44 protein-coding genes are annotated in these 57671 nt (G+C 38.1%); 32 read left to right on the forward strand and 12 right to left on the reverse strand.

The genetic code is table 11. The annotated features are described in order from the left end of the window. Window positions 1-123: 123 nt before the first annotated feature. Both AAEY68_RS13545 and AAEY68_RS13550 read right to left on the reverse strand, forming a co-directional pair. Window positions 124-2544: a TonB-dependent receptor gene (locus AAEY68_RS13545; RefSeq protein WP_350586115.1), complete on the reverse strand. Its 2421-nt coding sequence runs from the start codon at window positions 2542-2544 to the stop codon at window positions 124-126. Between the two features lie 218 nt (window positions 2545-2762). Next, window positions 2763-4040, reverse strand: a complete 1278-nt coding sequence (locus AAEY68_RS13550; protein WP_024593973.1) for a Xaa-Pro dipeptidase — start codon at window positions 4038-4040, stop codon at window positions 2763-2765. Between the two features lie 154 nt (window positions 4041-4194). Between AAEY68_RS13550 and AAEY68_RS13555 the strand changes: the two genes are divergently transcribed. From AAEY68_RS13555 to AAEY68_RS13640, 18 genes are all read left to right on the forward strand, one after another. After that, complete coding sequence (locus AAEY68_RS13555; RefSeq protein ID WP_350586117.1) at window positions 4195-6036, forward strand: DUF885 domain-containing protein; 1842 nt, start codon at window positions 4195-4197, stop codon at window positions 6034-6036. 97 nt (window positions 6037-6133) lie between these two features. After that, entirely contained in the window at window positions 6134-6646 is a 513-nt protein-coding gene (locus AAEY68_RS13560; protein ID WP_024591051.1) for a YcgN family cysteine cluster protein, read from the forward strand. Beyond that, window positions 6646-7158: an RNA methyltransferase gene (locus AAEY68_RS13565; protein WP_007583259.1), complete on the forward strand. Its 513-nt coding sequence runs from the start codon at window positions 6646-6648 to the stop codon at window positions 7156-7158. The genes AAEY68_RS13560 and AAEY68_RS13565 overlap by 1 nt, the downstream gene beginning before the upstream one ends. A gap of 78 nt (window positions 7159-7236) precedes the next feature. Further along, window positions 7237-8130 (forward strand): substrate-binding periplasmic protein, encoded by an 894-nt coding sequence (locus AAEY68_RS13570; protein ID WP_024593975.1) that lies wholly within the window; start codon window positions 7237-7239, stop codon window positions 8128-8130. 85 nt (window positions 8131-8215) lie between these two features. Continuing rightward, window positions 8216-9472, forward strand: a complete 1257-nt coding sequence (locus tag AAEY68_RS13575; protein ID WP_024593976.1) for a sugar MFS transporter — start codon at window positions 8216-8218, stop codon at window positions 9470-9472. A 270-nt stretch (window positions 9473-9742) separates the two neighbouring features. Next, window positions 9743-11632, forward strand: coding sequence for a methyl-accepting chemotaxis protein (locus AAEY68_RS13580; RefSeq protein WP_024591048.1), 1890 nt, complete (start codon window positions 9743-9745; stop codon window positions 11630-11632). An 18-nt stretch (window positions 11633-11650) separates the two neighbouring features. Continuing rightward, complete coding sequence (locus tag AAEY68_RS13585; protein WP_024593977.1) at window positions 11651-12733, forward strand: GGDEF domain-containing protein; 1083 nt, start codon at window positions 11651-11653, stop codon at window positions 12731-12733. Between the two features lie 13 nt (window positions 12734-12746). Then, window positions 12747-13361 (forward strand): DsbA family protein, encoded by a 615-nt coding sequence (locus AAEY68_RS13590; protein ID WP_024593978.1) that lies wholly within the window; start codon window positions 12747-12749, stop codon window positions 13359-13361. A gap of 241 nt (window positions 13362-13602) precedes the next feature. Next, window positions 13603-14355, forward strand: a complete 753-nt coding sequence (locus tag AAEY68_RS13595) for a DUF3450 domain-containing protein (RefSeq protein WP_024593979.1) — start codon at window positions 13603-13605, stop codon at window positions 14353-14355. 10 nt (window positions 14356-14365) lie between these two features. Beyond that, window positions 14366-15733: a MotA/TolQ/ExbB proton channel family protein gene (locus AAEY68_RS13600; RefSeq protein ID WP_010552930.1), complete on the forward strand. Its 1368-nt coding sequence runs from the start codon at window positions 14366-14368 to the stop codon at window positions 15731-15733. 3 nt (window positions 15734-15736) lie between these two features. Next, window positions 15737-16264 carry a MotA/TolQ/ExbB proton channel family protein gene (locus AAEY68_RS13605; RefSeq protein WP_024593980.1) on the forward strand — a complete coding sequence of 176 codons (528 nt, stop codon included), beginning with the start codon at window positions 15737-15739 and terminating at the stop codon, window positions 16262-16264. A gap of 53 nt (window positions 16265-16317) precedes the next feature. Beyond that, on the forward strand, window positions 16318-16731 hold the full coding sequence (locus tag AAEY68_RS13610) for an ExbD/TolR family protein (protein ID WP_004334764.1): 414 nt from the start codon (window positions 16318-16320) through the stop codon (window positions 16729-16731). Between the two features lie 12 nt (window positions 16732-16743). Continuing rightward, window positions 16744-17349, forward strand: coding sequence for an energy transducer TonB (locus tag AAEY68_RS13615; protein WP_024593981.1), 606 nt, complete (start codon window positions 16744-16746; stop codon window positions 17347-17349). A gap of 69 nt (window positions 17350-17418) precedes the next feature. Further along, complete coding sequence (locus AAEY68_RS13620) at window positions 17419-18747, forward strand: tetratricopeptide repeat protein (RefSeq protein WP_024593982.1); 1329 nt, start codon at window positions 17419-17421, stop codon at window positions 18745-18747. Window positions 18748-19031: 284 nt separating this feature from the next. Next, window positions 19032-23120 (forward strand): beta-helix domain-containing protein, encoded by a 4089-nt coding sequence (locus tag AAEY68_RS13625; RefSeq protein WP_024593983.1) that lies wholly within the window; start codon window positions 19032-19034, stop codon window positions 23118-23120. Window positions 23121-23184: 64 nt separating this feature from the next. Beyond that, window positions 23185-25887, forward strand: a complete 2703-nt coding sequence (locus AAEY68_RS13630) for a TonB-dependent receptor domain-containing protein (RefSeq protein ID WP_024593984.1) — start codon at window positions 23185-23187, stop codon at window positions 25885-25887. A gap of 220 nt (window positions 25888-26107) precedes the next feature. Further along, window positions 26108-27247: an aspartate-semialdehyde dehydrogenase gene (gene asd / locus AAEY68_RS13635; protein ID WP_024593985.1), complete on the forward strand. Its 1140-nt coding sequence runs from the start codon at window positions 26108-26110 to the stop codon at window positions 27245-27247. A gap of 339 nt (window positions 27248-27586) precedes the next feature. Further along, window positions 27587-29476: a putative bifunctional diguanylate cyclase/phosphodiesterase gene (locus AAEY68_RS13640; protein ID WP_305137830.1), complete on the forward strand. Its 1890-nt coding sequence runs from the start codon at window positions 27587-27589 to the stop codon at window positions 29474-29476. A 233-nt stretch (window positions 29477-29709) separates the two neighbouring features. On the opposite strand, the gene AAEY68_RS13645 is transcribed toward AAEY68_RS13640, so the two are convergent. After that, the gene (locus tag AAEY68_RS13645) at window positions 29710-30873 is read right to left on the reverse strand and encodes a GGDEF domain-containing protein (RefSeq protein WP_024593987.1); all 1164 of its coding nucleotides are present in this window, start codon (window positions 30871-30873) and stop codon (window positions 29710-29712) included. Window positions 30874-31361: 488 nt separating this feature from the next. Here AAEY68_RS13645 and AAEY68_RS13650 point away from each other — a divergent pair, with 488 nt between their 5' ends. Continuing rightward, window positions 31362-32486 (forward strand): DUF748 domain-containing protein, encoded by a 1125-nt coding sequence (locus AAEY68_RS13650; RefSeq protein WP_024593988.1) that lies wholly within the window; start codon window positions 31362-31364, stop codon window positions 32484-32486. A gap of 88 nt (window positions 32487-32574) precedes the next feature. On the opposite strand, the gene AAEY68_RS13655 is transcribed toward AAEY68_RS13650, so the two are convergent. Next, window positions 32575-33384, reverse strand: a complete 810-nt coding sequence (locus AAEY68_RS13655) for an ion transporter (RefSeq protein WP_007583228.1) — start codon at window positions 33382-33384, stop codon at window positions 32575-32577. 100 nt (window positions 33385-33484) lie between these two features. Here AAEY68_RS13655 and AAEY68_RS13660 point away from each other — a divergent pair, with 100 nt between their 5' ends. The 5 genes from AAEY68_RS13660 (at window position 33485) to AAEY68_RS13680 (ending at window position 35681) form a co-directional block, all read left to right on the forward strand. After that, the gene (locus AAEY68_RS13660) at window positions 33485-33697 is read left to right on the forward strand and encodes a hypothetical protein (protein ID WP_007583226.1); all 213 of its coding nucleotides are present in this window, start codon (window positions 33485-33487) and stop codon (window positions 33695-33697) included. Window positions 33698-33712: 15 nt separating this feature from the next. Next, the gene (locus AAEY68_RS13665; protein ID WP_007583225.1) at window positions 33713-33994 is read left to right on the forward strand and encodes a hypothetical protein; all 282 of its coding nucleotides are present in this window, start codon (window positions 33713-33715) and stop codon (window positions 33992-33994) included. Window positions 33995-34062: 68 nt separating this feature from the next. Next, the gene (locus AAEY68_RS13670) at window positions 34063-34254 is read left to right on the forward strand and encodes a YwbE family protein (protein ID WP_007583223.1); all 192 of its coding nucleotides are present in this window, start codon (window positions 34063-34065) and stop codon (window positions 34252-34254) included. Beyond that, window positions 34254-34772: a DUF4240 domain-containing protein gene (locus AAEY68_RS13675; protein ID WP_007583221.1), complete on the forward strand. Its 519-nt coding sequence runs from the start codon at window positions 34254-34256 to the stop codon at window positions 34770-34772. The genes AAEY68_RS13670 and AAEY68_RS13675 overlap by 1 nt, the downstream gene beginning before the upstream one ends. Window positions 34773-35219: 447 nt before the next feature. Next, on the forward strand, window positions 35220-35681 hold the full coding sequence (locus AAEY68_RS13680) for a hypothetical protein (protein ID WP_024593989.1): 462 nt from the start codon (window positions 35220-35222) through the stop codon (window positions 35679-35681). A gap of 20 nt (window positions 35682-35701) precedes the next feature. Here the strand turns inward: AAEY68_RS13680 and AAEY68_RS13685 are convergent, their stop codons facing one another. The 3 genes from AAEY68_RS13685 to AAEY68_RS13695 form a co-directional block, all read right to left on the reverse strand. Beyond that, a complete protein-coding gene (locus AAEY68_RS13685) occupies window positions 35702-36961 on the reverse strand; it encodes a Y-family DNA polymerase (RefSeq protein ID WP_024593990.1) in 1260 nt (419 codons plus the stop codon). Continuing rightward, a complete protein-coding gene (locus AAEY68_RS13690; protein WP_010552918.1) occupies window positions 36949-37362 on the reverse strand; it encodes a S24 family peptidase in 414 nt (137 codons plus the stop codon). Before AAEY68_RS13690 ends, AAEY68_RS13685 begins: the two co-directional genes overlap by 13 nt. Before the next feature lie 81 nt (window positions 37363-37443). After that, the gene (locus tag AAEY68_RS13695; protein ID WP_007583213.1) at window positions 37444-37863 is read right to left on the reverse strand and encodes a MarR family winged helix-turn-helix transcriptional regulator; all 420 of its coding nucleotides are present in this window, start codon (window positions 37861-37863) and stop codon (window positions 37444-37446) included. A 294-nt stretch (window positions 37864-38157) separates the two neighbouring features. Here AAEY68_RS13695 and AAEY68_RS13700 point away from each other — a divergent pair, with 294 nt between their 5' ends. The 5 genes from AAEY68_RS13700 to AAEY68_RS13720 all read left to right on the forward strand — a co-directional run bounded on the left by AAEY68_RS13700 (window position 38158) and on the right by AAEY68_RS13720 (window position 44331). Then, a complete protein-coding gene (locus AAEY68_RS13700) occupies window positions 38158-38901 on the forward strand; it encodes a siderophore-interacting protein (protein ID WP_024593991.1) in 744 nt (247 codons plus the stop codon). Window positions 38902-39042: 141 nt separating this feature from the next. Further along, complete coding sequence (locus tag AAEY68_RS13705) at window positions 39043-40032, forward strand: LLM class flavin-dependent oxidoreductase (protein WP_010552915.1); 990 nt, start codon at window positions 39043-39045, stop codon at window positions 40030-40032. A gap of 282 nt (window positions 40033-40314) precedes the next feature. After that, window positions 40315-41328 carry a patatin-like phospholipase family protein gene (locus AAEY68_RS13710; RefSeq protein WP_024593992.1) on the forward strand — a complete coding sequence of 338 codons (1014 nt, stop codon included), beginning with the start codon at window positions 40315-40317 and terminating at the stop codon, window positions 41326-41328. Between the two features lie 420 nt (window positions 41329-41748). Next, a complete protein-coding gene (locus AAEY68_RS13715; protein WP_350586126.1) occupies window positions 41749-43155 on the forward strand; it encodes an alanine/glycine:cation symporter family protein in 1407 nt (468 codons plus the stop codon). Window positions 43156-43293: 138 nt separating this feature from the next. Next, window positions 43294-44331 (forward strand): patatin-like phospholipase family protein, encoded by a 1038-nt coding sequence (locus tag AAEY68_RS13720; protein WP_024594025.1) that lies wholly within the window; start codon window positions 43294-43296, stop codon window positions 44329-44331. Window positions 44332-44428: 97 nt separating this feature from the next. On the opposite strand, the gene AAEY68_RS13725 is transcribed toward AAEY68_RS13720, so the two are convergent. Together AAEY68_RS13725 and AAEY68_RS13730 are read right to left on the reverse strand one after the other, a co-directional pair. Continuing rightward, window positions 44429-44905: a hypothetical protein gene (locus tag AAEY68_RS13725; protein WP_350586128.1), complete on the reverse strand. Its 477-nt coding sequence runs from the start codon at window positions 44903-44905 to the stop codon at window positions 44429-44431. Between the two features lie 512 nt (window positions 44906-45417). After that, on the reverse strand, window positions 45418-45981 hold the full coding sequence (locus tag AAEY68_RS13730) for a lipid-binding SYLF domain-containing protein (RefSeq protein WP_007583197.1): 564 nt from the start codon (window positions 45979-45981) through the stop codon (window positions 45418-45420). 149 nt (window positions 45982-46130) lie between these two features. Between AAEY68_RS13730 and AAEY68_RS13735 the strand changes: the two genes are divergently transcribed. Together AAEY68_RS13735 and AAEY68_RS13740 are read left to right on the forward strand one after the other, a co-directional pair. Beyond that, complete coding sequence (locus tag AAEY68_RS13735; protein WP_007583195.1) at window positions 46131-47342, forward strand: tyrosine-type recombinase/integrase; 1212 nt, start codon at window positions 46131-46133, stop codon at window positions 47340-47342. Further along, window positions 47342-48535, forward strand: a complete 1194-nt coding sequence (locus tag AAEY68_RS13740) for a cation:proton antiporter (protein ID WP_024594016.1) — start codon at window positions 47342-47344, stop codon at window positions 48533-48535. The genes AAEY68_RS13735 and AAEY68_RS13740 overlap by 1 nt, the downstream gene beginning before the upstream one ends. A 185-nt stretch (window positions 48536-48720) precedes the next feature. Here the strand turns inward: AAEY68_RS13740 and ydiJ are convergent, their stop codons facing one another. Together ydiJ and ppsA are read right to left on the reverse strand one after the other, a co-directional pair. Then, entirely contained in the window at window positions 48721-51768 is a 3048-nt protein-coding gene (gene ydiJ, locus AAEY68_RS13745; RefSeq protein ID WP_024594015.1) for a D-2-hydroxyglutarate dehydrogenase YdiJ, read from the reverse strand. Window positions 51769-52458: 690 nt separating this feature from the next. Further along, entirely contained in the window at window positions 52459-54834 is a 2376-nt protein-coding gene (gene ppsA, locus AAEY68_RS13750) for a phosphoenolpyruvate synthase (protein WP_007583187.1), read from the reverse strand. Between the two features lie 157 nt (window positions 54835-54991). On the opposite strand from ppsA, the gene ppsR reads away from it, so the two are divergent. Further along, window positions 54992-55801 (forward strand): posphoenolpyruvate synthetase regulatory kinase/phosphorylase PpsR, encoded by an 810-nt coding sequence (gene ppsR, locus AAEY68_RS13755; protein WP_007583184.1) that lies wholly within the window; start codon window positions 54992-54994, stop codon window positions 55799-55801. Between the two features lie 63 nt (window positions 55802-55864). Here ppsR and AAEY68_RS13760 read toward each other — a convergent pair whose 3' ends face one another. Then, window positions 55865-57214 (reverse strand): class II 3-deoxy-7-phosphoheptulonate synthase, encoded by a 1350-nt coding sequence (locus AAEY68_RS13760; protein ID WP_008167282.1) that lies wholly within the window; start codon window positions 57212-57214, stop codon window positions 55865-55867. Window positions 57215-57671: the final 457 nt, after the last annotated feature.

Raw genomic sequence — 57671 nt, forward strand, 5'->3', positions numbered from 1 at the left:
AGACCGTATATATGACAGCAAACCTGTCCCTGCTATCGTTGAATGACACCTTGCAATACTGGAGGAGACCATATATGAGCTCTGCTTGAGATAGATTTATTATCCAGAGTTCAGGTTAACTAGTTAAAGAGTGTAACTAAAACTTAGTTTTGCATTACGCTCTTCCCCTGGCATACCACCTAAAAACATCGCTTTTGAGTAATACTTTTTGTTGAACAAGTTATTTAAGTTTAACTGCATATGCCATTTATCAGTTGTATACGATACCGCTGTATCGTAAATCGTGTAACTTGGTACGTAACCATCAGGAATCGAGAATGAACTTGAATTAGTACTTCTGTTATCTACAAATGTAATACCACCACTTATATTTACAGCTTCAGGTAAGTTAAACATATCCGCGTAGTAGGTTACCCATGTACTTGCTGTTACGTAAGGCACACCTTTTTGGCGTGTGTCGTAACTGCTGCTGTTAGGATTACTTTTGTCACGTGCATCTTGATAAATACCGTTTACGTTTACTTTCCATTTATCATTTAAGTAAGCGTTTAAATCAAGTTCAATACCTGTTGTTTCTTCTTTACCATCATAATAGCTTTCAGGTACATTTGAGCCTGATGTTAAAGCGTCATAAAGCGGATTTGCATATTCTAAATTAGTACGAGAGCTTTCGAATATAACAACAGAAGCCAGTAGTTGATCATCAAACGCTTTAAATCTAAAACCTAAATCGTTACTCATTGATTCAGAATCTTCTCTGTCTGCTTCATTACCCGCCACAGAGCCTAATACACTATACGCTGTACGGCCTTTTGAATGATTTACAAATACAGATAAATCTTCAGATGGCTGGTATGTTGCACCTAGGTTATACGTTAAGCCAGAATCTGATGTACTCGCTTCAGGTGTTGGCTCTGCGCGGCTTGAGCTATAGCGCTCATCTACACCAAAGTGCTCGTAAGTTTGCTCAATTCGGTTATATGCTACACCAATACGCGTTGTAAGCTCTTCAGTAAGATAACCAACATGTTGAATGCCTAAGCCCCATGCTTGTACTTTTTTATTGTAGTCGCTGGTTTTAAGTGGATCGAAGTCATCAAAGCTGCCAGATGGCCAATTTGGTTCTCTTATATCGTAAATATACGGCAATGAACCTTGGTACGTTACATCACCATCATTGTTTGTGAGTACGTAATCTTGATCCCATATTGAGAATTGTTTAAAACGAATATCTCTATCTTCGTAGTTTGCGTTAATAAGTAATTCGTTATCTACGTCGCCTAACATAAAGTCATAACGTAAATCTAAAAAGTACTGCCACGATTTTTCATCTGCTTCTACCTGGCGGTATTCTTGACGGCGTGCTGCATACGGGTAAAGTACACCGTCTTCAACTAATGGAGCACGAGGGTCGTTATTTATAATTCCATCACGAGTAGAGTAAACGTAGTTATAAGCACCTGTTTGGCGTGCAAAACTTGATGTGTAGTTACGGTACTGTAGTTGCTGGTTTAAAAACAAATCGTCAGTAATGTAATAGTTATGCGTTAATTTAAAACGCAGCTCTTCACCTTCGTTAGCATCAGCCATTGGTGAAATAATACCATTTGTGCCAAAGCTATAAGGTGTTAAGCCATCAGATGCAGATAGCGAATTAGCAAGTTGGTCGCGTTGCGCATCACTTAACTGTACGCCGCTTCCTGTCGGATCGTTTACTAAATCGGCACCGGTTACTTCACCCGCGCTTAAACCGTTTGCAGTTTCTGCGTTGTAAATACGAATAGGGTGACCAATAGAATCAACAGCTATTTCATCTTTTATATAGGCTGCAGAAAGCATGATGTTTTGTCTGTCGTTTAGTACGTATTTAAGCGAGGTATAAATTTCGTCGCGATCTTCTTTTAAATCGCGAAAGCCGTCACTTGACGCTGTTTTAGCCATTACACGATAGGCCAAGTCATCTGTTATAGCGTTAGTGCTATCAAACGATAATGAATAGCTATCCCACTGGCCAAGCTCAGCCGATACTTTGTGTTTTTCTTCAAATTCTGGCTTTTTCTCAATTAGGTTAATTACGCCACCCGCACTACCAATGCCATATAAACCTGTTGCTGGGCCTTTTAAAACCTCAACAGATTCAACATTTGTAAGTGAACGAGTTGGATTAAATGTATTACCCAGGCCTGCACCACCATACATACCATCGTAGGTGTAGTTTGCATCTAAACCACGAATTACTAAGTTATCACCAATACCGTAGTTATTACCTGCTTGTGTTAAACCACTTACGTTTCTAACTAAATCTTGTAGGCTATCTACACCTTGAGATTCAATAAGTTCACGGTCAATAATCACAACCGGTGCAGGTGTTTCCATTAAAGACATGTCTGATTTAGTAGCAAGACCTGAGCTCATCACCACGCGGTTTTGTTTTTCGTATACGCTGATGCGTTCAATATCAGCATCAACTTGTGTATTTTGGGCAAATGCCATATTTGCATTTAAACAAGCAAGAGTAATAAGAGAGTACTTAAACGTTTTCATAGAGTGATAACTATTCGCGTTATTGAATTTGCGCGAATGATAATGGTTATTGTTTTTAAAGTGAATAGAAAGTTCATTTTATTTGATTAAATAAAACTGTTCGGGTAATTAATAAACAAAGTTAAGCCTATAAAAGGTACGTTGTACCTTTTATAGGATGTTTGAGATGGGTGAGGGGTTTATTAAGGCTAAGTAAGCTCTGCCTTAATTGTGTGTATTTACAATTGGTTTTTATAAACAACACCTGCTTTCATTACAAAGGGTACTGACTCTAAGGTTTTAATGTTTTTAAGAGGATTTGCTTTTACAGCAATTATATCAGCTGCAAATCCGGTTTTAATTTGTCCTAACTGAGTATCCATTTTTAATAACTTAGCGCTATTAATAGTGGATGCTTGAATGGCTTGTAGTTCTGTCATGCCAAATTCAACCATGCGGCTAAACTGTTTTGCATTATCTCCGTGCGGGTAAATTGCTGCATCCGTTCCAAAGACCATTTTCACACCCGCTTTTACAGCACGGCTAAAGCTATCACGTTGCCTTTTTGATACTTGGCGTTCTTTATTTAGATTTTCTTCGTCTACGCCATTTTGCTCGCCATAAGTTAGCGTGTATTCGGTGTTATAAATATCCATAGAAAGCCAAGTTCCATGCTCTTTGGCAAGGGCTATGGCTTCGTCATCTAAAAAGCTGGCGTGCTCTACGCTATCAACACCTGCTTTAATGGCTGTTTTAATCCCGCTTGTACCGTGTGCATGAGCTGCAACAGGTAAATCTCGCATATGGGCTTCATCAACAATGGCTTTCATTTCTTCAAAAGAATACTGCTGTGCACCTACTTTAGTCCCTTTTGAAAATACTCCACCTGTGGCGCAAAACTTAATAGCGTTTGCCCCGTATTTAATGTTTTCGCGTACTTTTATACGCGCAGCCCATGGACCGTCTGCCACACCACTTGAAGTATATTTAAGCTCAGGAGGTAATCGGTTGTTATCACAGTGCCCGCCGGTAATTCCGAGTGATGGCCCCGCAGCCCAAATACGAGGGCCAACTATGTCACCCGCATTTATGCCGTCACGCACCGCTATAACGCTGTAACCTTCTGCGCCAACATTACGAACTGTTGTAAATCCGGCTTCTAAGGTTTTTTTAGCAAAATAAGCCGCTTTAATTGCCATTCTAGGAACTGACTGGCCTAAACGTTCACTGCGTGGAACCGTTGGATCACTGGTTAAATGCACATGCATATCCATCAAACCTGGCATAAGGGTTAAATCAGGTAGTTGAATATATTTATCATCTTTAGTCAGCGTTGGTTTTTTATTTTGTTCAATGTTTGTAATTACGCCATCATTAATAGTAATTAAGGGGGATTTAATGAGCTTGCCATCTTCCACATTAACCATGGCTTTAGCCGATAGGTATGTAACGGCATGGGCATTAAAAGTAGTTAAACACAGTAAGGCAATAGAGGTGCTGAGTAGTTGTTTTTTCATTTTATTTTTCTTTTAAATCATATTTGAATTAATAGAAATGTAACAAGCTCAGATAAAAGTGCAAATTTAATACGGTGAACGCAATCTATCGTAATTACTTTATTAAGTAAGGCTTAATGCGCATAATCAAAAAACGATATTAAAAAGGATTATCATGAAATCAATTAAATTAGCATTAGTTGCCAGTGGCGTTATGTTTGCTTTAAGTGGCTGTATGAATACTGAGCTTAGTACACACACTAACACCAGTGCGCAGCTAAACACAGTTAACGCATCGGCAGGTATTGTTTCAGAGCTTTCGGCAGAGCAACAGCTCGATGTACTTGTTGCACAGTATTACGATGAATCGCTTACATATAGCCCTATAAGCGCAACGTACAATGGTCGTAACGAGTTTAACGATCAATTCACGCCTGTAATTTTAAAAGAAAATAGAGCTAAAAAAGCGGCTTTTTATAAAAAATATCAACAGCGTTTAAATTTTATCGATAAAGCACAGTTAACAGGGCAGTCGCTTTTAAGTTTTGAAATATTAGAGCGCGACCTTGCACTAAAATTAGAGGGCATGCAGTTTCCTGATTATTTACTACCAATTAACCAAATGGCGGGTGCGCATAACACCTTTGCAGGTTTTGGTTCAGGTCAAAGTGCTCAGCCGTTTAATACAGTTGAAGATTACACTGCTTTTATGTCGCGCAGTGAAGGTTTTGTTAAGTGGCTTACTAGTGTAGAGCGCTCAATGGCACAAGGTATTAAACTAGGTATTACCTTGCCAAAGCCTCTGGCTGAAAAACTGCAACCACAATTTGCGGCTCATGTAGTTAAAAATGCTGAAGACTCACTATTTTGGGGACCAATTAAAAAATTACCAGAATCGTTTAGCGCACAGCAAAAGCAAAAAATTACAGCGCAGTATCGCGAACTGATTATGCAGCACCTAGTACCAGCTTATAAAAGCATGAGTGACTTTTTAGCTAATCAGTATATTCCTAATAGCCGAGAAAGCGTTGGTTATAGTGACTTACCAAACGGTAAAGCGTGGTACGAATACCAAATTAAGAAAAACACGACGCTTAGCTTATCTGCAGACGAAATTCATGAGATTGGTTTAAGTGAAGTGTCGCGCATTTTAAGCGAAATGAAAAAAGTAAAAGAAACCGTAGGTTTTAAAGGCGAATTGTCTGAATTTTTTGACCACTTACGTAATTCAGACGAGTTTTACTACAATACGCCACAGGAGCTAATTGCGGCATATGAAAACGTTAAGAAAAAAATAGATGCGCGTTTGCCTCTGCTTTTTAACATCGCACCAAAAGCACCTTACGTTGTAAAAGCGGTTGAAGCTTACAGAGCGCAGTCGGCTGCAGGTGCGTCGTATGCATCTCCTGCACCTGATGGCTCTCGCCCAGGCATTTTTTATATCAATACGTATAACTTAAAAGCACAGCCGAAATTTTTACTCGAAACCTTATCGATTCATGAAGCAGCGCCAGGTCATCACTTTCAAATAGCCCTGCAACAAGAAATAGACGGCTTACCTGACTTTCGCAAATTTGGTGGTTACACCGTATTTGCAGAAGGTTGGGCACTTTACGCAGAAAGTTTAGGCAAAGAGCTAGACTTATTTACCGACCCATACATGTGGTACGGGCGTTTATCAGATGAGCAATTACGTGCAATGCGTTTAGTGCTTGATACTGGTTTTCATGCAAAAGGGTGGACGCGTCAGCAGGGTATTGATTACATGCTTGCCAACTCATCTATGGCCAAGAGCGATGTAATTGCAGAGGTTGAGCGATATATTGCATGGCCAGGACAAGCGCTTTCTTACAAGTTAGGGCAGTTTAAAATTCAAGAGTTACGTGATTATTCTAAAAAAGAACTCGGCGATAAATTTGATATTAAAGCGTTTCACACGCAAATATTAATTGATGGCGCATTGCCAATGCCAATCCTTGAGGAAAAAATTAAGCGTTGGGTTAAATCTCAAAGCTAATTTTTAGCGCAAAGCCAGTACTTTGAAAGGGTATTGGCTTTGCGCCATTTGCAGCAATACGGTAGAATGCGCGCTCTTTAGGGGGCACGAGTAAACTATGTTTGATCAACAATTAGCAAATACACAATTTTGGCTTAAAAAAAGCTTAAGCGACATGAGTCAAAACGAATGGGAAGCCATTTGTGATGGATGCGGAAAATGTTGTTTAAATACGTTTATTGATAGCGAAGATGAAGACGAATTTACCGCCACCGATCAGTTACGTGAAGGTGAGCAATTAATATTTACTAATATTGTATGTCAGTATCTTGATAACAACACCTGTGGTTGTAGCGAATACGAAAACCGCCAAACGCTTGTTCCTTCTTGTGTAAAACTCACAAAAGAAAACCTTAAAGACATCTTTTTTATGCCACAAAGCTGCAGTTACCGTCGTTTACATGAAGGCCGGGGTTTGGCTTCTTGGCACCCATTATTAAATAGTGGCGATAAAACAAAGATGCATGAGCTAGGTATTTCTGTAAAAGACAAAACAGTAAAAGATTGCGATGTAAAGCTAGACGACTTTGATTTGTACATTGCAGAGTGGCCAACAAAGGACGCTGAGTAATGAGCAAACAACAAGCGGTAATTGGTTTAATCAATCCTAAAAGCCCGACTAATGTTGGCGGTGTATTGCGTGCAGCAGGTTGTTACGACGCCAAACAAGTGTTTTTTACAGGTAATCGTTACTTAAACGCTAAAAAGTTTCATACCGATACTAAGAACGCACTTGAGCGTATCCCTTTAACTGAAACCAATAGTTTGGAAGCGGTAAAACCAGAGGGCGCAACCGTTGTTGTTATTGAGCTTATTGAAGGTGCAACACCTTTACCTGAGTTTAAGCATCCTGAAAATGCGTTCTATGTTTTTGGCCCTGAAGATGGCTCTGTGCCAAAAGACGTTTTAAAGTGGTGTGATGAAGTGGTATATATTCCAACTATTGGCTGCATGAACTTAGCGGCTACCTGTAATGTTGTTTTGTATGATCGCTTAGCTAAATTAGGCGGCGTTGAGAGTAGTGACGATACTATTATTAGCTCACGTGATACAAACAATAAAATGAGGTGGCAAAAAAGCTGATTAGTTAAGGTTTATTTGTGCAAAAATGTTAGTTTTGGCTAAACTTAAAAACATTATAAATCATAAATAGATACTAAAATGCGCTGGTTTTATTTTATATTATTACTGACAAGTAGTAATTGTTTTGCTGAAACATCAGTTGAGTATTATCAAAATGGTACTCAACATGTTTTAACTGGACATTACCACAAATCAGGAGTGCTCTATGAAGCGAAAAACCCCAAACAAACACTCCATTTAGCCACACTCGATTGGCCTCCTTATATTGGTAATAATTTATGTAATAAAGGCTGGGTTTATCAATTTTCAATTGCTCTATTAAATAGTAAGGGCTACAACGTATATATTGAATTTTTGCCTTGGGCAAGAGCTGTACGAAATGTAGAACTAGGCAAAGCTGATATATTAATGCCTGAATACTTTATAGAAGATACAGCCCCCTCCGATTATGTTAATGGTAAAACACGTCGAGAATTGCTCGGTTTATCTAATTCGTTTAAAGGTGGCGAAATTGCATTTTTAAAAAGGAAAGGCGATACAGACCGTTTCACTGGAAACTTAAAATCGCTTAAAGGGCAAAAGATTGGTGTTGTTCGTGGGTATCAAAATACGCCTGAGTTTGATGCTATGATGGACAATGCTGAGTTTGAAGTTATTACCTCTGTTGATGATTTACAGCTTGTTCAGCTTCTGGTTGCTAAACGTGTTGATTTGATTATAGGCGACCCTCAAGTTCTTAAATTCTCTGTAACTTATTCTTCTTTAACTAAACCTGAAAAACAATCTTTGCTTTCTTCTATTGAGCAAGAAAGCATTCCTCTGCAATACAACCCTTTATATTTTGCTATTAGTAAGCTTACACCTAAATGGCTTTTAGTCTTAGAGGACATAAATGAAGGGCTTTATCAGTTTCATAATAGTGGCGAGATAGAGCGTATTATCAATACGACAAATACTCAATGCAAGCCATAAAATTGGAACGTTCCTTTGTTGCGCTGACTAATTTATATATAAACATGTAGAATCGTTTTCAACTTGTTAATGGAGTGAAAACGACGTGAGTGAAATAAATACAAATCAATCATTCGCGGTCAACAAACAGCCAAATAAAAATTATCTGTTTCCACTGACTGCAATGACGACCCTATTTTTTTTATGGGGTTTTATTACTGTTTTAAACGATGTACTAATACCACGATTAAAAGGCGTATTTGATTTAAGCTTTTTTGAAGCGATGCTAGTACAGTTTTGCTTTTTTGGTGCTTATTTTATTGTTTCTATCCCTGCGGGGATTTTAGTTAAGCAGTTTGGTTATAAAAAAGGGATTTTAACTGGTTTAATTGTGGCTTCAATTGGCTGTATGTTGTTTTACCCTGCTGTTGTAGTACATGAGTACTGGCTATTTTTGAGCGCTTTATTTGTACTTGCCGCTGGTGTAACGGTGCTTCAGGTTTCTGCCAATCCTTATGTTGCTGCTCTTGGGAGCGAAAAAACAGCTTCTTCTCGTTTAAATTTGGCACAAGCACTTAATGCGCTTGGTACTACTGTTGGGCCTTATGTAGGTGGTTTATTATTTTTTGGTACAGCAGGTAGTCTTGCTGCTTCTGCAGCAACTGCTGAGTCTGTAAAAGTGCCTTACTTAATGCTTGCTGGTGCCTTATTACTTATCGCTATTATATTTGCCTTTATAAAGCTTCCAGAAATTGAAGCCCATAAAGAGGAAAATAATGCTGCAGTAGAATCTCGTTCATTAACTCAAGCACCGCACTTAACTATGGGTGTACTTGCTATATTTTGTTATGTAGGTGGGGAGGTTGCCATTGGCAGCTTTTTAGTTAACTACTTTGGTGAGGCGCACATAGCAGGACTTGAAGAGCATACTGCGGCTGCACTTATTAGTTATTACTGGGGCGGGGCAATGGTAGGGCGTTTTATTGGCTCTGTATTATTACAAAAAATAGCGCCTTCTAAGGCGATTGCATTTAATGCATTTAGTATTATTGCGCTATTGTTGGTCACCATTTTTACTCAAGGTGACGTCGCTTTATATTCAGTATTGGCAATTGGTTTATTTAACTCAATTATGTTCCCGACTATATTTTCAGTTGCAATCGAGCGACTAGGATCATTGACCAGTAAGGGTTCTGGTTGGTTGTGCTTAGCTATTGTAGGTGGTGCACTTGTACCATTACTGCAAGGGTTTATAGCTGACACAGTAAATATACAGCAAAGTTTTTTTGTTCCAATGCTATGTTATGTATTTATTGCATGGTACGGATTAAATGTTGTTCGCTTAGCAAATAAGTGGAAATAACAGACTATACAAGAGTGACTGAATACGTATTCAGTCACTTATAAAGCTACATTTAATAGGAACGTTCCATAAGTAATTAATACGAGTCACAATTTATTTCAATATTAGTCAGTTACCCCCTACAGCCTTTTGTTTTTTAATCCTTTATCCTTATTTTTATCTAATAACCTAGTCACAAGCCTTATTTATTAGGACATTTAGCTAAATTTTTGCTAAAACTGTATGGATAATAAAGATAAATAATAAAAATAAATAATAAAAAGGATGTATATGCTTAACTCGTTGAAATTTACTTCCAAAGTGACTATTGCAGCCTCTTTAATTTTGGTTTTGGTGCTAGGGTTATTTACTTTTAATAACTACATTGCGATGCGCAAGCAAACCGAGCAGCAGTTAAGCCTAGTATTACAACAAAATTCCGAATCTGTTTCACAAAATATAGCGAGTTGGTTAAATGCAAAGTTGGCGATTGTTATATCAATTGCTAAAACCCATAAAGCTAATGATTCTAAAGCACTCACCCTTTCACAATTAAATACTGCAGAGCTTGCCGGAAGCTTTAAAAATACGTATATAGGTAAATCCAGCGGCACGTTTATATTAAACGATCAATCAGTTGTTTTACCTGCTGATTTTGATGCGACCTCTCGCCCTTGGTATAAATTAGTCGAAAACAAATCAAATACCGCTTTTACAACTCCCTATATTGATGTAACAACTAACGAGCTTACAATTTCAGCGGTAGTACCCATGCTACAAAATGGCCAGTTTAGCGGCGTTGCAGGTGCCGATATTGATATGCAAACAGTGACTAAAATTATTAACGATATTGATTTTTTAGGTCTTGGTTATGGTTTTTTACTCGATAACAAAGGTCAAGTGTTAAGCCATCCTAATGCTAAGTTAAACTTAAAAAATACATCAGACATTTTTGGTACTAATACGCCCTTGCAAAGTGAGTTTACCCAATACGAGATAAACGGAGAGTCTAAGCTTATCTCGTTTACAAAAATTAGTGGTATTGAAAACGTAGATTGGTACCTAGGTGTTGTCATAGATAAAGATAAAGCGTATGTCAGCGTTTCTAACTTTGGCCAAACTGCGGCTGTATTTATGGTGATAGGGATTATTACTATCATTATTATGATGCAGCTTTTATTACGCTATTTAATGCAGCCTATGAACCGCTTAAACGATGCCATTAAAGATATAGCACAAGGCGAAGGCGATTTAACAAGGCGCTTAACCGTTGAAAATGATGATGAGTTTGGCGACTTAAGCCATTCATTTAATATTTTCATCGAAAAAATTCAGCATTCAATAGAGCAAGTAAAAGAGTCCACAGAGCAATTAGATACAGCAATTGAGAGCTTGGTATCACAAACACATTCATCGCTGTCTATGTATGATGATCAAAGTAAACGAACCGATAGTGTTGCAGCGGCTATTAACCAGTTTTCAGCTACATCAATGGATATTTCAAATAATGCAGAGAGTGCATCGCAGCTTGCTAAAAATGCAGATGAGCACTCAACACAAAACCAAGAAGCATTAAGTCACAGTGTTACAACCATCCACCAGCTTTCAGCTAATATGGAGAAAGCTCAGCAAACTATAAACAGTTTAAATACGCACACAGCCAGTATTGGGCAAGTGCTTGAAGTTATTAAAGGTGTAAGCGAGCAAACTAATCTATTGGCACTAAATGCAGCAATAGAAGCCGCTAGAGCAGGAGAGGCAGGACGCGGTTTTGCCGTTGTAGCAGATGAAGTACGCCAATTAGCACACCGCACTCAACAATCAACGCAAGAAATTGAAGACACGGTGAGCCAGTTACAAAAAGGCTCAAACCTTGCTGTAGAGCTTATGAAAACAAGCCTTCAAGACAGTGAAAAAAGCGTACAACAAGCAGATGCCGTCGGCAATTTAATGAGTCATGTTATACAAGCTATTAAGCAAATTAACGATGCAAATCATTCTGTGGCCAGTGCAACCGATGAGCAAAACCAAGTTGTTAAGTTATTAGATACTGATATTCAAACAATTAGTGCGCTTTCTATACAAGGCAAGGCTAACTTAAATGACACACTTAACGAATGTACCAAACTAAAACAGCAGTTTAGTGCCTTAGAAAATATGGTTCAAAAGTTTAAAGTATAAAATTAATGACTAAAAAAAATGACTAAAAAAAATGTGAATAAACCAAATTGGCTCAGTCTAATAAATATCGACAGTGTTTATAGCTCAGACAAACAGCGCAAAGCGTTTTCTTTATTTACCATGATTGGGATATCAATTGTGGTGATTGCTGTATTAGTGTTTTTGAATTATAAGGTTTACTCACCGATACTCACCGCTTCATTAATTATTGTTAACATTACAAATATAAGCTGTTCTATCTACTTTATAAGAACGGGTAATCTGCAAGTTGTGGCATTAATAAGTATGAGCATTGTGTGCATGATGTTTGTTGCACTTGTTTATACCGGTGGTAAAGATAACACCGCGCTATATTGGCTTATGTTTTATCCTGTAGTGACGTTTGCATCTTTAGGGGTCAGATTGGGTGCTTGGTTAGGTTTTACTTTACTGTTTTCTTGTATTGTTATTTTATACGGCCCTGATTTTGGTCAAGTTAGCTATGGCGACGTAGAAAAAACACGGTTTATAGCGTCCTTTTCTATGGTGTTTTTATTCTCATTTATTGGTGAGTATTTTAGGCATAAAAGCCACATGGCTATTGCCGATATTACGCTAGAGCAGAAACAAGATGCTTATACCGACCCCCTTACTGGTATAGCAAACAGACGTTTTATTACCTCTCATTTTTTAAAGCTTGCCCAAACACGCCCAGAGCAGTACTTACCTTTTTCAATTTTGTTAATTGATTTAGATAACTTCAAATCTTTAAACGATACGCATGGTCACGATTTTGGTGATACGGTATTGATTGAATTTACCAAGCTCCTTGAATCTCAGTTTTTGGCAACTGCGTTAAAGGCCCGTTATGGTGGTGAGGAGTTTGTTGTTATTTTACCGCAGGTTACTGTTGCTACAGCCAATGTAATAGCAAACAAATTTCGAGAGGCTGTTGCAGGGCACGTTATATTTACTGATGACAAGCAGCGTATTTCAATAACCTGTAGTATTGGTATTTCCCAAGTAAATAAAGTAACTGATTATGATGATTCGTTAAAACAAGCTGATGAAGCTCTTTATAGTGCAAAGGCTGCTGGTCGTAATAGTGTCGTCTCGAACTAGTTGAAGGATTAATATGTCTCAAAGTAAATTAATATATGTTCATGACCCAATGTGTAGCTGGTGTTGGGGTTACTCACCAACCTGGCTTAAGCTAAAATCAGAGCTTGCTGGTAAAGTAGCAATTGAATATAAAGTAGGTGGATTAGCACCTGATAGCCAAGACCCAATGCCACAAAATATGAAAGAGATGCTTGAGGGTACTTGGCATAAAATTTCAGCGCAGTTAGGTACGCAATTTAATTATAACTTTTGGCGTAATTGCCAGCCAAGGCGTTCAACGTATCCCGCATGTAGAGCCGCACTTATAGCGCGTAAAGCGGATAAAGAAGCTCAAATGGTGGCTGCAATTCAACATGCTTATTACCTAAATGCGCAAAACCCGTCAGATGAAAGTACATTAATTAGTTTGGCTGAAAAAATTGGCTTAGATAAAAATGAGTTTACTGCGCAGCTAACGTCAAGCGAGCTTAATGATGAATTTAAAGCTGAGTTATCCTTTGTTCGTACACTACCAATCCAAGGTTTTCCCTCACTAGTGCTTATTAAAGGTAATAAAGCATACCCAATTGAAATAAATTACACTGATTGGCATTATTCCCTTAATCAAATTAATTCAATTTTAAAATAATCCAGCCTGTTTATAGGGCATTTGGCTAACAAATGCTCTTATCATCTTAAAAACCCCCTCGTAAGTCTTAATTATTACCATTGTCATAAAAGCGACTTTTTTGCGCAACATCCTTGTCATGTTTCATCTATAAACTCCTGCTCATTGAAATTATTAAGTCATAAATTATTTATATAACAAAGTTTATGACCTAAAAAAACAAACTAGCAAATCCGCTAACTAACGAGTAAAGGTGTATGCGATGAAAGGCGTTAAACCATTAATCTTAGCTGGTATTGTGGCCGCAAGTGCAGCAGTACACGCAAACGATTTAGATAAGGTTATTGATAAAAGCAGTGAAATTAATAAATCAGCTGCGCAATCACAAACAAAAATAGACAAGATTGCAGATTCAATGCAAGGACGTTTACAGCAATTTAAAACCCTCAATAAAGAAATTGATGGTTTAGCTGTTTACAACGCTCAGCTAACTAAACAGTTAAATAATCAAGTAGAAGAGATGGAATCTTTAAACCTGTCTATGGATCAGGTTTCTATTATTGAACGTCAAATTACGCCGCTAATGCTTAGAATGATTGAAGGCCTTGAGCAGTTTGTATCTTTAGATATTCCATTTTTAGCTGATGAGCGCACTAAGCGCGTTACATCTTTAAATGAAATGATGAATCGTGCTGATATCAATTCAAGTGAAAAATTTCGCCGTGTACTTGAAGCCTATCAAGTAGAAGTAGACTACGGGCGCACTATTGAAGCCTATACCGCACTTTTAAACGTGGATGACAAAGAGCGTGAAGTCGATTTTTTACGCATTGGCCGTTTAGAGCTTATTTACTTAACACGCGATGGTAAAAAAGCAGGTAGTTGGAATGCAGAGACAAAATCATTTGAAGCATTACCAGACTCTACAATAAGCCAAATTAATAAAGGCTTACGTATTGCGCGTAAGCAACTTGCCCCAGATATGTTAACTCTGCCAGTACATGCAGCAGAATAAGAGGTTAAAAATGAAATTGTTTACTCAAATGACAAAAATAGCTCTTTTTGCTGCAAGCCTAAGCATTACTGGTGCAAGTATAGCGGCAGAGCCAATGAACTTAGATTCATTACTTAAAACGCTCGAAAATGGTCAATCAGCTCAAAGCGAGCAAAATAAGCAGCGCGAACAAGAGTTTACTGCTCGTCAAAACGAGCAAGTACAAACGCTTAAAAATACCCAAGCAAAGCGTAATCAAATGCTGGTGGAATCTGAGCGCTTAGAAACGCAGTTTGAAGAAAATGAAGTAAAACTTGCTAACTTAACAGACACGCTTTCTAAACGAATGGGTTCCCTTAAAGAATTGTTTGGCGTGTTACAGCAAGTAGCAGGTGATTCTAGTAATAAGTTTGCGACATCAATTATATCTTCCCAGATTGCTGGGCGTAGTACGTTTATGGATGACCTTGCTCAAAAAATGGGTTCAACTTCAAAACTTGCTTCAATAGAAGATATTGAGAAAGTATGGTTTGAACTACAGCGCGAAATGACCGAGCAAGGCAAAGTAAGTCGTTTTAACGCAAGTGTCATTGTTGAAGGCGGTACTAAAGCACAGCAAGAAGTTGTGCGAGTGGGCGCATTTAACCTTATATCAAACGGTAAATATTTAGAGTTTAATTCCTCGACTAATTCTTTGAGTGAATTAACACGCCAACCTGTATCGCGCTTTACTGCAACAGCAGAAGAGCTACAAAGCACTAAAAGTGGTGTAGTGCAATTTGCACTTGACCCAACAGGTGGATCTATTCTTGGTTTATTAGTACAAGCACCTGATACACAAGAACGTGTTCATCAAGGTGGCACAGTGGGTTATGTGATTTTAGGCGTGGGTGTTATTGCACTCCTTATATCACTAGAGCGTTTTTTCTCATTATTGATTATGGGCGGTAAAATTCGTCGTCAACTTAAAGATTCAGTTGCACGTGATGACAATCCGCTTGGACGCGTAATGAAAGTAAAAGATCAATTTCCAAGTGTTTCACACGACACACTGGAGCTTAAATTAAGTGAAGCTATTTTACGTGAAATGCCAAAAGTGACGCGTAATTTAACACTTATCAAAATCATCTCTGTTGTTGCACCGCTGTTAGGTTTATTAGGTACGGTAACAGGCATGATCAATACATTCCAAGCAATCACCTTATTTGGTACTGGGGATCCTAAGCTTATGGCGGGTGGTATTTCTCAAGCGCTAGTAACAACGGTATTGGGCTTAGTGGTCGCCATACCAACGGTATTTTTATACACCTTACTTAATACGCGCGCTAAAAATATTTTGTTAACTATTCAAGAGCAGAGCGCCGGTATTATCGCAGAGCGTAGCGAGAAGGGAGCATAAACCATGGTGCTATTGATTGATTCAATCAATGCTATCCGTGATTTTCTCGACACTGGTGGCCAAGTACTCTTGGTCATCGGGGTGTTAATCTTCGCGATGTGGTTATTGATACTCGAGCGATTTATTTACTTTTTCAACGGTTTTCGAAGCTATAAACAGGGTGTGAAAACCGATTGGATTAACCGTGCAGAACGTAATAGCTGGAATGCAGAGCAAATACGCGAAGCGATGATATCGCGAGCAGGTATGCGCTTAAACACCAATCTTTCTTTGATTAATGTGATGGTTGCTTTGTGCCCACTACTTGGTTTGTTAGGCACTGTAACGGGCATGATAGAAGTGTTTGATGTAATGGCAATTACCGGCACAGGGAGTGCGCGTTCAATGGCATCAGGGGTATCTAAAGCAACTATCCCGACAATGGCAGGCATGGTAGGTGCGTTATCTGGGGTATTTGCCTCAACGTATTTACAACGAAAAGCTAAGCGCGAAGTAGAACTACTACAAGACAGCATGGTTTTAGACCATTAAGCAAAATTTTGATAAGCGGCTTATATAAAGTCGCTCATCCTAGGAGAATAAAAATGAGAGCCCCGTTAGGAAACCTATTTCAAGAAGATGAAGCTGAAGAAATAAACATGACCCCAATGCTAGACGTTGTATTTATCATGCTTATTTTCTTTATTGTAACTGCCTCTTTTGTTAAAGAAGCCGGTATTGATGTTAACCGCCCAGAAGCCGCAACAGCGGTTAAAAAAGAGCGTGCAAATATCCTCGTCGCGATTTCAGATACAGGTGAAATTTGGATTAATAAACGTCAAATTGATGTACGCGCAGTACAAGCCAATATCGAGCGTTTAAAAGCAGAAAATCCACAAGGTAGCGTTGTGATTCAAGCAGATAAAAAAGCCACTACCGAAATGTTAATAAAGGTGATGGATGCCTCGCGCGCGGCGGGCGCATTTGATGTATCAATTGCCGCACAAGATGCGTCTTAAGGGCTAGTTATGTTGCGATATTTAGTTGCATTAGTGATAGCCGGTGTAGTTACCTTTATGTTGTTTTTAGGCATGCAGGCACTGATCACTGGCGGTGAAGGCGCTATGTCGGATCCGGTAAAGGGTAACGTACTTGATTTTGTCAGGCTTAAAAAAGAAGAAACCGTACAAAAAAAAGAGCGTAAGCCACAAAAGCCACCAACACCAAAAGAGCCTCCACCACCAATGGAATCACCGCAAATGCAAAATAGTGATGCTACAGCTAATGCTAACAACTTTGACTTTGGTGCAAACGTTGATGCGGATGTAAATTTAGCAGGCGGGTTAGCACTTGAAACAAGTGATGGTGAATATTTACCGATTGTAAAAGTGGCACCTGTTTATCCGCGCCGTGCATTATCGCGAGGTATCGAAGGCTACGTTATTGTTGAATTTATAGTAACTAAACAAGGCACTGTACGCGACCCACAAGTAATAAAAGCAGAGCCTGAGTCTCTCTTTGATAGAGCTGCGATGGATGCAGCACTTAAATTTAAATATAAACCACGCGTAGTTAACGGTGAAGCCGTTGAAGTAGCGGGTGTTCAGAACAAAATATCTTTCCAAATAAGCGGTTAATTTAGTAATTAACCACGAGTATACGGACAGTAATGCGAGGCGATTATGAAACCATTGATTAAATCAGTTATGAAATTAAACCCTACAACTAAATTTTTAAAAGTCACATTATTTTGTACCGCTGCGATCAGTACAAGTATTGTTGCTCCAAGTGCTCTAAACATGTTACCTGGCGTTAATATAGCAAGTGCATATGCAGAGCAAGAGCAAAAAACTAAACGTGTGCCAGCGCTTCGCGAAAAGGTCTACAGCCAACTCGCACGTGCCCAAAAACTTGCAGACGATGGTGATGTTAAAGCAGGCCTTGAAGCGCTTGATAGCATTCAAGAGCGAGCTTCAAGCATGAACTCGTACGAAATTGCGATGATGCATAATTTTTATGGGTTTATTTATTACAACGAAAACGATTTACCAAGAGCGATAGCTTCGTTTGAAAAGGTCGTAGCAGAGGAGGCCATTCCCGAGTCGCTTCGTTTAAGTACTACCTTTAGTTTAGCGCAACTAGCTATGGCTAATAGTGATTACACTAAAGTTATCGCATTTTTAGATGACTGGGACACTATTAACACTCAGCCTAAAACAGAAGGCTATTACTTGCTAAGGGCTCAAACATACTATCAGTTAAAGGATTATAAAAAAGGCCTTGAGTACATATCTCAAGTAATTGCTTTAAGTGATAGCGAAGGCAAAATCCCTAAGGAAAACTGGTTAGTACTACAGCGTGCAATGTATTACTCACTTAATCAAACTGATAAAGTTGTTGAAGTACTTGAGCGCATGGTAAAGCTTTATAACAAGCCTGAGTATTGGGTACAGTTATCGGGTATGTATGGTGAAACAGGTCATGAAAAGCAGCAGTTGGCGGTAATTGAAGCGGCTTATCAGCAAGGATTTTTAACCTCTAAGTCTGATTTACGCCAATTAGCACAAGTGTATTTATATAACGGCTTAGCATTTAAAGCCGCAGACGTTATGAGCGATGCGATTGAAAAAGGGATTGCAGAGCAAAACGCTAAAAACTATGCCTTTGTAGCTGAGGCGATGATTCAAGCAAAAGAAGACGAAAAATCAATAAAATACTTTGTAAAAGCAGCCGATTTATCACCCAGTGGTAAGTATGATCAACGCTTAGCTGAAGTATATGTTAATACTGAGCAATATGAAGAAGCGGCCGACGCAGCGCGTAAAGCACTTAATAAAGGCTCACTTGATTTTGAATCAAATGCATTTGTAGCCTTGGGTATGGCTCAGTACAACTTACAAAATTTTGATGCATCTATTTTAGCGTTCGAACAAGCCGAAAAACATAAAAAATCACAGCGTTTAGCGCAGCAATGGATTAAATATGTAAAGCGCGAGAAAGTGCATGCAGAAACATTAAGAACGGCACTGCTTTAAGCTTTAGTAATAACGTTTAAATATAATTTCATAATCGCAAATCCAAACCACACTATTTTTAGTGTGGTTTTTTTATGTTTTTAATAAATTAACCACTTGAATTTTATGTAAATAACTTTGTCATCTTATGTTTATTAAAGTGTAACTGTAATGTCATATAGCTACCGTAAGGTAGGCGCTGCTGATAACTCAAGTGACCTTAAAGCATTACTTAATGTTTTAAGGTGACTTGAGTTTATTTAAAGCACTTAACAAAATAATTAAATACTTTAACGGAGTGAACAATGAAATTATCTGACTTATTTAAAGTTAGTTTGATTGCAACTGCAGTATCTTTAGCGGGTTGTGGTGGTGACTTAGTAGTATCTGAAGGCGACACAACAATAAATGAAGGCGACACAGTTACTAATGTTGTTGAAGGTGGCAGTGGTACAGTAGATGAAACATCATCGCGTGATGATTCTCAAAATGCAACTACGGGTTTCCCTGCTGATATCGACAATGCACTTGTTCAAGGCTTAGCAACGGATGTCTCAAGTGAATTTCCAGCAATAACAGATAAACCAGTGTATCGCTTAAGTGCTGATACAACATTGATTGCTGATGTTTCACTAACTAATGATGCACATTGGATTGTGAGTGGTCGTACTGCTGTGGGTAATGACCGCGCAGATAGTACAACGCTTTATATTCAGCAAGGTACAACGATTATTGGTGAGTCAGGGGATGACTTTTTAGTTGTGCGTCGTGGTTCACAAATTGAATCAGTCGGCACTGCAAGCCAGCCAATTACGATGACATCAATTCAAGATGTTACGGGTAGCGAGACAGCAATTGGCCAATGGGGTGGTTTGGTATTACTTGGTAATGCACCTGCAAACTCATGTGGAGACCAACAAGGTGAAGCAACAGCAGACGAACTTGCTAACTGTGGCGTGTCAGCTGAAGGTGATGCAGGTCAGTTTGGTGGCGATATCAGTGATGATAATTCAGGTACTCTAAAATATGTACTTGTTAAGCAAGCAGGTAAAACGCTTGGTAATGGTGATGAGTTAAATGGTATTACATTTGCCGGTGTTGGCTCTGCAACTACGGTTAATTATATCCAGGTTCATGAAAACCTTGATGACGGTATCGAGTTTTTTGGTGGTACGGTTAATGTAAGTAATGTAGTGCTGACTAACATTGGTGATGATTCACTTGATTGGTCTTTTGGTTGGACGGGTTCGGCTACTAATGTTTACATTCAACAAGCGGCTAACGTAGGCGATAACGCTATTGAAGCTGATAACTCTGAGTTTGATTCAAGCGCCACGCCATTAACACTGCCTACTATATCTAACGTAACAATCGTCGGTGCAGAAGGTAATAATGGTATTCGTCTACGCGCTGGTACTGCGGGCGCTCTTAAAAATGTATTTGTAACGGGTCCTGCTACTTACGAAAACTGTTTACGTGTAGGGTCTGATTCAGTTCCTCGCGCTGAAGATGGCACACTAACGATTGTAAACTCTATTGTGGCGTGTCAAACAACGGCAAATAATTTTGGTAGTGAAGTAATTAACGGTGGCGACGTACAATCTTGGTTTGAAGGACAAGATGGTAACCAAGTACTTACGCCTGCAGAGCTTATGCTTGCTGATGACGGTTACACGCCACTTGCTGGTTCACCGCTTATCGCAAATGGTCAAATTGGTGCTTTTGATGGTTCAACTAACTGGATGGAAGGTTGGACTGTCGGTATTAATGGCGGCTTCCCTACTGATATTGATAACGCGCTTGCACAAGGCTTAGCATTAGATGTTTCTAGTGAATTTCCAGCAATTACAGATAAACCAGTATACCGTTTAACTGAAGATACAACGTTCACAGCAGATGTAACGCTTACTAACGATGCACATTGGATTTTAAATGGTCGTACTGCAGTTGGTAATGACCGTGCAGATGCAACTATATTATATGTTCAAGCGGGTACAACGCTAATTGGTGAAACAGGTGATGACTTTTTAGTTGTACGTCGTGGTTCACAAATTAATGCCAATGGTAATGCAACTGCGCCAATCACTATGACATCTATTCAAGATGTAACAGGCGCTGAAACAACGATTGGTCAATGGGGCGGCTTGGTATTATTAGGTAATGCACCCGCTAACTCGTGTGGCGATCAAACCGGTGAAACGACAGCTGAAGAATTAGCTAACTGTGGTGTATCAGCTGAGGGTGACGCTGGTCAGTTTGGTGGTGATATTAGCGATGATAACTCAGGTGTTCTTCGTTATATTGTTGTTAAACATGCAGGTAAAACGCTGGGTAATGGCGATGAACTTAACGGTATCTCATTTGCAGGTGTTGGTTCACAAACGAAAGTTGAATACATTCAAATTCACCAAAACCTAGATGATGGTGTTGAGTTTTTTGGTGGCACAGTTAATGTTCGTAACATTGTACTAACTGATATTGGCGACGATGCATTCGATTGGTCATTTGGTTGGTCGGGTCGTGCACAAAATATCTATATTCAACAAAGTTCAGTTGAGGGTGATAACGCAATAGAAGCTGATAACTCAGAATTCGATTCAAATGCGACACCATTGACTAAACCGCTTATTTCTAACGTAACAATTGTTGGTGCTGATGGTACTAACGGTGTTCGTTTACGTGCAGGTACAGCGGGCGTTCTACGAAATGTTGTTATAACGGGCCCTGAAGGTTACTCAAACTGTTTACGTGTAGGCTCAGACTCTGCTGCTAATGCAGAATCGGGTGAGTTGTCTATCGAAAACTCAGCCGTTGCATGTAATGAAGATAATAACTTTGGTTCACAAGCAATTGGTAGTGGCAATGTGCAGTCTTGGTTTGAAGGTCAAACGGGTAACTTAACGCTTACGGCTTCAGCACTTAATTTAGCGACAGACGGCTTTACACCAAAATCGGGTTCACCTTTATTAGGTGCTGGTGGGGATTCATCTGAGCTTGACTCGTTCTTTACCAAAACAGATTACATCGGCGCATTCGATGGCGATAATAATTGGATGGATGGTTGGACAGTTGCTATTACACCAAGCTTTCCTGACGATATTGCTAATGCATTAGCACAAGGACTTGCAACAGATGTTTCTGCTAGCTTCCCTACAATTACAGACAAACCTGTATATCAATTAACCTCTGATGTTGTATTTACATCTGATGTAACACTGACTAACGATGCGCATTGGATTTTAAAAGGACGTACAGCCGTTGGTAATGACCGCGCTGACAACACAACACTTTATGTTCAGTTTGGTACAACGTTAATTGGTGAGTCGGGTGATGACTTCTTAGTTGTTCGCCGTGGTTCTAAAATTGAAGCGGTAGGCAGTGTAAATCAACCAATTACTATGACGTCAATCCAGGATATGACGGGCGGCGAAACTACGATTGGTCAATGGGGGGGTTTAGTATTATTGGGTAATGCACCTGCTAACTCATGTGGCGACCAACAAGGTGAAGCAACAGCAGAAGAACTTGCTAGTTGTGGTGTGTCTGCTGAAGGTGACGCAGGCCAGTTCGGTGGTAATGACCCTGAAGATAATTCAGGTACGCTAAAATATGTTGCAGTTAAGCAAGCGGGTAAAACGCTGGGTAATGGCGATGAACTTAACGGTATTACACTTGCGGGTGTTGGTCGTCAGACTGAACTAGATTACATTCACGTTCATGAAAATCTAGACGATGGTGTTGAATTTTTTGGTGGTACTGCAAATATTAGTCACCTTGTTTTAACAAGCATAGGCGATGATTCACTTGATTGGTCATTCGGTTGGACGGGTAAAGCGCAATATGTACTGATTAAACAATCAGACTCTGAGGGCGACAATGCAATTGAAGCTGATAACTCTGAGTTTGATTCAAGTGCAACACCACTAACAATGCCAACTATCTCTAATGTAACAATTATTGGTAATGTGGGTGTAAATGGTATCCGCTTACGTGCAGGTACTGCGGGTATGCTTAAAAACGTAGTTGTGACAGGCGGGGCAGATTATTCAAATTGTTTACGAGTAGGCTCTGATTCAGCGCCGCGAGCAGAGGATGGTACATTAACTGTTACTCACTCAGTTGTTGCATGTGAAACGGCAAATAACTTTGGTACGCAAGCTATTGGTACTGGTAATGTTGAGTCTTGGTTCTTAGGCCAAACAGGCAATTCAGTTCAAGTAGCCGCTGACCTTGGGCTTGCAGATAATGGCTATATGCCAACTGCTGAGTCGTTATTACTTGGTAATGGCTTTGATTCATCAAGCTTAGATAGTTACTTTGATTCTGTAGATTACATTGGTGCGATGGATGCACAAACAGACTGGACAGCAGGTTGGGTAAAAGTAGGCCTTTAACCCAAACCACATTATAGCCGAGCGAAAGCTCGGCTAATGTCTTGTTTTGTTTCGGAGTATAAAAATGAAATCTTTTAAACCCTCTACACTTGCTTTATCAAAGTTAAACTACGCTGTAATGGCTGCCTTACTTGGTTTATCAGTAAATACAGCCACGGCTGCTGAGCAGCAAGTAGAAGAGCAAGAAATAGAAGAAGTTGTTGCTGTAGGGCAACGATTAAAGGGCAGTGCGGGTGCTGTACTGCAAGAACGTCAAAACCAAGCGTTTGTTGCCGATATTATGGGTGCAGACCAAATATCACGTACTGGTGATGGCGATGCCGCCTCTGCACTTCGTCGTGTTACTGGCTTAACGTTAGTCGACGGCAAATTTATTTATGTGCGTGGTTTAGGTGAACGCTATTCTAGTACTCAGCTAAATAGCATGTATGTACCAAGTCCTGATCCTACTCGCTCAGTGGTTCCTTTGGATTTATTTCCATCTGAAATTATTGAAAGCTTGAGTGTACAAAAGTCATTTTCACCGGATATGCCAGCGCATTTTGGTGGTGGTAATGTAAATATTCGGACTAAATCAATTCCTTCTGACTTTTTATTAAAAGTACAAGTGGGTACATCGTACAATACTTCTAATAGCGATACCGGTTACTTTTACAGTGGCGGTGATGATGACTGGATGGGTCGAGATGATGGTTCACGAGCATTATCGGATGTGTTTACTACTGCGCTTACCAGTGATGCTGGTCTTGAGGGCAATATAAACACTACGTTAGCTGAGCGTAAAAACTTGATTCAATCGCTTGATTGGGATGTAGGTATTTCAGAAAAGGATGTTGACCCTGCCATGAACTTCTCTATTGCCTTAGGTGATAGATTTGAAAGTGAGGCCGGTACTTTTGGTGTGCTTGCAGCCGTATCTTACGATAACGAGTGGGAAGTAGTTCAAGAGCAAAGCGGCTCAAGCCTTGGTAGCTTAGGCTGTGAAGACAAATGTTTTGCCCAGTATTACGATGGTACATCGACTGAGCAAAATGTACGTTGGAGCGGCACATTAAATTTAGGATATGAGTTAAATTCAAACCATAAGTTTGAGCTTACTAATATTGCACTTCATGACATGAGTGACCGCGTACGTAACCGCGATTACTTTGATGCAAATGAAACCGAAGAAGGTGTCACCGAATTACGCCGAGTAGATATTACGTACGAAGAGCGCGAAATGTTTTCGACTCAGCTTAAGGGGACGCACAACTTTCCAGAGCTAAATAATTTATTTTTTGATTGGTATGGAGGTTTAAGTCGAGCAAACCGTAATGCACCAGGTGGTTTAGATGTTGTTTATCAGCAAAACTTAGTTGATGGCGTGCTTGAATCTGAACAATTACAAGATGTAGCTGCAACAAATATCACCCGTGAGTATCAAGTATTACACGACGATGTTGAAACATTTGGTTGGAATATGGGTATGCCTTTTTATGGTGACGGCTATGAGCTTGAGTTAAAAATAGGCGGCGATTTTTCAGAGAAAAAACGTGATGCAAGTAATGTGAAGTTTGGCATTACGCACCGTGGTATAAGCGACGAGTACTCGTTCGGTTCTAACGTAAGCGATATTTTTGCTGATGAAAACACGGCGAATGACGCTTTTTATGCAAGTGTAACTGGCTCAGGTATTTTTGATGACGGGACCACTGATGGTGATAAGTACAGTGCAGCGCATAAATTAGATGCTTATTATTTTATGGCCGATTACTTCTATCAAAACACTTGGCGTTTTACTGGTGGCGTTCGATGGGAAGATTTTTCGCAAGTCTCAGTCGGTTATGAAGCGCATACTAATTTCTTTGAAAATACACTACAAGAAATCCAAGATGTAGCTATTAATGAAGATAACTTTTTTCCTTCTTTAGCTGTTACGTACATCATGGATGAAGAAATGCAATTTCGCTTAAATTTAAGTGAAACAACCATTCGCCCTGATCTACGTGATGTAAGCTCTTCTTTCTTTGTTGACCCGTTAACTGAGTTTCTGGTGAGAGGGTCTCCTAGTTTACAAAGTTCTAATTTAAAAAATGTTGATTTTAGGTTTGAATGGTATATGCCATCAGGTAATAACCTTTCTGTTGCATTGTTTTATAAAGACATTGAAAACCCAATTGAAATGGTTGAGCTTGCGGGCGTAGGAGGAGCATCTCCACAGTTATTAACAGCAAATGCTCAGTCGGGTAAATTATCGGGTATTGAAGTTGATTTTTTAACTGACTTTGGCTTTATAAATAAAGATTGGTCCTCAGCATTCTTGTCAGGCAACGTTACGCTATCTGACTCAAGTGTTAATTTGGGGATTAATGATTCAGACGGTGTTGACTCACTGTTTGAAACACAGCTTAAAGAAGCCCTTGAGGCCGATACGGTATCGAATATTGTAACTAACAATGAGCGTCGTTTAGTTGGTCATTCTGAGTGGGTTGCAAACTTACAAATGGGCTATGACTCGGATGATGGATTTCATTCTACTTCACTAATTTATAATGTGTTTGGTCCTCGTATAATTGTACCAGGTACACGTGGTAATGAAGATGCCGAAGAAAAGTCGTTTCATTCAGTTGATTTAGTTTATTCTTACTTCCCTAACTTTAACTCTAAAGTTAATTTTAAGGTTAAGAATATGCTTGGCCAAGAAAAAGAAATTGAACAAGAAGGTCTTACCCTTTGGGGACAAGACACCGGCACTGAGTTTAGTTTAAGTTATAGCTATGAGTTTTAAGCTTTATTTAAAATAAAACTCAAGGAATGAAATAATAAACTTCACTATCTATTAGCTCTGTATTTTAATACAGAGCTTTTTTGTGTTTATGCTCAGTATGAAAAATATTTAAGTTCTGTTTTATTCGCTAGTTTTAGCTTTCAGCCAGTGTTAGTTTAGCGTTAATGAAAATTAAATCTCACGCAATGAATTTAATTTTTAATGTATTAAGGCATCTTTTATGAATCAAACAGTGGAACAAACAATGAAAAAAGTAGGATTAGTCGGTTGGCGTGGCATGGTTGGCTCTGTGTTATTAGAACGTATGCAGCAGCAAAGTGATTTTGCCCATATCGACACCACCTTTTTCACCACCTCACAAGCGGGTCAACTAGGCCCAGATATAGCAGGCGACGCAAAACCATTACTAGATGCAAGTGACATTAGCGAACTTGCTAAAATGGATATTATTGTTACTTGCCAAGGCGGTGACTACACCAATACGGTATATCCAAAATTACGCGAGTCGGGTTGGGATGGTTACTGGATTGATGCAGCTTCAGCACTGCGTATGAGTGAGGACAGCATAATAGTGCTAGATCCCGTAAACAAAGATGTTATTGAACAAGGCTTAGAGCAAGGCGTTAAAACCTTTGTGGGCGGTAACTGTACTGTATCGCTGATGCTACTTGCATTAGGTGGTTTATTTGAGCAAGACCTAATTGAATGGGTAAGCCCAATGACTTACCAAGCGGCGTCGGGCGCTGGTGCACGAAATATGAAAGAGCTTATTGCACAAATGGGCGCTATTCATGCAAGTGTTGCAGATAAACTAGATAACCCAAGCTCTGCTATTTTAGAAATTGATAAAATAGTAAGTGAAACAATGGCGTCAAAAGACTTACCACAAGACCAATTTGGTGTGCCATTAGCGGGCAGTTTAATCCCTTGGATTGACGTACCTATGCCAAGTGGTCAGTCTAAAGAAGAATGGAAAGCACAGGTTGAAGCGAACAAAATTTTAGGTTCTTCAAAGCAACCAGTGCCAATTGATGGTTTATGTGTACGTATTGGCGCTATGCGTTGTCATTCACAAGCGATGACCATTAAATTACGTGAAGATATTAGCGTAGAAAAAATTGAAGAAATTTTAGCGTCTCATAATGAGTGGGTTAAGGTTATTCCTAACGAGCGTGAAATTAGCGCAACAGATTTAACACCCGTTAAAGTAACAGGCACTTTAAGCATTCCTGTTGGCCGTATTCGTAAATTAGCGATGGGGCCAAAATACATCAGCGCATTTACAGTAGGCGATCAGCTTTTGTGGGGCGCGGCAGAGCCACTTCGTCGTATGCTACGCATAATTGTTGATGGTGAGTAATACCAATTCGCAATAATACTTAATTAATTTGAGGGGTTAAATCTGACGCTAACTACGTTAAATATTTCTGATATAGAGCAACTATATAACGAAATTTTTGCCTTGTTATCGACACGATTTTTCTTCCCTCAAAATAGATCACTTAATTAAGCGAATTGGTATAATATATAATCAGTATTAACAAAAGGGGTTGGCAATTTGCCAGCCCTTTTTAGTTTAATGGCTTATAAAACCGCTTAAGAGGCTAAAACAATACTTTTTTATGAATGTTCACTTTTGTTTATTATTGAACTTAAGTAAACTGTTTACATTGTGCAACAGCCTATTCAAGTAACATTAATGACCTCTCATACAAATAACTTTGCCAATAAGCGATTAGCATTTGTTAGCTCCTATTTTAGTTCTGCAATTGCTATCAACACGGTTGTTTCTTGTTTTCTTATTTTTAGCAGTATTAACCACAGCGCCTCGCAAGAAAAACTTTACTGGCTTTTTACGTTATCATTTATTTCATTACTTCGAATAGCCAGCCATGTATTTGTTAACAACACCCATGCTTTTAAATATCATCTGTATTTTATAGGTTTATTATTAACGGCTTTAACATGGGCTGCTTTCCCTATTTTGTTTTATGAAAATATGCCAATGCAGGAGAAGTTTGTATCACTCGTTGTTTTTAGCTCCCTTGCTGGTGGCGGTGTAAATGTTTTAGCTTCTGATATTCGTTCCTCCTTGTCGTATATAACCTGTTTACTGGTTCCTTTTAGTATTTTATTACTTTTACAGCCTATTGAAGATGAGAATGTACTAGGTATTTTAGGGCTCGTTTTATGGTTTATTTTGTGTTTTGTTACCGCTGTACGTTCTGCTAAAGATGTAAAGTCATCAATTAATAATGAACTTAAGTTAGATCAATTTATTGAAAACTTAGAAAACGAAGTGCAACTTCGTACCGAACAAATAATCCTTTTAGAGCAAAAAGATAATTTAACTAAATTGTTTAACAGGGGGAGCTTTGTTTCTAATGTTGAACTTGATTTAGCCAATCAAAATGATGATATTAAAGCCGTTTTATTTTTAGATATGGATGACTTTAAAATCATCAACGATAAATACGGTCACGATTTTGGTGACTTTGTTCTGGCCCAAACAGGTAAACGATTAGTTGAAACACAAACTCAGGGCGATTTTATTGCTTGTCGTTGGGGAGGGGATGAGTTTATTTTTTATTCTCGTAGTAACACCGAAGACGAACTTTTTGACTGTGTTTTTAGATTAGTTAAAACTTTAACGAAAACAGTAAGCATGGATAGCTATCAAGTAAACCCTTCTTTTAAGGTTGGGCTGTATTTTACGCGTGAAAATTTTAACCTTGAAGACGCGATTAAATACGCTGATGTTGCTATGTATGAAGGTAAGAAAAGCCGTAATGAAATATCAGTATTTGACGAGCGAATGCATGAATCGCTAAAACGAGAAGAAGTACTTCGTAGCTCAATTAAAGAGTGTGTAGAAAAAGGTGACTTTCATCTGTGTTATCAACCTATTGTTGATATAAGCACAAATGAAATAACCACGTTTGAAGTACTACTTCGTTGGCAGTTTAATGATGAATTTATTCCCCCTTCAGAATTTATAGATATTGCAGAGCGATATGGAAAAATTAATATACTTGGCGAATTTGTACTAGAGCAAGCCATTGCGAGCTTAAGTAAGCTCAATGCCGTCAACAGTAATATTGGATTGTCGATTAATGTGTCGGTGCTGCAACTAGAAAACCATAACTTTTTAGATTTTTTAGTTGCGCTTTTAAGTAGATACGCAGTTAAACCATACAATGTGCATTTAGAAATAACAGAAACAGTCATGATTAAAAATTTACCGTATTTGTCAAAAGTGATTACGGCCATAAAAAATACCGGTGTGCGTATTTCTATTGATGACTTTGGTACTGGGTTTTCTTCTATATCGGTTTTAAAAGAGCTATCAGTTGATTACATTAAAATAGATAAATCTTATATTGATAATATTTGTGAGTGCTCAAAAGACAAAAGTATTGTATCTGCGGTAACTAACATGTCGCATATGATTGGTTGCCAAGTAATAGCGGAGGGCGTAGAAAACCCCGCTCAGCTAACGTTATTACAAAGCTTACAAATTGATAAGTATCAAGGTTTTATATTCAGTAAACCAGTTAGATTTGCCGATGCGCTTAAACTTATTAGTTAGAGCGCTGGCTTTTCAGGCACAAAGTTTGTTTTATCTAGGTTCGATTTAAGCGTGCCGTGCGTTTCTGGCTCGCTGCGAGCGGTAACTTCTTTTGTGTTATTCTATTAGCTTACATTCATATGAAAATAACTTAAAACGGAGCAATCCGCCTCGTTTTTTTAATGCTATTTGCCTAAAGATGCTGCCGAAAATTCAACCTAAAAAGATAGGTAGGCCTTAGTAATAATGAACTTTTATTGACTTAATTCGCTTATATGAACTACCTGATTACGCCCTCCATTTTTAGCATGATAGAGTGCTTTATCTGCCTCATTTATTACGCTTTCAATTGCGGTTTTATTGCATTTAATATTTATTACGCCAAAACTTGCCGTAACATTAATTACTTTATCATTAAAATGAATCGGACTACTGGCGAGTGCGTTTCTTAGTTTTTCGGGGAATGCTTTAGCTGTAGGCTCGTCGTTACGTGCTATTAATAAGGTAAATTCTTCGCCACCAATTCGGCCAAACAAATCATCTGGATTTATGCAGTCTTGCATTATTTTCGCCGCTTCTACTAACACCACATCACCTCCTGCATGTCCAAACTCATCGTTTATTTTTTTAAATTTATCTATATCCCAATAAATTAAGCTTACGTACTTATAATTATTAAGTTTATCTTTTAGTTGCTCTTGGCTTTTATTATAAAACCCACGCCTATTTAAGCAGCCCGTAAGTACATCAGTCATTGCAAGATGGTTCATTTTTTCGGCTAAATCAGACGCCATTATAAATATCATAAATACGGCCATGCCGACATGAGCAGCAGGGACAGTCATAAAATTAATTAATGTATATAGCGCTATATATTCTTCATTCACTTGGCTGCCTTGCAGTAATGCTATGCTTGCTACAACAAATAAAAGTAATCCACATAGCGAATAAGTGATACTAGCGCCTATTTCAGCAGGGAGTGACTTTTGCTTATGCCTGAAAATAATAACCGCACTTAGTATCAGTAAGATCACATCGTAATACACATACAACGACATAAATAAGCCAACATGCACATTTATGGCTGTAAAATAATAAACAGCAGCAAGAGTTACTATTGCCGAGATGATTAAATAGCGAATTTTTATACTCGAATTTACCCTAATGCAATGCCCCCATGTACCAAGTAGCACAGAGCCTACTGAGAAGCTGCTTCCTAACATCCAATATAGTGTGTGAGAGTCAAATAATGGTTCTGCTAATATTGTTGCCCATTGGCATGCAGAGAGTGCGAATGCGATTGTCCAAAGCATGGCATATTGCTTTTTACCTAACGTAAACCACGACATTAAAAATATGACAGACCAAATAACACTGGTTAAAAAGAGGGTAACTAATATATAAATAACAGGGTTCATGTATTTTTATTCTTGTTTGCGTTAATTTTACTTTAGTAGATGAAAGCGGTTTATTCGAATCAATGCAGGTTATTAGTTGGCAAAACTATAGATAGATAAGCATGGCAATCACTTCATTAAGCGGTGTATTTGAATAGTGGTATATCCTTTGCTGTAGTGATTGTAGTTTAGAGTTTTAAGCTTATATGGCTTTGCTCTATTTGTAATTTTATACCTAACAGGTACTTAAGTTACAATTATTAGTAATTTTTACACGTTTATTTATGTACTTAATTAAAAAGTTTAACTAATTAGAGCCTGTTTATCTTTCGAGGTTAAATGTGCAGCCGTACGTTTGGTTTTTAGGCAAGGTTGAGTCTATGTTGTGTGGTTGTTCTTCATAAATAGGCGATAACGCAGCATTAATGCCAAACATACGCAGCCCTACATAGAACAGAGTTTAATCCTTAAAGGTCAATAGGCCCTCGTTTTTAGCAAAGGAAATTACAATGCATTTTTCATCTACAACATTTCACACCAAATATTTTAAAGGTGTAATAGCGCTGATTGTATTGCTTATACTAATGCGAATAGCCGCGCCTTATGTAGTTCAATACTACGTAAATTATCAGTTAAAACATACGCAAGGTGTTACGGGGCATGTTGGTGATGTAGATTTGTTTTTATATCGCGGTGCCTACGCGATTGACGAGGTGGAAATTTACGCTGTCGATGCAACTTCAGCTCCGAAGCCTTTACTGAGTATTCAAACTCTTGATTTTTCACTCGCGTGGTCAGCCCTTTTAAAGGGCAATTTAGTAACAAACATGGCCTTTACGCGTCCTGAAATAGTTATTTACGATAAAGACCCCAATGCTTCTGAGCAAAATAAACAAGTAAAAGACGAAACTACCTGGGTAGGGCTCGCCAATAACTTAGTACTGTTTTCTATTGATACCTTAACAATTGAGCAAGGAAAGTTAACCTTAGTTAACTCAACCAATAGCGGTGAAAAACCCACTTTTATATCAAATATTAACGCCAAAATTGAAAATATTACGAATGCGCAAAACTTATCAAAAACACTTGTAACAACTTTAAATGTTGAAGGAGCATTAATGGGCGAGGCTGCATTAAAGCTTAATGGCAAATTAGACCCTTTTAGCAAGCAAGCTAATTTTGATTTTAATGCAGAGGTACAGCGCTTTTCAGTTAAAAATTTAGACACTGTATTTAAAGTGTATACACCGTTTGATATTGAAGCGGGAGGCATTGATGGTGCTATGGAACTTGTGGCTAAAGATAATAACTTAAATGGTTATGTAAAAGCGGGCGTTCAAAACTTGCGTGTTTTTTCGTGGCGCGAAGATATAGAAAAAGATGATGACGGTATCTTTACTGCTATATTTGAAGGCAGTGTAGATTTACTGGGCTCTATCCTCGAAAACGATGAGTCTAAACTTGTTGCTGCACGCATTCCTATAGAAGGGCAATTAGACAATGCGGATGTTTCGACTTTCCAAGCTGTGATTTCGGTTTTAAAAAATGCTTTTTTTGATGCGTTTAAGATGAAAGTAGATAACGTCATTTCTTTTGAAGATACGGATAACAAACCTGATAACAATGGGAATTAAAGCACTTTGGGAATGCATGTTTGAGTTGAATGCCTAAGCTGCACCCACTTTTTAAACTTTAAGTGGGTGCTTTAATACTCTTATCAGATTAGTTTTTGCGGTTACTCAATAGCTCTTTAAGCTCAGCAATTTGGGATTGTAGTTCGTTTACTTGCCCTTGCGTTGCAGGTAATGAGCTGTCGTCTGCGAGCTCTTCTCGTGCTTTGCGGTGCTCCTCACTCATAACTTCTAAAATGGCACCTACCATCATGTTTAAAAATACAAATGCGGTTAAAAATATAAACGTAAGGTAATAAATCCAGCTTAATTCATACACCGCCATTGTTTCGTACATTATGTCGGTCCAATCTTCAAATGTTGCCACCCTAAACAAGGTAAGCATTGAGATTGAGACGTCTTGCCAAAGTACGGGGTTTATTTCAGCAAACATCATGCTGCCCATTGCAGCGTATATATAAAAAATAACAAACATTAATAGGGCTATATAACCCATTTGCGGAATGGCTTTAAGCAATGAGTTAACTAATAAGCGCAGCTCAGGGATCATCGATACCAATCGCAGTACTCTAAATATGCGCAGTAAACGAGCAATTAACATAGTAGAACCAGCAGCAGGATATAAACTGCCCAATACTATGATGGTGTCGAATATATTCCATCCTTTAGAAAAAAAGTGTTTTATGCCTTTACTTGCAATAAAGCGGATTACTAGTTCAATTAAAAAGAATGCGGTAATGCCAACGTCCATCCAATTTAGAGCAAGCTCTACGGTAGGATGTAGTGAGTAAGTGTGCGCACCGACTGTCAGGGCAGAAACAATAATTACAGCTATAACAAATGATTGAAATATCTTGCTTTTGTCTATACGCTGAAACAACTTTTGTAACTGCGACATCATAGAAATAGATCCTTTGGAGATTAAGATTTTATGGCGCTAATATACAATAATATTGTAATAATTTAACGCTTTTTCGATATAGAAAGTGTAAGGAAATTTAATGTTTATCAATAAACTAAAAAGTAGCGCATTACTTATTGTTGGATTATGTGTTTTAGCTGGTTGTAGCTCTGACGCGCGTTTTCATGAAGTTCAATCGGCGCGCCTTGATGAATGTAACTATAAAGCCGACAAAGAATATTACGAATGCCTAGATAAACAAGACTCTAACTACGAAGAGTTTAAAAAACAGCAACAAGCAGAAACTAAATAAGTAACCTTTATATTTATGACTAAAACTCAAAAGCAGCGCGATAAGCACATTCGACTAGCACTTACTAATGCATGCGAGGCAATAAAAGAAAGCGTAATTGGTTTTGATTATCTAACGCATACCATTGATTTAAATAACGAGGCCAATACGTTAAAAGTACAGTGTTATTTTAATGATGATATAGCCCTTGAAAGTGCAAAACCGCAACTTAACGAATTAACAAATATAATACTCAAAGAGCTTACGAGTATTAAGTTGAACGCAAAACCAGCACATATTTCATTTTCCGCCAATTAACAGAGCTTTTGTTGGTTTGATAGCACATGGACGTTATAATTAGATAAATTATTTTTAGGGTTTAAATTATGGCTGTTCCTACGCGTTCGCAAATTTCACCAGGTACCACAGTAAATATTGTATTAAAAGAAGATCAACGCAGCGGCACATTAACTGAGGGTGTTGTTGAGCGCCTTTTAACAAAATCACCAAATCACCCACACGGCATTAAAGTACGTTTAGAAGATGGTCAAGTTGGCCGAGTAAAAGAGATTTTATAATGGCAGCGTTAACAGAACAGGCTTTTTGGGAATTAGTAACAACGCCTGATTTAGGGCTCGATCCGCAAAGTGTGAGCGATAACCTAAAAACTAAACTTAATGATTTAAGCGATCAACACCTTATTGATTTTGATAAGCATTTTGGCATACATATGCGCAAGTGTTTTACCTGGGATTTATTTGGTGCCGCTTTTGTGATGGCTGGATGTAACGACGATTACGGCTTTAGCGAATTTAGATGTTGGCTAATTTCGCGCGGTAAAACAGTATTCGAAAACGCCTTAGAAAATGCTGATTCTATAGCGCAGTGTACACCTGTTTATTACTTAAACGAGCAGCCTTATCCGTACATTGATGAGTATGACTTAATAGCCGGTTTATTATTTGAAGAACGTAACGAAGACGAATTGCCGTTTATCCCTTCTGGCAGTGATGAGCCCAAAGGTAAACGTTTTAAAGACAAACCTAAGTTTTTAAAGCAAAGCTACCCTTTATTATTTGCAAAGTACTGGCAATAAAATAAATACCAATTCGTATAACTAGTTAAATAATCTAATGAGTTCAATTGACCCTTACAATTAGGCGCATTGGTATAAATCGTTTTGTTGTTTAAGTACGTATTAAATAAAGTGCTTAACAACAAAATGGTTTGTAATGAGTATCTAGGGCATGTTTACCTTTGGTGTTTGAATTTGTTCAATCCAAGAAGGATTAAATCGCGGCGCGAGATTTGTAACCTAGTGGGCTCGACAACTGCTCCTGCATTATTCTAATGGCTTACATCCATGTAAGAATAATAAAAACCGAGCAAAGCTTCCGCGTCCTACTCACGCGCTCGCTCCTGTAATACGACTTCTCTCCTTTTATAGTAAATCTCTGTTATAGTTGTTAAAAGTTATAAAAGCTAAGTGATTAGGCATTTTGCTATTATTTAACACGCTGACTCACGAGGATACACCCACGAAATGAAATATTTAACACTCGCTTTATTAACTGTCGCTTTTACAAGTGCAAATGCTTTTTCTGAGCCGAGTAATAAAACACGATTTATACCGTTTTTAAAGTCAAAATTGGGGACATACGAAGTTGTGTCGACCAATTCAGGGTTATGCGTTAATAGCGATTTGAGTTTGACAGACGAAAGTGATTTAAGTGCAGGTTTTAAACTTGGAGAACAAATTGTATTTGGATCGCTCCATAATGGTACTCGCACTATTAAAAAACCAAACTTTTGTTTTATAACCAGTACGCTTAAATATAAAAGTGATGGCCTTGAAAACGGTTTAAGAATGAGCCGTTGTGAAAACCCTGCAAACGAAAAAACAATCAGTCAAAGTATCAAATTCTTAGCTGATAACACACTAAAATACACATTAAGCGAACCTAGTGTAGAGTGCACATTTAAAAAAGCAGACGAGATCAAGTAAATCATTTAGTAAGTAGTAAATCATTCGCAGTATATTTTAGGGATATCGCGCCAACGCGTAGTGTACTGCGGCGATAAAAAATCACGGTTCATGTGCCATCGGTCATTTAATTTACTGCTTGCAAGGCTGAGCATCCCTTTTCCGTATCGATTATTGATTGTATCTAGGCATTGCATAAGCTTTGGATTATCAGGGCTCTTATTAAATAAGTCATTTTGCTGAAACTGTTCTGATATTAGCTCTACCGCGCCCACATCACACTTATAAAATCGGATCCCCGGTTGGTAAATATTATTAAATACCTCAGATACAGCATTAGCCATCACGCAGGTGTCGTTAGTAGGTGAGGGGAACTTATACACAAACGACTTTTTATAATATCTGTTTTCGTGCGCACCACTGGCTGCAAAAATATAAAGCTGGTGAGTAAGCGAGCGTTGCGCTCTTAGTTTATTAGCCACTGTGGTTACATGGTTAATTAGCGCTGTTTTAAGGGCGGTTGGCTCGCATATGCGCTCTCCAAAACTACGGGTCGAATAAATCTCCCGCTTGTCTTGTCGTACATCATCCCAGTTTAAACATGTTATCCCGTTAAGTTCGCTTACTGTACGTTCAACAACCACACTAAATGCACGGCGCATTGCTTTAGGGTTTTGCTGAGCAAGGTCCCAAGCGGTGTGTATATTCATTATTTTAAGCTTTTTAGCTAGTCGCCGGCCTATTCCCCAGACATCTTCGCAGCTCATTCTTTGTAAAATAGCTTGGCGAGTTTGCTCGCTATTTATTACTGCAACACCATTAAAACCACTGAGCTTTTTAGCGGCGTGGTTAGCGGCTTTTGCTAAAGTAGGGGTCGGGCCAAAACCAACACCTACAGGAAGCTTTGTTTCGCGCCATACTGTGCGCCTTATTGTATGGCCGTATTCATGCCAGTCTTTAATTAACGATGTGTAGCCATTAAAGTGCAAAAACGATTCATCAATACTGTATATGTGCTGTGTATCGCAAAAGCGGCCAATAATATTCATCATCTTGTCGCTTAAATCAGCATAAAGCTCGTAATTGCTAGAGCGAATAACAACGTTGTTTTGCTCAAGTAAATGCTTAACTTTAAAGTACGGGCCAAATTTAGGAATATTTAAGCGCCGAGCAATAGGACAAATAGCGCATACACAGCCATCGTTATTGGTAAGTACAACCACGGGTTTGGAGCGAATAGCAGGGTCGAATACTTTTTCGGCACTGGCATAAAATGACACAGCATCAACTAAGGCATACATTTTAGTAACTCTGGGCTTTGCCTGTGCATTCTTATTGATAGCGTTACTACGCCTTCTAGCTGAAATTCGTCTGCAGAGGTTAGTTGTACAGGCTTATGTAAAGAAGAAGCTGAAAGCAGCCGTGCATTGGTTTTATCAAGTAGTTTGCATACAAAAAGACCATTTAAGTTAGCAACAATAACGTCACCATTTTCTGCAGGCTCTGCACGGTCGATAACTAATAAGTCCCCTTCAAAAATTCCGACTTCTTGCATAGAGTTACCCGATGCAATACCAATAAACGTAGCATCTGGATGCTTTATTAAAAGCTCATCAAGGGTTACACCTAGCTCGGTGTACTGCGCTGCGGGGGATTCAAAACCACACACGCCTGCTTCTATATAAATGGGAATGACAAACATAACACAACCTAAAACGTATATACTGTATAAGTGTACAGTATATGCGTTTTGTGTAAGTTATGCCAAGAAATGTATGGCTGATCAATCCATGTTTTTGATCATTTGTTGTGCGGTATCTAAAAAGTCTTTGATTTGTTGAGGGTTTAAGTTTTTACACATTTGATTATTTATTTTCTGCTCTGAGGCTAATAACTTATCAAAAAGAACTTTACCTTGCTCTGTGAGCGACAAAATAAAGCAGCGTTTATCGTGCTCACTCGCCTGTTTATTAATTAAATTTAAGCCAATAAGATCTTTAATTAAACGTGCTATTTGCGCTTTGTCGCGCTGTGTTTTAGTAACTATATCGTTAGCCGTACAGTTATTTACGTTCGCGATAATATGTATGCAGCGTACGTGCATAGCATTAATACCAAGTTCGCCTGCGTTAATTGCTTCACGAATTGTGACACGGTAATTTTGCATTAGTTCAAACAGCGTATTTGATAAAGGTGTATTCATAGAATTCTCAATATAGTTGACAAAGTCAATTAATTTGCTATAGTTGATTTTATCAACCAATGGGGCGTTGTGCAATACCTGCTTTTTATAGCAGCCAATTATTATACCAATCTGCTTATATATGGGGTCTATTTAACGTTAAGAAAATTACGCTAGAACTAGGCTAAAATTTTTGTATCTAGTTGTTCTAAATAAAAATTTTTAACAACGTTATAGTGCAATTTAATTCGTTAAATTGATCAAAGATTTATGCAGGTGGTATTAAAGTCTAAGTTTTGTAAAACGAGGTAATACATGAGTAAACAAGTTCGCAAAGCCAACGTATTAAGTACACAGCAAATCACACCCCACCTACAGCGTATTGTTGTAGGCTCTGATGATTTTAAAGACTTAACCTCACAGTACATTGGTAACTATGTAAAAGTACTGTTCCCAAAAAATGGTGAAGTAGATTTTAACTTAAAAACAGCCTGTATACGGTCATATACAATAAGGCATGTAGATGCACAAACAGGGGCGCTAACGCTTGATTTTGTTATAAATATGCACCAAGGTCCGGCAACTAACTGGGCTAAAATTGCAAAAGTAGGCGACGAGCTAGGTATTGCAGGACCAGGCCCTAAAAAGCTAGATAATTATGAGCATTCGCATTATGTATTACTAGGCGATTTAACATCGGTAAATGCAATAAAAGGGTATGCGCAGCAATTACCTTTAACTTCAAAAATTGATGCTTTTGTACATGTACCCACCGAAAAAGACATTATTGATTTAGAAACAAGCCGCGATGTTAATTGGCTTGTTACCGACAACGCTGACGAAGCGCTACTTAGCGCGCTTCAAAATTTGCACATTACAGCAGAGCCTCCCATTGTATTTATGGCATTGGAAGCTGGGCTTGTACGTAGGGCAAAAACACTGCTAACAGAGCAATTTAATATACCGCGCAGTAATATTGTTTCCTCAGGTTATTGGAAAAAAGGCGTAGACTCAGAAGGCTATAAAAAGCAGCGCCAACGTGATGCACAGCTTGCCTGAATACCTTAGAGCAAAATAACATATACCTATTTTGCTTTAATACCTCTGCGTAACTTGAATTGACCTAATAGCAGACCCATTTAAGTGTTTTATGCTAATGATGTAATCCATTATTAGCATGCATTTTTAGGAGCTGCTATTTTGTTAAATTCCATTCCTTTTTCGTTATTAGAACTTGCCCCCATGATCAAAGGGGACAGCGTTACTAACACTCTTCATAAAAGTACTAAATACGCCCAACGTGCAGATGAACTTGGCTTTAACCGTTTTTGGCTTGCTGAGCATCATAATATGCCAGGAATAATTTGTGCTGCCACTTCTATTTTGGTTGGACACATTGCAGGTAATACCAAAAAGATACGCGTTGGATCGGGCGGTATTATGCTGCCAAACCACTCCCCATTAGTTGTTGCTGAACAATTTGGTACGTTAGAGAGCTTATATCCAGGGCGAATAGATTTAGGACTAGGGCGTGCCCCCGGCAGTGACCAAGTAACGAGTCGTGCACTAAACAACGATATGAGCCGCGCTGAAAACTTCCCGGGTGAGGTAACTGAGCTGCAAACATTGTTAGGTCCTTACAATGGGACGCATCCTATACGTGCTATACCGGGGGAGAACACAAACGTTCCTATTTGGTTATTAGGCTCGAGTTTATTTAGCGCGCAGCTAGCGGCGCAAAAAGGGCTACCGTATGTATTTGCAGGACATTTTGCACCGCGCTTCGTGCACGATGCAATAGCGTTGTATAAGCGCGAATTTAAGGCATCAAGCGTACTTGATAAGCCATACGTAATGCTTGCACTGCCTTTAGTGGCAGCAGACACCGACGATGAAGCGCAATACTTGTCGACTACTTCTAAACAACGTGTGCTCGAACTCATACGTGGTAACGAGCTGTGGCTAAAACCACCTGTTGAAAGTATGGACGGGTTGTGGAGCGAACAAGAACGCGCTCATGTAGAGAACTTTTTAAGTCTAAGCGTAGTAGGCGGACATGTAAGTATTAAACACAAGTTAGAGATGATAGCGAAACAGCTAGAAGTTGATGAGTTTATATTTACCAATGATGTATTCGATAGTGAAAAACGCCACCGTGCACTCGAAATTTTAATGGAAATAAAACACTAAAATATAGTTAGTTAAGCAAGCGTACACTCTGGGCTTGTTAACATACAGACATCATCAAAAGTTAAACTTTTTTAACTCATTTTATTAACTTTAAGTGATGTCTGTATTTGTTATTTAAATATTCAAAGTAAATTTGATTGCTATTTTTAGTATATATTTTGCTTTATATATCGTTCTGTTTTTTCAATCGAACTGATTTAAATAATCAATTTTAAGATATCACTTTTATTTTTTATAATGTATGTATTAAACCAAACATCATTAAATAAAGGTAGGTTCACCGTGAAGTCTCTAAATAGCGCAACAGCTAATTCAGTTAACAAAACAGCGCAACCAAAAGTTGCACTGATTGCTGAAGGTGGCGGGCAGCGAGGGATCTTCACAGCTGGCGTACTTGATGCGTGGTTAGAGCAAGAATATGACCCATTCGATTTATTCATTGGCACCTCTGCAGGTTCGCAAAACTTAACTAGTTACTTAGCGCGTCAAAAAGGCTATGCCAAACGCCTAATTAGAGGGCTTTCGCGTAACAAACGTTTTTTTCAGCTTGGTCGCGGATTAGTGGGTAAACACATAGTTGATTTAGATTGGTACTTTGACAAAACCACTGAGGTAAAAAGAGCCATAGATTTTAAAACAGCTAAAACGAGTTTAGGCGCGCGTGAGCTACTTATAACAGCCACTAATGCACGAGACAGAAAAGCATATTACTTATCGCCAACAGGTGAGAGTGGGCAATGGCGTGATTTGTTAAAGGCTTCCAGCGCACTCCCGTTTTTATACAAACAAGGTGTAAAGTTAACACCTTGGTTAAACGCAAAAGCAGCTAACGAAATACACCTTGCTGAAGAGCAAGTACAGAGCGATTTTTATCTAGACGGCGGTTTAGCCGCTCCATTACCAGTGCGTGAAGCTTACAACCGAGGCGCTCGTAAAATTGTGGTAATAAGAACGGTTGACGCTAATTTTCAAGCGCAATCTGCATGGGTACAAAAGCTAAGAGCATTTGCTATAGCATCAGGCTATTGTCCAAAAACATTGGACTACTTAATACAGCATGAGAAAGCGTATTTAGATGAGCTTGAGTTTATTGCAAACCCACCAAGTGATGTAGAAATAATACAAATTTTTGCAGACGAAAAACTGCATAGCAAATTATTAGGTAGTTCAAATAACGATTTACGTTTTGATCATAAATTAGGCTTAGATGCCGGTCGCTCATACTTAGCAATGCAAAATTTACAGATTAACAGCAACAACCATTACAGTGCACCTACACAATACAGCTATAACTAATTAAATATAATTACAAAAAAGCGCATAACTTTATGCGCTATTTTTTTGCCATTCTTAATCCTCATTACGCCTCATATAAACCTTACTGCATCAAAATAAAAAACTATTGCATCTTGCACGCATACGCAAAACAAAATACTGAATATTAAAAAGATATTATTGATTTTTTAACTAATCAATATAAAGTGTAAGTGTGATTTGTTATTCACATTTATAGAAATAAAATTCAGTGTTAAATGTACTTACTTACAGATTATTAAACATCAATACACACTTCACTATGGGGTAAAGCCAAACTTAAACACTATTATGTTTAATGCATAATGAGCTGCCGGATTTTTTAAGTTAAGTAGCGCTACATGCAGAGTTTAAAGTCGGTGCTAACATAAAGTAAAAGTATAAAATAAAAAGGGATTAGTAATGTTCGATACCGTCGTCAAAAGTGTAAACAACCTTTTATGGGGAGAAGGTCAGGTACTTATTTATATACTTTTGTTTACAGGTATATGGTTTTCGGTACGACTAAAAGCAATTCAAATACTTAAATTTAAACATATGTTTAGCCTTTTAAAAGGCAGCAGCAAATGTAAAAAAGACGACATTTCATCATTCCAAGCGTTGTGTACAGGGCTTTGCGCACGAGTAGGTACCGGTAATTTAGCCGGTGTGGCAGTGGCAATTTCACTTGGCGGCAGCGGAGCTATATTTTGGATGTGGGTAATAGCCATATTGGGTATGGCTACAGGCTTTGCTGAAAGCGTACTTGGGCAAGTATATAAAGTGCGCGATAGTGGCGGCGAGTTTAGAGGCGGCCCTGCGTATTATATTCAACAAGGTTTGGGTAGTCGGGCGTTTGCAATTGTGTTTGCCGCGTGTTTGTTTTTAGGTTACGGCTTTACGTTTAGCGCAATGCAAACTAACACAATTACCGACGCACTTAATTACGCGTTTGAAATTCCTACATTTTATTCAGGCCTGGTTATTACCGTACTAGCCGGCTCAATTATACTCGGTGGCTTTAAAGCAATTGCCCGATTTGCAGAGCGTGTTGTGCCAATAATGGGCATTGTGTTTGTACTTGCCACCGTTATTATTACGATTATAAATTTCACGCAAGTACCTGCCATGCTTAAAGATATATTTTTATCGGCGTTTGGTTTACAAGAAGCCGGAGCGGGTGCAATGGGCGCAGCCATTAAAAACGGTATTCAACGTGGTTTATATTCTAATGAGGCCGGTGCAGGTAGTGTTCCGCATGCTTCAGCAAGTGCCAGCCCAATTCCTAATCACCCAGTAACGCAAGGTTACATACAAATGCTAGGCGTATTTTTCGATACAATAGTACTGTGTAGCTGTACCGCAGTGATCATTTTATTAGCCGATATAGACATAAGCGGTGAAATGGAAGGCATTCGTTTAACACAAAGTGCGATGACCGCTCATTTAGCACAAGGTGGTGTTTATTTTGTAGCAGCCGCTATTACCTTATTTGCTTTTACATCGGTAGTGGCAAACTACGCCTATGCAGAGAGCAACTTGCACTTATTTAAGCTCGACAACAAAGTAGGGCGCGGCATTTACACTTTGCTTTATTTATCAATGATGTTGTGGGGCGCATCGGCGACCTTAAAAGAAGTCTGGGATTTAGCCGATATTGCCTTAGGGTTAATGACAGTGGTTAACGTTATCGCTATTATACTGTTAACGCCGACTATTTTGTCTGTCACGAGCGATTACCACGCACAAAGAGACAAAGGTTTAGAGCCCGAATTTAAAGTAAAAGATGTAAAAGTACAGGGCAAATGCGAAGACGGCATTTGGGATTAATTCACGTACTTTAAGCACACTTAACTATAAAAAGCGGTTTTATGGCAACATGGAATCGCTTTTTGCTTTGCATAAATATTCACTTTCAGTGTTGTGAAAATAACTGAAGCAACCAAAATAAAAGGCACAATTTTTTAGATGATCGAGATTCACGCAGGGAAAACAGCGGCTAAAATTATTAACGAACAGGGCTTTAAACCTGAACTTTTCACCTCTTTTTTAGGTGCAAGTGGCGGTCCTAAATGGTTTACATTATTTGGCTTAGATAAATATATTTTTGGTGAATTTTTTAAAAACCGTACCCAACCACTTAATTTAATCGGCTCATCTGCAGGCGCTTTTCGCTCTGCGTGTTTTGCACAAAACGATCCTGTTGCTGCCATTGAGCGATTAGCAAAATCGTATTCGCAAACTAGGTACTCAAGTAATAAACCAACACCAAATGAAATAACAATAAAAGCGCGCGCATTACTTGAAGATGTTTTTGGCGATAACGGCGTCACCGAAATTATAAATAACCCCGTATTTAAAGCGCACTTTATAGTAGCAAAATCGAATGGCTTTATTGCCAGCGAAAATAAATTAATACAGTTAATGGGTTTATCAAAAAGTTATATGTTAAATCGCGTTAACCGAAAATTATTAGGCTCGCAATATGAGCGTTTTATATTTGGCCCAGCAACAAGTGACTTATCAATTACCGACAGCTACAATTTTAAAACGCAAAATATAGCGCTTACTCAAAATAATTTAAAAGACGCGTTACTTGCATCGGGCTCAATACCACTTGTTATGCAAGGCATAAAAAATATTGCAGGCTCGCCGCAAGGAATATATCGCGATGGCGGAATAATTGATTACCACTTTGATTTAAAAATTAATAACCCAGGACTTATTTTATATCCGCATTTTAATTCAGAGCCAAAAGCAGGGTGGTTCGATAAAAATTTAAAACGTAAAGTGTCACCACTTAATTACGATAACGTAGTAATGATCACCCCATCAAAAGAATTTGTAGCAAGCTTACCTTACGGAAAAATCCCAGACAGAAACGACTTTACCGATCTTGATGCAGATACACGAATTAAATATTGGAACACCGTTTTTAGTGAAACTGAGAAATTGGCTAAGGCATTTGACGAGAAATTAAATAACTTTAATTTTGATATTAAATAGTATCCGTAATCTATCATCTATATTAAAGACTAAAAAATTATTTAGTTTTAGAGAAGGCTATATGATTATTGTATGTAAATTTAAATGTAAAAAGCATTTACCAGCTTATAGGAATGAATTCAAAGTATCCTGCATAAGCCCAGATAAAAGTACCAATGATCGTAAGAATATAAGTATTGATTAAAGACGTATACTTATTAATTATTATATCGTTATATTGTGTATTTAAAGCAGTCGCTTCATTTTTGCTAATAGGGAGTTGAGTGAGTGATCTATCTATAGAAAATGATGTATGAGCATGATATGTCAGTACATATAGACCATTAAAGTTTTGAAACGGTTCTTTAAGGTCTTCGTTAAAGTTTGGATATAAAGAATGTGTAAATGAGGCTAGTAGTCCGAATACTGTAAGGACTGCACCAAATGAGCCTATGTAATTAATATTAGATGATAAAATCATAAATATAAAATGAACAATAAATAATAAAAAAACAATAAACCAAAATTTAATTGAAGCAAGAACATCTCTTTCGCCGAAAAATTTGAGTAGTCTAATTCTTTTACTTTTATCCATCATTAATCCTTTATTTATTCATATATAAATTATTTTGATTATATCGAAACTTAATTTTTTGAATGATATAAATACAAGTTTTTTATTATACTTTAAATACATTGAAGTAAATAAGAAAATCGCAGAATCCCATTTTATTAATAATTTTACTTTACTGCCGGGTATAACTTTTTTATTTACTGCCTTTTAGGTCGACAACAGAAGTTGAAGTGATCAATATATTTTCGGGATAATATTGTTAGAACTGACAAAAAAGAAGCTTTATTAAACTTAGCAATTGAGAAATCAAAAACTAAAGAAGAAAGTATAATATGGTCGGATATTGTAAAAAAGATTAGCGCTGCATGTATTGCGGGTATTGTTGCAGCTACGTGTCTAACTGGTCCAGTAGTGACCCCGCATTTGCGGTATAAGAGATAGCCCATAAATTACGTTATGTTAAATTGAGTGGGTTTTAATAAAGCGAGCGTGATTATACAAACCAGCTCGCTTTTAGGAGAGTAATTTGGTGGTTAATTAAGCTCTGAATCAACCCAAAACTTAGTTCCTTTTAATACAGCTTGTAGTGCAAGGCCGTTTTCGGTTACAGAATATACAGTAACTTGATCTGCAATCGCTTCGGCAACCAGTGCACCGCCTTTATCTTCATATTTTGCTGCTGCATCAGCGTTTCCGCCAAATGCCCAACCATGTTCAATAAATCTGTTTAATGCAGCTTGGTTATGAAAAACCATTACAACGTTAAAATCTTTAACGCCTAAGCCAAGTCCTAAACCGGCTTCGCCCATATTCATGTAAGTCGATTTACCTGTAAGATTATTTCTAACAACACCGTAACCACCGCCAAAGCTAGCAAGCACTACATTTACATTCGCGTTATCGAATACAGCATAACCAGCAGAGTTAGCAATTTGTTTTTTAACATCAGGTTTTTCAGCGTATAATTTATCTAATGTGTTTGCTTTCATACTTTGTACAAGTGAACGTTTTTCGCTTGGTGATGCACTACCTGTAGTAGCACACCCAGTTAACGCAACTGTTAAAGCAAGTACGCTTAGTATAATTAGTTTTTTCATAATGTTTTCCTTAATAAGATATAGCAACCAACAACCATAGAATAATCACGGTATTAAAATAATTAGAACTTTACTATGTCCAATACTAGACAGTATCGGACTTTAACGTTATTCTGTAAGTCTATTATTTAATTGAATATTTATACATTATGCTTGTTGCTTTGGTTGATACGTTAAAACAATTAAGATATCAAATTGCCCATCTAGATGACGGTACTCTCAATTCAGAATACCCAGAACTTGCATCCTTTATACAGGAAATTGGCTTGACTGTAACTGAATCAAAAGCTGATCTGACATTCTTGTATCAGTTTTTATATGTTTATGGCCGAAAGTCAGAAGCCACTTATAGTCGTTTTCGAAATGAGCTTGAACGCTTTTATTTATGGTCGTGGTTAATCGCAGAAAAATCAGTATTCGATTTAAAACGTGAAGATATTGAAGCTTACGTTGATTTTATGGTTGAACCCGATAAAGCATGGGCTGCAACTTCAGTGCAATGGCGTTATAAAGATGAACAAGGAATTCGTCGATTAAACCAAAACTGGCGCCCTTTTATGCTTAAAGAATCCATTGCTAGTCAGCAAACTTTATCGTCTATGTTTACAGCATTAAATGTGTTTTATAAGTTTGCCTTACTAGAAGAAAAAACATTTGCTAACTTTGTCCCTGTTGTTAAAAAAAATAGTCCGTACTTAGTTGTTCAATCACAAATTCAAATTCCAGACACATTAAGCGATATTCAATGGGAATATGTTTTTGGTGTAACGCGTGATTTATGCGAACATAACCCTGATTTAGAGCGAAACTTATTTACGCTTGCCTGCTTAAAAGGTCTTTATTTACGAATTTCAGAATTATCTGAGCGCCCACAATGGTCGCCAGTGATGTCTCATTTTTGGCAAGATAATGATGGTTTTTGGTTTTTACGTATAATGGGAAAAGGTAATAAATTACGAGATGTAACCTTAAGCGATGATTTTGTTGAATATTTAAAACGTTATAGACTATACAGAGGTTTACCTGCCCTTCCCCGTGTTGATGAATCAGATCCCTTGGTTCATAAAATTCGCGGGCAAGGTGGTATGACCGTAAGGCAAATTAGGCGTTTAGTACAACAAAGTTTTGATTATGCACAGCAATCATTACTTGATGATGGTTTTAAAGATGATGCTGAACAACTTGGCGCTGCAACTGCGCATTGGCTTCGTCATACTGGTGCAACACATGATGCACAAACCAGACCGCTCAAACATTTATCAGAAGATTTAGGTCATTCTAAAATTGCGACTACCGATCAAATTTATATTCAAACAAATATTAAAGAGCGAGCAAAATCAGGGCTTAAAAGGAAAATTTAATGGAGTATTTAGTAATAGCATTTATAGGCGGATTATTTTTAATTTATTCTTTAACACTTCGCCAGTTAGAAAAAACAGAAGTAACAGGCCCAATGTTTTTTGTTGTTGGCGGAATATGTTTAGCTTTAATGCTACCCAACGAAGGGGATAAAATAAAAGAAGGCGTTGATCTTTTATTACCATTTATAGAGCTTACGCTAAGTATTTTTTTATTTTCTGATGCAGCTAAATCAAAGTTGAGTGTATTAAGGCATAGTTTTCAGTATCCTAGTTTACTGTTGTTTTTTGCCCTACCCTTAACTTTGTTACTTGGTATTGCTGTTGCTTTATTTTTCTTTGCTGAGCTTTCACTTATTCAAGCAGCGTTGCTCGCTATTATTTTAACACCTACCGATGCGGCATTAAGTAAAGGGTTACTAGCAAGTACACAAGTGCCTGAAAAAATACGCGAAGGAATAAATACTGAAAGTGGTTTGAACGATGGATTATGCGTACCCATATTTTTAATATTTATATTACTCGCTAAAAATCCTGATTCAGCTATTACCGCAACACAAACATTAAGTGTGTTTGGACGAGAGCTTGGCTTGGCTTTATTAATAGCTATTACAAGTATTGCTGTTTTTATACCGAGTTTAAACTTTGCAATGAAACGTCATTACTTTGCACAAAATACCAGTCCGTTTTTATTACTTGGTTTTGCTATGGCTGTGTTTTCTATAACTCAGTATTTTCATGGCAGTGGTTTTATTGCGGTGTTTATTGCAGGCTTATTATTTGATAAATTTTCGACCGAAGAAGTTAGAACAGAATTAATTGAAGACTCAGAGCATATCGCAGATTTCACATCGTTAATGATTTGGTGCTTGTTCGGGTTTGTTTGTGCTTACTTAGTTATTCCTAAGTTAAATACTGAAATTATAATTTACGCATTGTTAAGTACAACATTGATTAGAATAATTCCAGTTATGCTGTCTCTGCAGTTTACGGCACTGAGTATTAAAGAGCGTTTTACATTTGCGTGGTTTGGACCAAGAGGACTGGCATCAATTGTTTTTACATTGATGGTAATAGATACGCAAATAGAAAACAAATATCAAATAGCGACAATAGCAATGACGACTATTTTGTTTAGTGTATTTATACATGGTATTAGCACTAAACCTATTGCCGATAGTTTTGTTAAAAAATAATTATTTAAACTAGGTAAATTAAGAATACGTATTAAAAAAGGCGTAACGGTTATTTTCATCACTGATGAAGTTAATCGTTGCGCCTTTTTGTATTTAATAAATAATTTACTAAATTTGTATTTAGATAAAACTATTTAAGTACTCTTATATAAGTGATCTTATTTAAGCACTCTTATTTTATAAAGTTATTTAAGAACCTGTGCTAGTAATTCAATTGGGTGTTTTGGTTTAAACTTTTCAAAACGTTTAACTTGGCTACGACAAGAAAATCCCGTAGATAAAAGTTGCTCAGGTTTATTTTTATCTACAATTGGTTTCCAGCTCATTTCGTAAAGCGCACGTGAGTTATCTTGATTTTGTGCTTCGTGGCCATAAGTTCCCGCCATTCCACAACAACCTGTATTTGTTGTTTTTAATGTTAAACCAATATCATTGAAAATTGTTTGCCATACATTTGCTGCTTTTGGCAGCGCAGTTGTTTCAGTACAATGACTCAGTAATGTAAATTCGGTATCTGTATTTTGCTTTGCGCTTAGTGATTTAAACGATTGTGTTTCTAGCCATTCATGAGCAAGCTGCACATTAAATTCGCCACGGTTATTTTCTAAAATTGTATTATATTCATCGCGATAACACATAACGAGTGACGCATCTAAACCGACTAACGGTGCATTAATATCATTTAATTTATTTAAAAACTCGGCTGCATTTTTAGCTGTAACTTTAAATTCATGCAAAAAACCTTTTACGTGTTGCGGTTTACCATTTGGTTTAAAAGGTAATAGCATTGGTTTTTTGCCAAGTTGGGTTATTAAAGTAATAAAACTTTCTACTAATTCCGCTTCGTAAAAGCTCGTAAATGGGTCTTGTACTATTAATACATATTCACTTTGTTGCTCTGCATTTAATTTATTTAGTAAATCAAAATCGAATTTTTGTGTTTTAGTAACACGCTTTGAAAGTGCAGGAATACTTAACTGTGGTGTATCAACATAGCCAACCGTTTTTTTAATAACATTACTAACTAATGATGTTTTAACAATTGGATTTATAACTTTAGCGAACTTTGCCATTAATGGCGCGCTATTTTCTATGTTACCAACAAGGTAATCTTTTAGCGGGCGTGCATAATAACTATGATAATAATTTAAAAAGCGCGAACGAAAAGTGGGTACATCTACTTTAATTGGGCATGCTGTTGTACATGCCTTACATGCTAAACATTCATCCATTGACGCTTTTACTTCGTGAGAAAAGTCGTAAATACCTTTTCGTTTTTCGCGGCTATGAACAAAACGTTCCCACCAGGTAATGACTTCACCTTTGTTAAGTTGCTTTTCTACTTCGAGCAAATCTACATTTTTTGACTCTTGTAGACGAAGCCATTCACGCATTAAACTTGCGCGTCCTTTTGGTGAATTACGGCGATCGCCAGTTACTTTATACGATGGACACATAGGTGAATTTTCATCGTAATTAAAGCATATGCCATTACCATTACAGGTCATTGCATTGTTAAAACTGGTTTTAACTTCTATTGATATTTGCTTATCGAAGTGCGATCTCTTTTGTCCATCTACACTAACTAGTGAGTCTTCACTATCGATAGGAGTACATATTTTACCGGGGTTAATGCGATTGTTAGGATCGAAAGCTGTTTTTATTTTACGAAGTTGTGTATATAAATGCTCACCAAAAAATTCAGGACTATATTCACTTCGGTAACCTTTACCGTGCTCGCCCCACATTAAACCACCGTACTTAGCGGTTAGTTTTACGACCTGATCTGAAATAGTTCTAAGTAGTTTTTCTTGTTCTGGGTCACACATATCAAGTGCCGGGCGTACATGTAAAACCCCTGCATCAACATGGCCAAACATACCATACTGTAAATTGTGGCTGTCGAGTAATGCTCTAAATTCGACAATATAATCTGCTAAATTTTCAGGTGGTACAGCGGTGTCTTCCGCAAAGGCGAGTGGTTTTTGACTGCCTTTCACATTACCTAATAAACCCACTGACTTTTTACGCATTGCGTAAATTTTTAGTATATCGCTTTTATCACTGGTTAACTGATAACCAATAACGCCATTAGTTTGATTTGCTACGCATTCGTCTAGAAGCTTACAAAGCGTGTCTACTTTGTCTTTTATATCATCGTTTGATACTGCATTAAACTCGACCATGTTAAGGCCTTGCATATCTTTATTTGGTACGTCGGTTATTAAGTCCGATACTAAATTCCAAATAATATCTTCACGCGCTAAGTTTAAAACTTTGCTATCGACGGTTTCTACCGATGTTGCGCGCGCATCGACTAAAAATGGTGAATGACGAAGTGCTGAGTCAAAACTATCGTACTTAATATTAATAAGCGTTTTAAATTCAGCAATAGGCGTTAGGTTTAATTTTGCTTCAGTTACTATACCTAATGAGCCTTCTGAACCCGTTATTAGTCGGCTCATGTCAAAAGTAAGTAAGTCATCACTTAGCACATGCTCTAGGTCGTAGCCGGTTAAAAAACGATTTAACCGTGGAAACTTAGCTAAAATAGCAGCGCGTTCATTAACTGAAATATCTAAAACTGTTTTATATAAACTACCAATTAATGAGTCTTGATTAGCTATAATTTGTGCTTTGTCGATGTCTATTGGGGAGGTACACATAGGTGTGCCATCAACTAAATAAGTTGTTAGCCCTAAAACATGATCGCTCGTTTTACCGTAAACTAACGAGCCTTGCCCCGATGCGTCAGTACTTATCATGCCACCAATAGTTGCCCTGTTACTGGTAGATAAATCGGGTGAGAAGAAAAAGCCATAAGGTTTTAAAAAGTCATTAAGTTGATCTTTTATTACGCCGGTTTGAACGCGTACCCAGCCTTCTTCTACATTTATTTCGAGGATTTCGCGCATATAGCGAGACAAATCTACAACAATACCAGGTGATAACGATTGTCCGTTAGTGCCTGTTCCACCGCCACGAGGACCAAAAGTTAATGATAAAAACGGGTCGCGAGATGCAGTTTGCAGTGCGAGTTGAATATCTTTTTCATTTTTTGGAAAAATAACACCTTGCGGTATTTGCTGATACACACTGTTATCGGTTGAAGCGGTAATACGCGTTGCATAACTTGCGTCGGTATCTCCGATAAAACCTTGGTTTGCAATGGTATTTAGGTAGTTTGCGACAAGTTCTGTCGCGGCATCTTGCTGTGTAATTGTTGCTATCATGACGGCGATATTTTAGGGCATTTGACTAATTATATCATGGTGATGGCGAATAGAAATTGAAGATTTTACAGTTTGTAACACTCTTTTAGTCGATTTTAATGCAGCTTAAATTATACTCAAGTTAACAAGTAATAAGGTGTATTATATGAAAAAATTACTATTACAGATCAGTGGCGTGTTATTTATTTTGCTAGGATTATTTTTTGCGATTGTAGCTAGGGCGTGTTGACCTTTGGTTGTTGAATTTGCAGCAGTATGTTTGGTTTTTAGGCAAGGCAGAGCCTATGTAGTGTGGTTACTCCCCATAAATAGGCGATAACGCAGCATAAATACCAAACATGCGCTGCCCAATGGGTTCTTTCTAGGGACGATTAACTCTTTGTTGCTCGGTTTTTACTTAGCCCACTAGGTTACAAACCTCGCGCCACGATTAAATCGCCCCTAGATTGAACAAATTTCAATCCACAAAGATCAACACGCCCTTAGCCATCACTTATATTTTTTATGGCGGGTTTATTATGCTTTTCGTTTTACTACCCTAAAGCGCGACATTATTTATCACTTTGTCAAAAGACGTTAACTAAATCATGTGCTTATTTAGATAAAAAATTAGCCCGTTAATTTACTTTTAATTGAGCATAAAAAAATGCCAGCAATACATTGCTGGCATTTTTATAGCCTACATATTTATCACTTTGCTAATTTTTTAGCTAGGTATAACCATGTTTCTATTACTGTATCTGGATTTAGTGAAACAGAGTCAATACCCTGCTCTACTAACCATGCTGCAAAGTCTTCGTGATCTGAAGGACCTTGGCCACAAATACCTACGTACTTTCCTTTTGCTTTAGCTGTTTTAATTGCCATAGAAAGTAGCTTTTTAATTGCAGGGTCACGCTCATCAAATAAATGTGCGATTAAACCAGAATCACGGTCAAGACCAAGCGTTAACTGTGTTAAATCGTTAGAGCCGATAGAAAAACCATCAAACATTTCTAAAAATTCATCTGCAAGTAATGCATTTGAAGGTAGCTCACACATCATGATTACTTTAAGACCATTATCGCCGCGTTTAAGGCCATGCTCTTCTAGTAATTCAATTACGCGTTTACCTTCTTCAAGGGTACGTACGAATGGGATCATGATTTCTATGTTAGCCATATCCATGTCATTTCTTACGCGTTTTATAGCTTCACATTCTAGTGCAAAACAATCGCGGAAGTCTTCAGAGATATAACGTGCGGCACCACGAAAACCAATCATTGGGTTTTCTTCTTCTGGCTCGTATTGCTGGCCACCAACTAGGTTTGCGTATTCGTTTGATTTAAAATCAGACATACGAACAATTACACGCTCTGGTGCAAATGCACACCCTAGAGTAGAAATACCTTCAACCAGTTTTGTTATGTAAAATTCTACTGGTGATTCGTAACCGGCAATCATGTCAGTAATTTCTGCTTTTAATGCATCTGTTTGAGCATCAAAATTTAATAACGCTTTAGGATGAACGCCGATCATACGGTTGATAATAAATTCAACTCGCGCAAGGCCAACACCTGCATGCGGTAAGCGTGCAAAGTCAAATGCACGATCGGGGTTACCTACGTTCATCATAACTTTCATTGGAAGTTCTGGCATTTTATCAACGCGTGACGTTAGTATTTCAAAATCTAAAATACCTTCGTAAATAAAGCCGGTATCGCCTTCGGCGCACGATACTGTTACTTCTTGGCCCGCTTTAATTAAATCAGTTGCGTTGCCACAGCCTACCACTGCCGGAATACCAAGTTCGCGTGCAATGATTGCCGCGTGACACGTACGTCCACCACGATTTGTAACAATCGCTGCTGCACGTTTCATGATTGGTTCCCAATCAGGGTCGGTCATATCGGTAACTAAAATATCGCCTACTTGTACCTGATCCATTTCTTTGATTGAATCAAGAACACGAACAACACCGCTACCAATTTTATGACCAATTGCACGGCCTTCAACAACAACGTTGCTTGTACCATTTAATTGAAAGCGTTCCATTACGTTAGAGTCTTCGTTTGAGCGTACAGTTTCTGGACGTGCTTGAACTATATATAGTTTGCCGTCGTTACCGTCTTTTGCCCATTCGATGTCCATAGGACGACCGTAATGTTTTTCGATGATTACAGCTTGCTTGGCAAGTTCTTGCACTTCTTCATCTGTAATCGAAAATTTATTTGAAAGCTCAGGGGCAACATCAACGATGTCTACTTGCTTACCGTGTGCTTTATCTTCTGAGTAAATCATTTGAATGGCTTTAGAGCCAATGTTACGACGTACTACTGAAGGTTTATTTTTAAGGAGTGTTGGTTTATGAACATAAAACTCATCAGGGTTAACTGCGCCCTGTACAACCATTTCACCTAAGCCGTAGCTTGATGTAATAAATACAACGTCTTCAAAACCAGACTCTGTATCAATGCTAAACATTACGCCAGATGCTGACTTATCTGAACGTACCATGCGCTGAATACCCGCTGATAGCGCCACACCACGGTGATCGTAACCTTGGTGAACTCGATATGAGATTGCACGGTCGTTAAATAATGAAGCAAATACGTGTTTAATAGCGACCATGACTGAATCGATACCAACAACGTTAAGGAAAGTTTCTTGCTGGCCTGCGAATGATGCATCTGGCATATCTTCAGCGGTAGCTGATGAACGTACTGCGAATGATACATCTGCTGCAGTATCGCCATGAAGTTGGCTATATGCGTCGCGAATGGCTTGATCTAGGTTTGGTTGGAATGGTGTGTCGATTATCCATTGGCGGATGTCGGCACCGACTTTAGCGAGTGTATTTACATCATCAACATCGAGTGTATCTAGGATGTTGTGAATTTTTGCTGTGAGTCCTGATTGATCTAAAAACTCATTAAAAGCATCTGCGGTAGTTGCGAAACCACCCGGTACTTGTACACCAGCGTTTGCTAGGTTTGAAATCATTTCGCCAAGTGAAGCGTTTTTACCGCCAACTCGAGGAACATCTTGCATACCAAGCTCTTGATACCAGAGAACGTATTCTTGCACGGATCTTTCTCCAAAAAAAACAAATTGTAGGTCTAACTGTGAGAGTTAAGAAAGAAAACCTTTTATAAAGGTCATCATCATTCTACACTGGCAATAGTCCTCACGTAAACCGTGAGAAACCCATTTTAGGGATTTAAACGCAATAAAAAGGTTAATTATGAGAACTGCTTTTTATATATCAGATGGAACCGCTATTACTTCAGAGGTGTTTGGGCATGCGACTTTGTCGTTGTTTCCTATCGATTTTAATCATAAAACAATTCCATTTGTAGAAACTGAAGAAAAAGCGCACGAAATTAAAGCATTAATTAATGCAACCGCTGCAAAAACAGGCGAAAAGCCATTTGTTTTTTTTACTTTTGTTAATCACAATTTAAGTGAAATTATAAAATCGGCTGATGCAGTCACGTATGACTTTTTAACTACATATAGCGAAAAAATAGAAAAAGAACTCAATGTAGCCCCAGTTCCTAAAATGCATCGTACGCATTCCATCCACGAAAAAAGTTATGATTTTAGAATTGATGCCGTTAATTATGCTCTTATGAATGATGATGGCGGAAATATTAAAAACTTTTCTGAAGCAGACATCATTTTAATTGGCGTTAGTAGAAGTGGTAAAACACCCACAAGCTTATACTTAGCACTGCAGTACGGCATTAAAGCGGCTAACTACCCTATTACAGAAGAAGATTTAGATAATGAAGGTTTGCCTAAGTGTTTAGTCCCTTATAAACATAAGTTATTTGGACTTACGATTGACCCTGAGAGACTTGCGGCTATTAGGCATCGACGTATGGCGAACTCTAAGTATGCTTCAATTAAACAGTGTCGTATTGAGGTCCGCGAAGTGGAAATGTTGTATAAGCGTCATAAAATTGCTTATTTTAATTCTACGCATCATTCTGTTGAAGAAATATCTGCTAAAATACTGATAGAAACAGATTTAGAGCGACGTAAGTACTAACTTACTAATAAAATTATAAACAAAAAAACCGCAACTAAGCGGTTTTTTTAGTATCAATAAATATTATTTACGTGCGTCTTTTAGTAAATCAGCTACTAAAAAGCCTAACTCTAATACTTGGTCGGCATTAAGGCGTGGATCACACTGCGTTTTGTAACGCTGTGCTAGGTCATCGTCAGATAAACCGTAAGCACCACCAGTACACTCTGTAACGTGCTGGCCTGTCATTTCTAGGTGAACACCACCTGCGTATGAACCTTCAGCTTTGTGTACAGCGAAGAACTGACTGATCTCGCGCATAATGTTGTCGAAGTTACGTGTTTTGTAACCTGATGTCGCTTTTTCAGTGTTACCGTGCATTGGATCTGAGCTCCAAATTACTTTACGGCCTTCTTGTTGAACTCTTCTTACTAGTGCTGGAAGTTTTTCAGGAAGTATATCTGCACCCATACGCGTGATTAGCGTTAAACGACCAGGAATGTTATCTGGGTTTAATGCATCAATTAAACGAATTAGGTCATCTGGGTCCATACCAGGGCCAACTTTAACACCAATTGGGTTTTTAATGCCTTTGAAAAACTCAATATGTGCATGGTCTAGTTGACGAGTACGTTCACCAATCCAAACAAAGTGAGCAGAACAATCGTACCAATCACCAGATAAGTGGTCGCGACGAGTAAGCGCCTCTTCATAACCAAGTAGTAACGCTTCATGAGAAGTGTATAAATCGGTTTCTTTTAAGCTTGGCGCAATTGTAGAGTTAATTCCGCACACTTCCATAAACTCTAGTGCGTCTTGAATTTTATCAGCAAGTTGTTGGTATTTTTCTTTAAGTGGATTTGCAGCAACAAAGCCCATGTTCCAACGGTTTACCTGGTGAAGATCGGCAAGGCCACCTTGTGCAAAAGCACGTAATAAGTTTAACGTAGCGGCACTATGATGGTATGCAGTCATTAAGCGTTGTGGATCGGGTATACGTGCTTCTTCTGTAAACTCGATATTATTAATAATGTCGCCACGGTAAGATGGTAAAGACACGCCATTAATTGTTTCTAAGTCTGCTGAACGAGGTTTAGCGTATTGACCAGCCATGCGCGCTATTTTAACTACAGGGCATTTACCGCCGTAAGTTAATACAACAGCCATTTGTAAGATTGTTTTGAATGTATCGCGAATGTTAGCGGCATTAAAATCGCTAAATGATTCTGCACAGTCACCACCTTGAAGTAAAAAAGCACGACCTTCGCACACATCTTCAAGTTGTTTGAATAGGCTTCTTGTTTCTTCAGCAAAAACTAAAGGCGGTGCCGTTTTTAATTGGCTTTCTACTGATTTAAGTATTTCTTGATCCGGGTACTGTGGCTGCTGCAGTATTGGCAGCTCTCTCCAGCTATTTGGGTTCCACGATTGCATAATTTTTCCTCATTCCTACATTACCTGATAAGAAGAAATTAACGTATGCAGGCCCCTATGTTCAAGGACTAAATTCACTATTTTCCAATTATTTAGTTATGAGTTAAGTATAATAGTAATCTTACTTAACCTAGGTGGTTATATAACATACACTTTAGTTTTATTTCGAAGAAACTAAAGTGTTTAAATACATGCGTTTAGAGCTAACTATTTATAATTTTAACGCATTGAGAATAAATAGTACATAAGGGTATGTTATACATAACTTAGCTAGGAACACATCATACTTAAATGGCAGCTTCTGTAACCTTAACTTTACGCGGGTAATTAATTAAAAGCTATCAAATGCTATGTGTAGACCTTAATGTATGATATGAGCGTTTGTGGTAATCATTTATCTGCGCTTTAAATCCTAGACGCATAGTCTTGTATAGCACTCGTATGCAGGACTATATTC

The sequence above is a fragment of the Pseudoalteromonas sp. RB2-MNA-CIBAN-0110 genome (assembly GCF_040309305.1).
GTDB lineage: Bacteria > Pseudomonadota > Gammaproteobacteria > Enterobacterales > Alteromonadaceae > Pseudoalteromonas > Pseudoalteromonas arctica.

Bases quoted from the DNA above. Each gene is read 5' to 3' on its own strand.
- AAEY68_RS13695 (WP_007583213.1), bottom strand. From the start codon at position 37,863: ATGAATACACCTTTATCAAATACGCTGTTTGAACTAATGCAAAATTAC.
- AAEY68_RS13760 (WP_008167282.1), bottom strand. From the start codon at position 57,214: ATGCAATCGTGGAACCCAAATAGCTGGAGAGAGCTGCCAATACTGCAG.
- AAEY68_RS13585 (WP_024593977.1), top strand. From the start codon at position 11,651: ATGACTAAAAAAAATGTGAATAAACCAAATTGGCTCAGTCTAATAAAT.
- AAEY68_RS13580 (WP_024591048.1), top strand. From the start codon at position 9,743: ATGCTTAACTCGTTGAAATTTACTTCCAAAGTGACTATTGCAGCCTCT.
- AAEY68_RS13545 (WP_350586115.1), bottom strand. From the start codon at position 2,544: ATGAAAACGTTTAAGTACTCTCTTATTACTCTTGCTTGTTTAAATGCA.
- AAEY68_RS13595 (WP_024593979.1), top strand. From the start codon at position 13,603: ATGAAAGGCGTTAAACCATTAATCTTAGCTGGTATTGTGGCCGCAAGT.
- AAEY68_RS13620 (WP_024593982.1), top strand. From the start codon at position 17,419: ATGAAATTAAACCCTACAACTAAATTTTTAAAAGTCACATTATTTTGT.
- AAEY68_RS13550 (WP_024593973.1), bottom strand. From the start codon at position 4,040: ATGAAAAAACAACTACTCAGCACCTCTATTGCCTTACTGTGTTTAACT.
- AAEY68_RS13680 (WP_024593989.1), top strand. From the start codon at position 35,220: ATGAAATATTTAACACTCGCTTTATTAACTGTCGCTTTTACAAGTGCA.
- AAEY68_RS13605 (WP_024593980.1), top strand. From the start codon at position 15,737: ATGGTGCTATTGATTGATTCAATCAATGCTATCCGTGATTTTCTCGAC.
- asd (WP_024593985.1), top strand. From the start codon at position 26,108: ATGAATCAAACAGTGGAACAAACAATGAAAAAAGTAGGATTAGTCGGT.
- AAEY68_RS13640 (WP_305137830.1), top strand. From the start codon at position 27,587: ATGACCTCTCATACAAATAACTTTGCCAATAAGCGATTAGCATTTGTT.
- AAEY68_RS13665 (WP_007583225.1), top strand. From the start codon at position 33,713: ATGACTAAAACTCAAAAGCAGCGCGATAAGCACATTCGACTAGCACTT.
- AAEY68_RS13735 (WP_007583195.1), top strand. From the start codon at position 46,131: ATGCTTGTTGCTTTGGTTGATACGTTAAAACAATTAAGATATCAAATT.
- AAEY68_RS13590 (WP_024593978.1), top strand. From the start codon at position 12,747: ATGTCTCAAAGTAAATTAATATATGTTCATGACCCAATGTGTAGCTGG.
- AAEY68_RS13610 (WP_004334764.1), top strand. From the start codon at position 16,318: ATGAGAGCCCCGTTAGGAAACCTATTTCAAGAAGATGAAGCTGAAGAA.
- AAEY68_RS13625 (WP_024593983.1), top strand. From the start codon at position 19,032: ATGAAATTATCTGACTTATTTAAAGTTAGTTTGATTGCAACTGCAGTA.
- AAEY68_RS13600 (WP_010552930.1), top strand. From the start codon at position 14,366: ATGAAATTGTTTACTCAAATGACAAAAATAGCTCTTTTTGCTGCAAGC.
- AAEY68_RS13565 (WP_007583259.1), top strand. From the start codon at position 6,646: ATGAGCAAACAACAAGCGGTAATTGGTTTAATCAATCCTAAAAGCCCG.
- AAEY68_RS13645 (WP_024593987.1), bottom strand. From the start codon at position 30,873: ATGAACCCTGTTATTTATATATTAGTTACCCTCTTTTTAACCAGTGTT.
- AAEY68_RS13730 (WP_007583197.1), bottom strand. From the start codon at position 45,981: ATGAAAAAACTAATTATACTAAGCGTACTTGCTTTAACAGTTGCGTTA.
- AAEY68_RS13560 (WP_024591051.1), top strand. From the start codon at position 6,134: ATGTTTGATCAACAATTAGCAAATACACAATTTTGGCTTAAAAAAAGC.
- AAEY68_RS13675 (WP_007583221.1), top strand. From the start codon at position 34,254: ATGGCAGCGTTAACAGAACAGGCTTTTTGGGAATTAGTAACAACGCCT.
- AAEY68_RS13570 (WP_024593975.1), top strand. From the start codon at position 7,237: ATGCGCTGGTTTTATTTTATATTATTACTGACAAGTAGTAATTGTTTT.
- AAEY68_RS13700 (WP_024593991.1), top strand. From the start codon at position 38,158: ATGAGTAAACAAGTTCGCAAAGCCAACGTATTAAGTACACAGCAAATC.
- AAEY68_RS13670 (WP_007583223.1), top strand. From the start codon at position 34,063: ATGGCTGTTCCTACGCGTTCGCAAATTTCACCAGGTACCACAGTAAAT.
- AAEY68_RS13720 (WP_024594025.1), top strand. From the start codon at position 43,294: ATGATCGAGATTCACGCAGGGAAAACAGCGGCTAAAATTATTAACGAA.
- AAEY68_RS13660 (WP_007583226.1), top strand. From the start codon at position 33,485: ATGTTTATCAATAAACTAAAAAGTAGCGCATTACTTATTGTTGGATTA.
- AAEY68_RS13715 (WP_350586126.1), top strand. From the start codon at position 41,749: ATGTTCGATACCGTCGTCAAAAGTGTAAACAACCTTTTATGGGGAGAA.
- AAEY68_RS13690 (WP_010552918.1), bottom strand. From the start codon at position 37,362: ATGTTTGTCATTCCCATTTATATAGAAGCAGGCGTGTGTGGTTTTGAA.
- AAEY68_RS13630 (WP_024593984.1), top strand. From the start codon at position 23,185: ATGAAATCTTTTAAACCCTCTACACTTGCTTTATCAAAGTTAAACTAC.
- AAEY68_RS13555 (WP_350586117.1), top strand. From the start codon at position 4,195: ATGAAATCAATTAAATTAGCATTAGTTGCCAGTGGCGTTATGTTTGCT.
- AAEY68_RS13725 (WP_350586128.1), bottom strand. From the start codon at position 44,905: ATGGATAAAAGTAAAAGAATTAGACTACTCAAATTTTTCGGCGAAAGA.
- AAEY68_RS13685 (WP_024593990.1), bottom strand. From the start codon at position 36,961: ATGTATGCCTTAGTTGATGCTGTGTCATTTTATGCCAGTGCCGAAAAA.
- AAEY68_RS13655 (WP_007583228.1), bottom strand. From the start codon at position 33,384: ATGATGTCGCAGTTACAAAAGTTGTTTCAGCGTATAGACAAAAGCAAG.
- AAEY68_RS13650 (WP_024593988.1), top strand. From the start codon at position 31,362: ATGCATTTTTCATCTACAACATTTCACACCAAATATTTTAAAGGTGTA.
- AAEY68_RS13740 (WP_024594016.1), top strand. From the start codon at position 47,342: ATGGAGTATTTAGTAATAGCATTTATAGGCGGATTATTTTTAATTTAT.
- ppsR (WP_007583184.1), top strand. From the start codon at position 54,992: ATGAGAACTGCTTTTTATATATCAGATGGAACCGCTATTACTTCAGAG.
- ydiJ (WP_024594015.1), bottom strand. From the start codon at position 51,768: ATGATAGCAACAATTACACAGCAAGATGCCGCGACAGAACTTGTCGCA.